48 protein-coding genes and 2 pseudogenes are annotated in these 47728 nt (G+C 68.0%); 21 read left to right on the top strand and 29 right to left on the bottom strand.

Annotated features, from left to right (window positions below; all coding sequences use genetic code 11):
* Positions 1-107 precede the first annotated feature (107 nt).
* Positions 108-680, top strand: coding sequence for a SpoIIE family protein phosphatase (locus ACFZDJ_RS53340; protein WP_391070422.1), 573 nt, complete (start codon positions 108-110; stop codon positions 678-680).
* A gap of 453 nt (positions 681-1133) precedes the next feature.
* Positions 1134-1439, top strand: coding sequence for a hypothetical protein (locus ACFZDJ_RS53335; RefSeq protein ID WP_391070415.1), 306 nt, complete (start codon positions 1134-1136; stop codon positions 1437-1439).
* Positions 1440-1536: 97 nt separating this feature from the next.
* Here the strand turns inward: ACFZDJ_RS53335 and ACFZDJ_RS53330 are convergent, their stop codons facing one another.
* Entirely contained in the window at positions 1537-2670 is a 1134-nt protein-coding gene (locus tag ACFZDJ_RS53330; RefSeq protein ID WP_391070413.1) for a serine hydrolase, read from the bottom strand.
* Positions 2671-3571: 901 nt separating this feature from the next.
* On the opposite strand from ACFZDJ_RS53330, the gene ACFZDJ_RS53325 reads away from it, so the two are divergent.
* Positions 3572-3928: a hypothetical protein gene (locus ACFZDJ_RS53325; RefSeq protein ID WP_391070411.1), complete on the top strand. Its 357-nt coding sequence runs from the start codon at positions 3572-3574 to the stop codon at positions 3926-3928.
* A 578-nt stretch (positions 3929-4506) separates the two neighbouring features.
* Complete coding sequence (locus tag ACFZDJ_RS53320) at positions 4507-4992, top strand: hypothetical protein (RefSeq protein ID WP_391070410.1); 486 nt, start codon at positions 4507-4509, stop codon at positions 4990-4992.
* A 302-nt stretch (positions 4993-5294) separates the two neighbouring features.
* Here the strand turns inward: ACFZDJ_RS53320 and ACFZDJ_RS53315 are convergent, their stop codons facing one another.
* From ACFZDJ_RS53315 to ACFZDJ_RS53305, 3 genes are all read right to left on the bottom strand, one after another.
* On the bottom strand, positions 5295-5972 hold the full coding sequence (locus ACFZDJ_RS53315; protein WP_391070408.1) for a hypothetical protein: 678 nt from the start codon (positions 5970-5972) through the stop codon (positions 5295-5297).
* A 447-nt stretch (positions 5973-6419) separates the two neighbouring features.
* Entirely contained in the window at positions 6420-7478 is a 1059-nt protein-coding gene (locus tag ACFZDJ_RS53310; protein WP_391070406.1) for a GNAT family N-acetyltransferase, read from the bottom strand.
* A complete protein-coding gene (locus ACFZDJ_RS53305) occupies positions 7475-8074 on the bottom strand; it encodes a TetR family transcriptional regulator C-terminal domain-containing protein (protein ID WP_390939499.1) in 600 nt (199 codons plus the stop codon). Before ACFZDJ_RS53305 ends, ACFZDJ_RS53310 begins: the two co-directional genes overlap by 4 nt.
* A 382-nt stretch (positions 8075-8456) precedes the next feature.
* Here ACFZDJ_RS53305 and ACFZDJ_RS53300 point away from each other — a divergent pair.
* Positions 8457-9236: pseudogene (locus ACFZDJ_RS53300) on the top strand (IS5 family transposase).
* A 117-nt stretch (positions 9237-9353) separates the two neighbouring features.
* Here the strand turns inward: ACFZDJ_RS53300 and ACFZDJ_RS53295 are convergent.
* Complete coding sequence (locus ACFZDJ_RS53295; protein WP_391070404.1) at positions 9354-10223, bottom strand: alpha/beta fold hydrolase; 870 nt, start codon at positions 10221-10223, stop codon at positions 9354-9356.
* 85 nt (positions 10224-10308) lie between these two features.
* On the opposite strand from ACFZDJ_RS53295, the gene ACFZDJ_RS53290 reads away from it, so the two are divergent.
* Positions 10309-10812, top strand: a complete 504-nt coding sequence (locus ACFZDJ_RS53290; protein WP_099924984.1) for a helix-turn-helix domain-containing protein — start codon at positions 10309-10311, stop codon at positions 10810-10812.
* Positions 10813-10923: 111 nt separating this feature from the next.
* On the opposite strand, the gene ACFZDJ_RS53285 is transcribed toward ACFZDJ_RS53290, so the two are convergent.
* On the bottom strand, positions 10924-11148 hold the full coding sequence (locus tag ACFZDJ_RS53285; RefSeq protein ID WP_391070402.1) for a hypothetical protein: 225 nt from the start codon (positions 11146-11148) through the stop codon (positions 10924-10926).
* Positions 11149-11448: 300 nt separating this feature from the next.
* The gene (locus ACFZDJ_RS53280; protein WP_391070400.1) at positions 11449-11982 is read right to left on the bottom strand and encodes a transposase family protein; all 534 of its coding nucleotides are present in this window, start codon (positions 11980-11982) and stop codon (positions 11449-11451) included.
* A gap of 277 nt (positions 11983-12259) precedes the next feature.
* On the opposite strand from ACFZDJ_RS53280, the gene ACFZDJ_RS53275 reads away from it, so the two are divergent.
* From ACFZDJ_RS53275 to ACFZDJ_RS53265, 3 genes are all read left to right on the top strand, one after another.
* The gene (locus tag ACFZDJ_RS53275; protein WP_391070398.1) at positions 12260-12484 is read left to right on the top strand and encodes a hypothetical protein; all 225 of its coding nucleotides are present in this window, start codon (positions 12260-12262) and stop codon (positions 12482-12484) included.
* A 340-nt stretch (positions 12485-12824) separates the two neighbouring features.
* Complete coding sequence (locus ACFZDJ_RS53270; RefSeq protein ID WP_391070396.1) at positions 12825-13562, top strand: phosphotransferase; 738 nt, start codon at positions 12825-12827, stop codon at positions 13560-13562.
* A 552-nt stretch (positions 13563-14114) separates the two neighbouring features.
* Positions 14115-14492, top strand: coding sequence for a nuclear transport factor 2 family protein (locus ACFZDJ_RS53265; RefSeq protein ID WP_391070394.1), 378 nt, complete (start codon positions 14115-14117; stop codon positions 14490-14492).
* A 72-nt stretch (positions 14493-14564) separates the two neighbouring features.
* On the opposite strand, the gene ACFZDJ_RS53260 is transcribed toward ACFZDJ_RS53265, so the two are convergent.
* From ACFZDJ_RS53260 to ACFZDJ_RS53250, 3 genes and pseudogenes are all read right to left on the bottom strand, one after another.
* Entirely contained in the window at positions 14565-15479 is a 915-nt protein-coding gene (locus ACFZDJ_RS53260) for an IS630 family transposase (protein ID WP_390939485.1), read from the bottom strand.
* On the bottom strand, positions 15476-16729 hold the full coding sequence (locus ACFZDJ_RS53255) for an IS110 family transposase (RefSeq protein WP_391070393.1): 1254 nt from the start codon (positions 16727-16729) through the stop codon (positions 15476-15478). The genes ACFZDJ_RS53260 and ACFZDJ_RS53255 overlap by 4 nt, the downstream gene beginning before the upstream one ends.
* A 436-nt stretch (positions 16730-17165) precedes the next feature.
* Positions 17166-17399, bottom strand: a pseudogene (locus ACFZDJ_RS53250) (helix-turn-helix domain-containing protein); the annotation flags it as partial.
* A 239-nt stretch (positions 17400-17638) separates the two neighbouring features.
* Between ACFZDJ_RS53250 and ACFZDJ_RS53245 the strand changes: the two are divergent.
* Positions 17639-18415 (top strand): NAD-dependent epimerase/dehydratase family protein, encoded by a 777-nt coding sequence (locus ACFZDJ_RS53245; RefSeq protein ID WP_391070391.1) that lies wholly within the window; start codon positions 17639-17641, stop codon positions 18413-18415.
* A 553-nt stretch (positions 18416-18968) separates the two neighbouring features.
* Here the strand turns inward: ACFZDJ_RS53245 and ACFZDJ_RS53240 are convergent.
* The 3 genes from ACFZDJ_RS53240 to ACFZDJ_RS53230 all read right to left on the bottom strand — a co-directional run bounded on the left by ACFZDJ_RS53240 (position 18969) and on the right by ACFZDJ_RS53230 (position 21304).
* Positions 18969-20219: a SpoIIE family protein phosphatase gene (locus tag ACFZDJ_RS53240; protein WP_391070389.1), complete on the bottom strand. Its 1251-nt coding sequence runs from the start codon at positions 20217-20219 to the stop codon at positions 18969-18971.
* 159 nt (positions 20220-20378) lie between these two features.
* On the bottom strand, positions 20379-20774 hold the full coding sequence (locus ACFZDJ_RS53235) for a DUF2267 domain-containing protein (protein ID WP_391070387.1): 396 nt from the start codon (positions 20772-20774) through the stop codon (positions 20379-20381).
* Between the two features lie 95 nt (positions 20775-20869).
* A complete protein-coding gene (locus tag ACFZDJ_RS53230) occupies positions 20870-21304 on the bottom strand; it encodes an Hsp20/alpha crystallin family protein (protein WP_095850007.1) in 435 nt (144 codons plus the stop codon).
* A 134-nt stretch (positions 21305-21438) separates the two neighbouring features.
* Here ACFZDJ_RS53230 and ACFZDJ_RS53225 point away from each other — a divergent pair, with 134 nt between their 5' ends.
* Both ACFZDJ_RS53225 and ACFZDJ_RS53220 read left to right on the top strand, forming a co-directional pair.
* Positions 21439-22119, top strand: a complete 681-nt coding sequence (locus tag ACFZDJ_RS53225) for a type III effector protein (protein ID WP_391070385.1) — start codon at positions 21439-21441, stop codon at positions 22117-22119.
* Between the two features lie 211 nt (positions 22120-22330).
* Complete coding sequence (locus ACFZDJ_RS53220) at positions 22331-23029, top strand: VOC family protein (protein ID WP_391070383.1); 699 nt, start codon at positions 22331-22333, stop codon at positions 23027-23029.
* A gap of 59 nt (positions 23030-23088) precedes the next feature.
* Here ACFZDJ_RS53220 and ACFZDJ_RS53215 read toward each other — a convergent pair whose 3' ends face one another.
* The 5 genes from ACFZDJ_RS53215 to dnaE form a co-directional block, all read right to left on the bottom strand.
* Positions 23089-23997, bottom strand: a complete 909-nt coding sequence (locus tag ACFZDJ_RS53215) for an IS982 family transposase (RefSeq protein WP_391070420.1) — start codon at positions 23995-23997, stop codon at positions 23089-23091.
* A gap of 149 nt (positions 23998-24146) precedes the next feature.
* On the bottom strand, positions 24147-24290 hold the full coding sequence (locus tag ACFZDJ_RS53210; protein ID WP_391070381.1) for a hypothetical protein: 144 nt from the start codon (positions 24288-24290) through the stop codon (positions 24147-24149).
* Positions 24291-24326: 36 nt separating this feature from the next.
* On the bottom strand, positions 24327-25163 hold the full coding sequence (locus ACFZDJ_RS53205) for a hypothetical protein (RefSeq protein WP_391070379.1): 837 nt from the start codon (positions 25161-25163) through the stop codon (positions 24327-24329).
* A 118-nt stretch (positions 25164-25281) separates the two neighbouring features.
* A complete protein-coding gene (locus tag ACFZDJ_RS53200; RefSeq protein ID WP_391070378.1) occupies positions 25282-25656 on the bottom strand; it encodes a DUF6300 family protein in 375 nt (124 codons plus the stop codon).
* Positions 25653-29246, bottom strand: a complete 3594-nt coding sequence (dnaE, locus tag ACFZDJ_RS53195) for a DNA polymerase III subunit alpha (protein WP_391070376.1) — start codon at positions 29244-29246, stop codon at positions 25653-25655. Before dnaE ends, ACFZDJ_RS53200 begins: the two co-directional genes overlap by 4 nt.
* A gap of 816 nt (positions 29247-30062) precedes the next feature.
* Here dnaE and ACFZDJ_RS53190 point away from each other — a divergent pair.
* Positions 30063-30506: a hypothetical protein gene (locus ACFZDJ_RS53190; RefSeq protein ID WP_390942069.1), complete on the top strand. Its 444-nt coding sequence runs from the start codon at positions 30063-30065 to the stop codon at positions 30504-30506.
* A gap of 26 nt (positions 30507-30532) precedes the next feature.
* Here the strand turns inward: ACFZDJ_RS53190 and ACFZDJ_RS53185 are convergent, their stop codons facing one another.
* The 3 genes from ACFZDJ_RS53185 to ACFZDJ_RS53175 form a co-directional block, all read right to left on the bottom strand.
* Positions 30533-30886, bottom strand: a complete 354-nt coding sequence (locus ACFZDJ_RS53185) for a hypothetical protein (RefSeq protein ID WP_390942067.1) — start codon at positions 30884-30886, stop codon at positions 30533-30535.
* Positions 30887-30960: 74 nt separating this feature from the next.
* Positions 30961-31215 (bottom strand): hypothetical protein, encoded by a 255-nt coding sequence (locus tag ACFZDJ_RS53180; RefSeq protein ID WP_391070374.1) that lies wholly within the window; start codon positions 31213-31215, stop codon positions 30961-30963.
* A gap of 607 nt (positions 31216-31822) precedes the next feature.
* Positions 31823-32650 carry a hypothetical protein gene (locus ACFZDJ_RS53175; RefSeq protein WP_391070372.1) on the bottom strand — a complete coding sequence of 276 codons (828 nt, stop codon included), beginning with the start codon at positions 32648-32650 and terminating at the stop codon, positions 31823-31825.
* A 76-nt stretch (positions 32651-32726) separates the two neighbouring features.
* Here ACFZDJ_RS53175 and ACFZDJ_RS53170 point away from each other — a divergent pair, with 76 nt between their 5' ends.
* Both ACFZDJ_RS53170 and ACFZDJ_RS53165 read left to right on the top strand, forming a co-directional pair.
* Positions 32727-33392, top strand: coding sequence for a hypothetical protein (locus tag ACFZDJ_RS53170; RefSeq protein WP_391070370.1), 666 nt, complete (start codon positions 32727-32729; stop codon positions 33390-33392).
* A 75-nt stretch (positions 33393-33467) separates the two neighbouring features.
* The gene (locus ACFZDJ_RS53165) at positions 33468-34265 is read left to right on the top strand and encodes a DUF1963 domain-containing protein (RefSeq protein WP_391070368.1); all 798 of its coding nucleotides are present in this window, start codon (positions 33468-33470) and stop codon (positions 34263-34265) included.
* Here the strand turns inward: ACFZDJ_RS53165 and ACFZDJ_RS53160 are convergent.
* From ACFZDJ_RS53160 to ACFZDJ_RS53150, 3 genes are all read right to left on the bottom strand, one after another.
* The gene (locus tag ACFZDJ_RS53160; RefSeq protein WP_391070366.1) at positions 34231-34821 is read right to left on the bottom strand and encodes a DUF6417 family protein; all 591 of its coding nucleotides are present in this window, start codon (positions 34819-34821) and stop codon (positions 34231-34233) included. The genes ACFZDJ_RS53165 and ACFZDJ_RS53160 overlap by 35 nt on opposite strands.
* Before the next feature lie 794 nt (positions 34822-35615).
* Positions 35616-36296 carry an alpha/beta fold hydrolase gene (locus ACFZDJ_RS53155; protein WP_391070364.1) on the bottom strand — a complete coding sequence of 227 codons (681 nt, stop codon included), beginning with the start codon at positions 36294-36296 and terminating at the stop codon, positions 35616-35618.
* A 312-nt stretch (positions 36297-36608) separates the two neighbouring features.
* Positions 36609-37649 carry a phenylacetaldoxime dehydratase family protein gene (locus ACFZDJ_RS53150; protein ID WP_391070363.1) on the bottom strand — a complete coding sequence of 347 codons (1041 nt, stop codon included), beginning with the start codon at positions 37647-37649 and terminating at the stop codon, positions 36609-36611.
* A 165-nt stretch (positions 37650-37814) separates the two neighbouring features.
* On the opposite strand from ACFZDJ_RS53150, the gene ACFZDJ_RS53145 reads away from it, so the two are divergent.
* The gene (locus tag ACFZDJ_RS53145) at positions 37815-38573 is read left to right on the top strand and encodes a transposase (protein WP_391070418.1); all 759 of its coding nucleotides are present in this window, start codon (positions 37815-37817) and stop codon (positions 38571-38573) included.
* A 45-nt stretch (positions 38574-38618) separates the two neighbouring features.
* Here ACFZDJ_RS53145 and ACFZDJ_RS53140 read toward each other — a convergent pair whose 3' ends face one another.
* Together ACFZDJ_RS53140 and ACFZDJ_RS53135 are read right to left on the bottom strand one after the other, a co-directional pair.
* Complete coding sequence (locus ACFZDJ_RS53140) at positions 38619-39449, bottom strand: LLM class flavin-dependent oxidoreductase (RefSeq protein WP_391070361.1); 831 nt, start codon at positions 39447-39449, stop codon at positions 38619-38621.
* On the bottom strand, positions 39446-40327 hold the full coding sequence (locus tag ACFZDJ_RS53135) for a polysaccharide deacetylase family protein (RefSeq protein ID WP_391070359.1): 882 nt from the start codon (positions 40325-40327) through the stop codon (positions 39446-39448). The genes ACFZDJ_RS53140 and ACFZDJ_RS53135 overlap by 4 nt, the downstream gene beginning before the upstream one ends.
* Before the next feature lie 86 nt (positions 40328-40413).
* Between ACFZDJ_RS53135 and ACFZDJ_RS53130 the strand changes: the two genes are divergently transcribed.
* Positions 40414-41355: a LysR substrate-binding domain-containing protein gene (locus ACFZDJ_RS53130; protein ID WP_391070357.1), complete on the top strand. Its 942-nt coding sequence runs from the start codon at positions 40414-40416 to the stop codon at positions 41353-41355.
* Between the two features lie 524 nt (positions 41356-41879).
* Here the strand turns inward: ACFZDJ_RS53130 and ACFZDJ_RS53125 are convergent.
* Positions 41880-42500 (bottom strand): DinB family protein, encoded by a 621-nt coding sequence (locus ACFZDJ_RS53125; RefSeq protein WP_391070355.1) that lies wholly within the window; start codon positions 42498-42500, stop codon positions 41880-41882.
* Positions 42501-42687: 187 nt separating this feature from the next.
* Here ACFZDJ_RS53125 and ACFZDJ_RS53120 point away from each other — a divergent pair, with 187 nt between their 5' ends.
* Positions 42688-43140 (top strand): hypothetical protein, encoded by a 453-nt coding sequence (locus tag ACFZDJ_RS53120; protein ID WP_390942047.1) that lies wholly within the window; start codon positions 42688-42690, stop codon positions 43138-43140.
* 21 nt (positions 43141-43161) lie between these two features.
* Here ACFZDJ_RS53120 and ACFZDJ_RS53115 read toward each other — a convergent pair whose 3' ends face one another.
* On the bottom strand, positions 43162-44031 hold the full coding sequence (locus tag ACFZDJ_RS53115) for a hypothetical protein (protein ID WP_391070417.1): 870 nt from the start codon (positions 44029-44031) through the stop codon (positions 43162-43164).
* Positions 44032-44663: 632 nt separating this feature from the next.
* Here ACFZDJ_RS53115 and ACFZDJ_RS53110 point away from each other — a divergent pair.
* From ACFZDJ_RS53110 to ACFZDJ_RS53100, 3 genes are all read left to right on the top strand, one after another.
* Positions 44664-45659 carry a hypothetical protein gene (locus ACFZDJ_RS53110; RefSeq protein WP_391070353.1) on the top strand — a complete coding sequence of 332 codons (996 nt, stop codon included), beginning with the start codon at positions 44664-44666 and terminating at the stop codon, positions 45657-45659.
* A gap of 8 nt (positions 45660-45667) precedes the next feature.
* Positions 45668-46129 (top strand): nucleotidyltransferase domain-containing protein, encoded by a 462-nt coding sequence (locus ACFZDJ_RS53105; RefSeq protein WP_067344254.1) that lies wholly within the window; start codon positions 45668-45670, stop codon positions 46127-46129.
* Positions 46130-46317: 188 nt separating this feature from the next.
* On the top strand, positions 46318-46656 hold the full coding sequence (locus ACFZDJ_RS53100; RefSeq protein ID WP_391070351.1) for a hypothetical protein: 339 nt from the start codon (positions 46318-46320) through the stop codon (positions 46654-46656).
* A 35-nt stretch (positions 46657-46691) separates the two neighbouring features.
* Here the strand turns inward: ACFZDJ_RS53100 and ACFZDJ_RS53095 are convergent, their stop codons facing one another.
* Positions 46692-47519 (bottom strand): methyltransferase domain-containing protein, encoded by an 828-nt coding sequence (locus ACFZDJ_RS53095; protein WP_391070349.1) that lies wholly within the window; start codon positions 47517-47519, stop codon positions 46692-46694.
* Positions 47520-47728 lie beyond the last annotated feature (209 nt).

Here is a 47728-nt window from a genome sequence, read left to right as displayed (position 1 = left end):
CCATGTACGAGGCCAAAAGCGCGGGTAAGGGCCGCATCCGCATGCACCACCCCCAGCCACAGGACGTCTGCAGCGGCATGCTGAACCACTGACGAACCGAGGCACACATCGGCGGCGACCTGTATGCCGCCGCTCGCACGGCCAAAGGAACCCGGATCGTCATAGGCGACGTCAGGGGCAAGGGCCTCGAGGCAGTCGGGGATGCGGCTCTCCTTCTCGGCGCATTCCGGGGCGCAGCCCACTGGCAGGCCGACCTGTCCGCGCTGGTCGCCTTCCTGGAGGGAACCGTCTCCTCGGACCTGGACGACCCCGCGGCCCCCGAAGACGAGGCCGAGGATCGCGGCGAGGCATTCATTACCGCCGCCGTGCTGGACGTGCCGGACGACGAGCCGGCTCTTCACCTGATCAGCTGCGGGCACCCTCCGCCCCTGTGGCTGCGCGGCGTCCAGGCCGGCCCGCTCGAGGTGCGCCACCCGGCACCGCCTCTGGGTCTCACCGAATTCGTGGAAACCGAACCGTTCGCCTTCGAGCCCGGCGACATCGCCCTTCTCTGCACGGACAGCGTCATCGAGGCCCGCGACCGGAACGGCACGTTCTACCCGCTTGCGGACCGGGTGGCCGGCAAGTTGGGCAAGGGTCCCCCGCGCCCCCAGTGGACCGAACTAGCATGGGCCCAGTAGTCGCTGGTTCTGGGCCGGACTCACTTCGCACCCCAAGGGTGAGTCTGGTGGCATCAGTTTGCGTGGATCCGACCTACTTCGACGTCGGAGCCGACGGCCGGCTGACGATGGTCCCGGGCAGCGCCGACCTCCGCGACATCCTGTACTTCGGGACGCCCGGCACCGAGACGTTCGAGAAAGCCGACTACCCCTGGCTGTCGCGCATCTTCGTCCAGGTGAAGGCGGGCGGCGGGCGCGCGGGCGAACGCCGGTCAGCTGGTCGCCCAACCGGGAGGCACAGGCGGCGGCTACGCGGAGCGCCTGATCGACGTATCGGCGCTCGGCGCCTCCGAGACGATCGTCGTCGGTGGCGCCGGAACTACAGGCACGCCCACCGTCGACGGCGGTAACGGCGGCAACAGCTCCTTCGGTGGCCTGTGCACCGCGAACGGCGGCTTCGGCGGGCAGGTAGTCATGACGTCGGGCGCCACGCCGGTCTGCTACTCGGGTACGTCCGGGCCGACCGCAGGCATCAGCGACATGGCCCAGGGCGGCGGTCCCGGCGGCGGCCCGCTCCGCATCACCGGCGACCAGGGGCAGGGCAGCGAAGGCGGCGAGTCCAGGCTCGGTCACGGCGGCTGGCAGCGCGCATCCAGCGGCGGCGGGAGCGCGGGCCGTGGCTACGGCGGCGGCGCGGCCGGTGCCCTCGCCCGGGACGGCGACAGCGCCAACGGCACCCCCGGAGGCCCTGGCATCGTGACCGTCTGGCTCTTCGCCTGACCCCGTTCGGACCGCGTCCGGACACCGCGTCCGGACACCGCGTCCGGACGATATCGGTCAGGTCAGCCGCCCTGTCCAGATCTCGCCCGAATGGTGGCTACGAAGGGCAGAGGGCGGCGGTCATCAGGGCGAGGGCCGCAGGGCTGGCGTCGGCGTTGATGCCCCAGTCGGTCCAGTCCACCGTGACTTGGCGGGTGCCGTCGAGTGTGTGAAAGGAGATGGTGCGGTAGCCGGGAGTGCCGCCGCCGTGGCCCACGATGGTGCCGCAGGGAAGCGTGGCCATCTCCAGGCCGAGGCCCCAGCCGTCGCCGCTGGTGTCGGCGGTCATCTCGCGCAGCTCGGCCGGGTGCAGGAGGCCGCCGCTGAGCAGGGTGCGGAAGAAGTGGTCGAGGTCGGCGGTGGTGGAGATGATCTCGCCGGCAGCGCCGGCGATGGACATGTTGACGGTGGTGTAGTCGACCGGGACAAGTGTCCCGTCCTCTTTCTCCACCGGTTCGTAGCCGTGGGAGTGGGGCCCGGTGAGGAAGGGAGAGGAGCCCGGCAGGCGGGTGCCCCGGAGTGCGAGGGGCCGGATGATGCGCTGGTCGATTTCGGTGCGGTAGGAGCGGCCGGTGACCTTTTCGACGATCATCCCGAGCACGATGTAGTCCGTGTTGGAGTAGTGGTGATCGGTGCCCGGCGGGAACAGCAGAGGGCGGTTGCGGTCGCCGCCCTTGACGGCCCGTCGGACCAGCTCGGCGGGTGTCCAGGTGCGGAAGCGGTCGTGGGGGGCGTCGCCGTCGAGCAGTCCGTCGGTGTATTCAGGCAGGCCGCTGGCGTGCTGGAGCAGCTCCCGGACCGTGATCTTGTCGCCTCCGGGGGCAGGGACGAGGCCGGGGAGCCACCGCTCGGCGGTGTCGGACAGGCGCAGCCGCCCCTCGCCCACCAGTTGGAGCACCACGGTGGCGGTGAACGTCTTGGTGACGCTTCCGGCGCGAAAGCGGCCGTCGACCGGGGCGGGCTTCTGGCCGTTCAGCCTGGACTTGCCGCTGCTGCCGCGCCATACGGCGCCGCCCTGCCGGACCTCGGCGACCGCGCCGACCGCGCCGGTTGCCGTCACCCGGTCCAGCGCCCCCTGTAACGCGGTCGCGTCCGGTACCACGGCGGGCGGTGCGGCGACCGCACCGCCCGCCGTGGGAACCAGCGCGCACACCGTCAGCAGCGCCAACGCCCCGAATCGTGAGCCCCTCATCGTTCTCCCGCCCTCACTGTCCCCCGTGGTCCCCATCGCATTGACGTGGACGATGGTGCCCGTCCACGCCAGTGCGACGGATCCACCCGGGGAACGAGGGGGTTTCCCGGAACAATGGGCCACCCGCCCCGACGCTGGGATCAGGGGTTCACCTAGGGGCCGTCGGGAACGAGCGCCGTCATCCTTGCCCGCCGAGCCGTGTGACGGCTCTCCCCAGGATCCAGGCGCGGGGCTCCGTGACCCTCGCCGTTCCGAGACTCCGCTGCCTTCATCGATCCGGGACAGCACATTCACGCGAACCAGGTCGCCTGAGGCGACGAGTGAATCGGACCCGATCATCCGAGATGGGGACCAGGTCCGCTGAGACGGGACATCCGTGGACGCGTCCGGACGGCGTCTGCGGGGCTGTTCTGTGGCAGCAAACAAATACCGCGCGCCATCGAACGTTGACCATGTGATCTGACTGCCCACCTCCAGCCGGCCTGGCGGCATCCGGCGGGCGTGCCCGTAGCCCGGACATCGAGTACATCCGCGACCTGTCCCGGGCACCACTGACCCGGTCCGGCGCTGAAACGGTCAAGCCTCCGCGGGCGGGCCCCTGTCGGCGGCCGACTGTTGATGTTTGACTTGTCCTCCGGGGGAGGTCGCCATGGTCAGGGGAGCGCAGGCATCGGCAGCCGCGGTGCTGGCAGTGATGTTATTGGGAGCCTGCTCATCGGGCCGGGTACCGGAACCGGGCACGTCCAGCGGGCAGAGGCCGGACGCGCAGGGGCCCACCCGTTCGCGTCAGCCCGCGAGCACTGCTGTGCCCTCCCGGTCCGTTTGGTGCCGCAGGGGAGAGGCCCTTGGCCGACTCGCTTCGCGACCGCCGTCCGACAAGACCGATGTCGTCGTCGGGCCGTTGCGCTGGTCCGGCCTCAAGAGCTGGCAAGACGGCCGCCGGACGGACTTCGGAGGCCGTACGGGGGGTGGCTGGCACTACAAGATCGGCGCTGAGATCGAGCGAGGCTCGGTGGTGACGGTCTCGGTGGCGCCTGAGGCGCGGCAGCGCGCCAGCCTGAGCTATGGCCAGAAAGAGGGATACACCCCGGCCGCAGAGGTGACGTTCAGCGCCTGCCCAGACTCGGACACGGTGTATGTCGGCGGCTTCTTCGTCGCCGGAGACGGCCGCTTCTGCCTGCCGCTCGACGTCCGGGTGGGTAAGACCGCACCGCGGAGAATCGTGATCCCCGTGTTCAGCGGCGGCTGCCCAGCCTGACCTCACACATGGCCCGCGGCCAGAACAGTCGATGGCGCAATCATCCCTGCCCTGTGCGCGTACTCCCGGTCCGGCGAGCAGCGGACTGCGAAATTCGCCGCGTGCTCGCGTCTGTCTGGCAAGCCGGGCACAGTTCATGGAGCCCCTCGTCGGTGATCACAGTTCCCCACCCCCGGCACCCCTCGCAGCCGCGAGCCAGCACGGCGTTGGCGCGAGGCGCACGCTCGGGATCGGTGTCGGCTCCGTGGACCATGAATGAGTACCCCTCAGTGATCCAGCAGGCGCAGGATGCGACTCTATGAGCCCTTTATACAGGTATAGGGCCGACACCCATTCAAAGCAAGCGACGTTTAGTTGCCGCATGCGAACCCTGAGGCACGCGTCCGTGTCGCCGCCGACACGAGCCTCCAAAGACTGGCGAGAGCGGTCCTGCAGGCGCGGCTGGCCGGCTTGGCCGTGTGGCCAACTGTGATGCTCAGATTGGCCAAGTAGGAAAAGTAGGAGCCGTCGATAGACTCGACGGTGCGCGCCGCTGGTTGTGGGCCGGGCCGAGACAACCCCGCAAGGACGGTGGACCCATGGCGCGATGCGGCTGCGGCGGAGGACTCTGCAACTGCTCGGTGCAGGCCGGCGAGAACATCAGCCTGAGCGGCTCCGGCTGCGCTGCCAACCCTTACGTCATCTCGGCCGACGTCCCATGCTCGACGGTCCGCGTCTGCCTGTCCGGCGGCAGCGGCATCACGTACAACACGGCAACCGGCGTCATCGCGGCCCACTTGTCCGGGCAGGCCGGGAACAACGTCAGCATCGGCTCCGACGGCGGACTCCTCGTCCCCACGGCCGGCGGGCAGGTCCTTACCGGCTGCGGCCTGAGCGGCAACGGCTCCGCCTCCTCGCCGGTGAAGGCCAACACCCAGGCGTGGCCGTACGCATGCAACGTGGACACCTTCGGTGGCGTCGTGGCCTGCGACAGCCAAGGACAGCTGCGCTCGGAGCCTTGGTGCTTTGCCGGGCAGAGGGAGCGGTGGGGGCCTGGGGCGCGGTTCACCAGCACCCGCGGCTAGGCCCTGTCCGCGCGATCTTGTTTAGTGATTTCTAATGGCATACAGAGCCGATGAAGCGGTCCAGCCGTGTGACGACTTGCCGCCGTAGCTCAATGGATCCCGCGGCGCCGTCCGCGAGTTCCAGGGCGTGATCTGCTGAGGGAATTTCCAGGATGTCGTTCGCGGAGCAAGGGTGTGACGCCACGTCGGTCGCGGCCCGACCATGGCATCGGGCGGCCCGGGACGACACAGCCTCCGGGAGCCGACGGGTCACGGAGGTCCCTCGCTCCGCGAACCCGCTCAACGCAAGGGGCTCGCTGGCGTCATGCCGGGGTGGCCTTCTTCGCCAGCGCCGCGAGGGGGGAGCGCCGACCTTTGGGAATCGTGCGCAGCTGGTCCCAGTCGACCTCGTTTCGCGCGGCGAGTGCGTCGACGGACTGCGTGGTGTAGAGCGCGACGTCCACGGCCCCGATCCGGGAGGTGCCGAAGCGGACCTCGATCGTTTCGGCGGGCTTGATCCACTTCAGGCGCAGCATCCAGTCGAAATCAGCCCTGCGCACCCCGAGCCGCTCGGCTGCCTGGGCCGGTCCGAGCGGGGTGTCGGCGGCTACCAGCTCCGCCAGATCTGTGCGTCGGCAGACCTCCGCGACCTGGTCGGGGTGGAGTAGTGAGCCGTCTTTCGCGCTCAGCTCGGTGAGCAGCCTCCGGCCGATGAACCGCCGGACGACGAACGACGTCACGTTCCTCTCCCCGAGCACGTTCGGGGTGCCGAGGGCTTCAGCGATCCGGTCCGCCGCCACGCCGCCGGAGATCGGCTGGCCGGGGAGTGCGGCCCGGATCGCGTCGGCGTCCAGTGCCTCCACAGCGGCCTGCGACCACTGCCAGGAGGACGCGTCGGGATCGGGGATGAGCCCGATGTGCCGCGCCCACCGGAAGGCAGCCGCAGGCACCTTCAGGCGCTGGGCTGCCTGGCTGGCGTCGTACTCGGCTCGTCGCGCCATGTGATCACCTATCGCTAATTCACCTCGAAGCGGAGAGCAGAACCGCTTCGAGCTGTTGGTGCCCGAGGCCGAGACCCGCCACTGGTTTGGCTGGGCGACAGTGAATGTGCCTCCGAACGCGTTCCAGTCCCTCGGCGTTCCGATCTGGACGCCAGACGATCCCTCCTACGTCAACGACCGGAATCTCGGGAGCAAGCACTGGTACGTGGTCGAGAGGGCGATACCCGCAGCCGAGTGGGTCTCGGTGGTGGACATCGAAACCGACAGGGTGCTGTGGTGCACTTCCACGCAGTAGCCAGCTGATCCCGAACATCGCCTGGAAGCGCCCCGCCACTCGATCAACTCCGACGTCTCCACGTCCACATCGTCCAGGCCAGCCCGGCGCAGGGACTCCGCAACGTCCCCCGGTCGGTGCGCCACCACGCATGACATGCGCACCACGCCATATCAGAGTGCTCGTCCACAACCACCAGAAAGGGCGTGGCAGCCCGGAAGTGGCCTGTCACATCTGCCGGCGGCCGCAGTGTCGATGTGAGACGCAGCGATGTGAGGGGCGCCGACTACGGCGTGTTTCGCACTCGTGGGTGGCAGATTGCTCGCCCTGGCGTCGGCCAGGTCTCGGCGCCATGCGGCTTCCTCGGCCAGAGCTCCGGCCTGCCGATACTGGCGGACCTGCGGTGCATCGGACAGGGCCTCGGCGGCTTCGGCGACGGGCACGGAGCGGAAGCCGAGCCGCTCCCACCAGGGCCCGGCGCCCGTGGAGAACAGATACGCCGTACGTCCGCCCCACGCGGCGGCTTCCGCGAGCGCGCTCTCGACCAGCCGCCGGCCGGCTCCGCAGCCCCGGAGGTCGTTACGGACCGCGACGCTGCGCAGCAGTACGCAGTGGCCCTGCCGCTCCAGGCCCAGGGTCACAGCCGGGCCGGCCGCATCCCTGGTGAGCCAGTACCGAGTGCCGGGCGCGAGGACGTCCTGGGGCGACAGGCCCTGAGCCGCGAGGAAGACCGCGAGCTCCCCCCTGTCCTCCGGCCGGGCCTCGGGCAGCGGGAGGGGCTTGGCGTAGCAGCGGCTGAGCGTCTTGTGCTGGTAGGGCGGGTAGTTGAGGATCGGCGTGTAGCCGGCGCGGGTGTACAGCGCGATGGCCTCGGGCTGGTGGACGGCCGTCTCCAGACGTATCTCTCCGTGGCCGAGGACGGTGGCCGTGCGTTCCGCCTCGCCAAGGAGACGAGCGCCGATGCCCCGGCCGCGGGCCTGCGGTGCGACGTACATGCGCTTCAGTTCGGCGGCAGTGTCCGGGAACGGGAAGGGCTGTACGGCGCAGCAGCCGACCGGCCGACCGTCGACCTCGGCGAGCAGGAACCGGATTGCGGGGTGGATGTGAGCGCCGCCGGTGCAGGGCTCGTCCGGGTAACGGGCCGCGAGGTCGGCGTCGAGGTCGCGTACCAGTCGCACGATCCTCGGGTCGTCCGCCGCGACGGCCGTGATGATCGGGTCGTGTGAGGTCACAGGTTGCGGTTCCCTTCGATAATCAGGTCGAGCTGGGTTTCCAGGACGCGCCGCTGGAGGCCGGGGGGATAGGCGTCAGGGTCGGTCACGGCGTTCAGTGCGAGACCGTCAAGACACGCCACGAGGCTGCGCACGCGCGTTTCGAGCTCCGCGCGTTCCGGATGGTCCGGGCAGGCGGCCTGCACCAGAACGGTGAGGCGGTCGATCCAGGAGGCGTGACTGCGGGTGTGCTCGGCGAGCAGGGCGGGGTCGCTGCGGGTGCTGAGGAGGAACTGGGACCAGACCACGGCCTCCAGGAACCGCTCGTCGTCCAGTGGCAGGGCCTGCTCGGCCACGATGCACAGGGCGTCGCGAGCACTCTCGCCGACGGGAAGGGTATCGATCCGAGCCGCCATCCGACGGTGCATCTCGGTGCGGGCGTGGGCCAGTAGTTCCTTCTTGCCGGCGAAGTAGTGCGTGACCATCCCCGTGGTGCAGCCCGCCGCGGTCGCGACCGCGCGCAGCGTCAGGCCCTCCAGGCCACTGTCCGAGACGACCTGCCACACGGCTTGCGAGATCGCCTCTCGCCGCTCTTCGTGGTCCACCTGCCGGGGCATCCGCCACCCTCTTTGCGTAACATGCGTTGCGTAACAGTTGTTACGGTATCACGTCACGGGTCTGCGGGTGGCTTGAGGTGTCCCGCGGATTAGGAACGGTTCGGCTGCCTCAGGCCCCTCCCGTCGCACCAACTCCCGGGTGAAGCCCGAGGATGGTCGACTTCGAACCAAGCGGGTTGGTGTCTCAGAGATAGCCGGGAACCGTTGCTCGTTCGTAACCTTCAAGCCCGAACGGCCGCTCCGCGAGGGATTCGAATTAACAGCTCGCGCAAATAGGCGCGATGGAGCACCTCGGGAGCAGCACAGGCACAGAGCTTGGTGATCATGGAGTTGCGACGCTCTGTGATCAAGCGGGAGACCTGCGCCTGCCCTACCACCATGGCTGACCGAATTCCTCTGGGACCAATTCGCGGCGCTGCTGCCCCAGCGGCCGGTCTACGATCCGACCCACCCCCTGGGCTGTCACCGCCCGCGGATCAGTGACCGGATCATCTTCGACAAACTGCTCCAGCTCCTGCGCTTCGGCTGCTCCTACGAAGCCATAGCGGACACCACCTGCTCCGCCACCGCGATTCGCAATCGCCGCAACGAGTGGATCCAGCTGGGCGTCTTCGCTCAACTCCGGCACATCGCCCTGGAGATGTACGACCGCATCGTCGGCCTGGTCCTGGACCAGATCGCCGTCGACGGATAGATGACCAAGGCACCCGGAGGTGAAGAAGCCACCGGACGTTCACCGGTCGACCGAGGCAAACAAAGCCTCAAGCGATCAGGAATGACAGACGGCTGCGGAATCCCGCTGGGCCGTGTCCCGGCCCGAGCGAACTGCCACGACTCGCCGCTGCCCGCCCCGACCCTGGACCTCCTGGATGACCTCGGCCCACTGCCCAACACCATCACCGTGCACCTGGACGCCGGGTACGACTCGGGCAAGACCCGCACCACTCTCGACGGACTCGGACTACGCGGCCGGATCGCCCACAAAGGCGAGAAAGCCCCCATCCAGGCCACCCAACGCTGGCACGTAGAGCGCACCCATACCTGGCAGAACGCCTTCTGCCGGCTTGCACGCTGCTAAGAACGCCGGATCGAGGTCGTCAACGCCTTCTTCGACTTTGCGGACACCGTCATCACCGTGCGCAGCCTCATCCGCCGAGCCTGAACCACCCACAGCTGGGAGGGACGCCCCCAGCGCCGACCGTGAACGACCACGTACCTTCCCTCGCAGTGTGGATCGAGCCCCTATGGCCTCAGCGCAGTCCGCTCCGCTTGATCTCCTTCAAACCGCGCCCGGCGCGGCTTGCTTCTCCTGGTTGTCTGCCAGGAAGTCGGTGATCCAGTGGTTCGTCTGGGTTGGTATGGCGGTGGGCATAGCGAAGTGGGTGAGTTCGGCGAGGATCTCGATCCAGGCGTCCGGTACGGCTTTGCGGGCGCAGGCTGCGACTTTGGCGGCGTCGTGGGCGTCGCTGCGGCCGGCGAGAAGGACCAGGAGCGGAACGCTCAGTGCCGTGGGGTCCGGGCGGCGGCCGACGACCAGTTTCCGGTTCGCGAAGCCCGAGACCGCCAAGGCATAGAGCCGCTTCCAGCCCAGGTCGGCGTCGGTCCCTGCGGTCTCGCGGTCCAGGTAGGCGCGTGCGCGGGCTTGCGTCGGGCGGAGCAGTACCGGCAGCGAGCGCAGCAGGAAACCCGGGCGGAAGTTGGCGAAGCACTGGGTCGGGTCGAGCAGTACCAGCCGATCGACCCGCCGCGCGGCGTGCAGGGCATAGGTCAGGGCGATCCAGCCGCCGTAGGAGTGGCCCAGCAGGTGCGTGCGGGACACGGCGAGGCCGTCGAGCAACGCGTCCAACCAGGCCATCAGGTCGGTGGTTGTGCGCAGCGGGCGCCCGCCGGGGATGCTGTGTCCGGCATCGCCCAGGATGTCGACGGCCAGCATCCGGTGGTGCGTGCCAAGAGCTGGGGCATTGGCGAACCAGACCGCGCCGGTGGAACCGCCGCCGTGTAGAAGGAGGACTGGAGTGGCGTCAGCGGGGCCGTAGGCGTGGACACGGGTGGTCCCGTACGGGGTGGGAACGTCGATCTCGGCGGTACCGGTGGGCCAGCGGGCGAGCAGTGCGTCGTAAGCGGCGAAGAACTCTTGGGATGAGGACACGGTGAACCCCCGGGGAATCGTCTCGTTGACCAAGTATCTCGCTTGGCGAGATACTAGCCCGGTGAGTGATGACATCAACCCCGCGATGCGGCTGGTCCATCTACTGCGCGCAGTGACCGTGGAACTCGATCTGCGCGGCGCCGAGTTCGCCGCGCGAAACGGCCTGCACCCGACCGATCTGCGGGCCCTCATCCACCTGCTTGACGCCGACCGGGCGGGCACCGACGTCACCCCGGGACGACTCGGTGCGGCCCTGCGGCTCAACTCGGCCGGCACCACCGCCCTGCTCGACCGGCTGGAGCGCCTGGGACTCGTCCGCCGCAGGCGCGATGAAAACGACCGACGACGCCTCGTACTGACGGTGGAGCAGAAAGCCGTGGAGCTGGGTCGGTCCTTCTTCAGCCCGCTCATCGCCAACCTGGTCGAGGCGGCCGAGGACTTCACCCCGGGCGAACTGGACATCGTTCACCGCTACCTGACCGCCGCCCTTCGAGCAGCCGCCCCCGACGACGACGCGTCGACGCCCGCAGCCACCGCCGGGATGCCGCCAACACCACAGCCGTTCCCACAGCGGTTCGGTCAGCCATGATGGCAGCGCAGGCACAGGATCTCCGGTAGTCACAGAGCGTCGCAACTCCATGATCACGGAACCGTGCCTGTCCCCGTCAGCCGACCGCCTATCTGCGCGACCTCTATAAGGTCAATGGGATACGCCGTCGAAGCGGTCGAGGGCCGCGCCGACCGGACGGGCGGCGCGGTGTGGGTCGAGTTCGGTGGCGAGGTCGGTGAGCAGGCTTGCGCATCGGCCGGATTCGACCATCGTCGCCCCGTCGAGGGTCTTGGTGGTGGCCGCGGCCGCGTCGAAGTCGCGGCGGTGATCCAGCTGAGGTACAGGACGCGGTCGCGAGCACGACGGGCGACCCATCGGCCCGCCACAAGACCGCGTGCGGGCCGGAGCGAGGAGGAACGGTGCGAGGACGGGAAGTTGGTGGCTCCGGATGCCGAGCTGACGGTGAGGCGAGGCATCGAGGCAGGCAGCCGGCCAAGGAGCGGTCTCCACGCAGCTCTCATGAACGTCCGGTTCCGAGTGGCGAAGCGCGCTTGAGAGGGTGCGTACTGCACTGAGCATCCGCCAACTTGAATCCGCAGGTCAAAGTGCTGGTGTGACCGGTACTCAGGGGGCTCACGCTGCTCGTGGGCGGGAGTCTGTGGAGTAGATCGTCTGTCAGCGGTTGACTTCGAGGTTCGTCAGGACGAGCAGGGCACGCAGGAGGCGCGTGACACGAGCGGGATCGGTACGGAGCTTGGTGAGGATCCGCCAGTTCTTGAGGTGGGCGAAGCCTTGTTCGACCGGTGCGCGTCCGACGGCGAGGACGCGGTTGGCGGACTTCTGGCCGGGGGTGAGCTTGTGGGTGCGGCTGGCGGTGAAGCCGGTGATGATCACGGGGTCGAGTACGTCGTTGTCCAGGCCGCGGAAGCCGAGGTCCGCGAGGGCGCCGAGGTCGGCGGCGCGCAGGTGGGCCAGGGTGTGGTCGTGGCGGGCGGCGGTGTTGTCATGGGTGCGGCCGGGCCGGGCGGCTGATATCCAGATCAGGCGGCCTTTCTCGTCGGTGAGGGCGAGGAAGTGCAGGCCGTGATGGTGGTGTGTGCCGGAGCAGTTCCGCCGGTTGGCCTTGCCGGTGCGGCGCTGGGTGGGGATGAGGGTGCCGTCGATCAGGACCACCTCCCCGCCTCTCTTGGCGACCTTCGTGTCCTCCACGGCGGAAGATCGTTAAACCGTCATAACATTCCTTCGTACCGTCCGCTGCAAGACTGTCGCGATGAGCGCCGCCGCCCTACTGGCGGCAAGCTGCGGCCCTTACCCCCGCCATCTCCGCAGCCGCCGACCTGGAACCCTGCGGAAAGGACCTCTCCGACTGGGAAGACCTGAACCTGGTCTCGACATACTCGGGTATCTCTTCCCCGCAGAGCAGCATCCCGCTGGGCCGGGTCGGTGTGCAACTGTCGGGCGGGCTGGCCACGACCGTCACTCCGACATGCCCAAGGCCGGAACGACGGCGCGGCCAGTCAGGCTGGAGGAGTTCGCCAACGCCCGGCAAGTGGCCTGGCTCTCCGAAGCAGACCACGACGGCGCAAGGAACACGCACTGGCTGCGCAGCCCGAGGTGCGCGAACGGCGGCACCCGCGTCACCAACGCGGTGCACGAGTTCATCGTCGGCATCGGAGCGTACGCGTCGGCCAGTGTGGGACGTACCTCATAGTGCCGACCGGCATACGGTCCACCGGGAGCGCCGCTGCCCCGTCGCTGATCCAATGCACGATGAAGCCTCAAGGATCGCCAGCGGCTTCATCGTTGCGATCTCGCATGGCCGGGCGCGCCAGCGGCCGCGGGACCCTCACGACAAGGGGTGCGCATCCGGTGAGCCTCCGCCAACTTGAATCCGCAGGTCAAAGGGCTGGCGTGCTCGTTTGTCGGCGTGCTCGCGCTGGTTGTGAGCGGCAGTCTGAGGAGTAGATCATCTGGCGGAGTTGTCTCGGGTGCGGATCGAGTGCCGGATAAGTTATTGAGCGCTGGAGGTAGCGATCAGGCAAGGTGGGCGGATGCCTGAGTCGTCCTTGCCCGGAGGTTTCGTCAATGCGGTCGTTCGTGTCGGAGACACGGTGCGCCGTCCGGCCTCGGCTCGCACGAAGTTCGTGAGTGATCTGCTGAGGTTGCTTGAATCCAGTGGCTGGAGTGGTGCTCCGCGGTACCTCGGTATGGACGACGAGGGCCGTGAAGTCCTCAGTTACCTCGATGGCCATGTGGGATGGGAGTCGCGCCAACCCGCTGCCGTGTCATCCGACGAGAGTCTGATGACGGTCGCCCGGCTCGTGCGTGAGTTCCACGACCTGACGGCCGGCACCCCGCTGGCCGGAGACCAAGAGGTCGTGTGTCACAACGACCTGTCGCCCAAGAACACCGTCTATCAGCTATACAGTGGCGAGCTTCGACCAGCGGCGTTCATCGACTGGGACCTTGCTGCGCCGGGCGCGCGTATCCACGACATCGCTCATGTCTGCTGGCAGTACCTCGATCTCGGCCCTGCGGTCACCGACGTCGAAGAGGTAGCCCGGCGCATGAGGCTGATCGTCGACGGCTACGAGTTGTCTGACCGGCAACGTCTCGTGTCCACGATCTTGTGGTGGCAGGACCGGTGCTGGCGGGGCATCGAGACCCAGGCGGATGCGGGTGACGTCGCCATGGCCCGGCTCCGTGACGCAGGGGCGGTGAGGCAAGTTCAGACGGCCTATCAGTGGGTTTCCGATCACCGGGACGCATTGGAATGCTCAGTACGGTGAGCGCGTGGGTAACGGCCGCAGTCGGTTCGCCGGTTCCTTCCCGTGACGGTCGAACGGCCTTCTACGATCCGACGCATGCTGCACCTCTTCCACTCGAACCCCCTTTGATTCACGTTCTGTTCGGGCCGGAGCCCGCATGCGCTATTTGAGACGATAGCGAGCCTGCAGGGCGAGTCGACCAGGTGAGGACGCCGAAGGGGCCAGCTGGGATCGCCCCACGCCAGGGAAAGGCCGAGGCCGACACCGGAAGCCAACCCCAGCAGAGGAACGTGAGCAGTAGCAGGCCGTACAGAGGGGCGGCCCGCTCAATCTACTGGCCGACTTCGAGGGCGCCTCCGCCCCCGCAGGGGCCGCCCTGACAAGCCGATGGAGAACACCCTCGAAGTGCGCCAACTGTTGGCCGACGGTGTGGGTTCGTGCCGGTTCTGCCATCTCGACGACGAACTCGGCATAGTCGACGCTGGCGCCTAGTGCTGTGACCGGGATGGTTCACCGTGATCGGAAGGCGGCTCGCGGGACGAGCGCACGCGAAACGGCTGGTATTAATGGGGCATGCAGGAAGAGACCGCACGCTCCGCGATCGACACGTTCATCTCCGCGTTCAACGCCTCGGACGACAGCTATGTGACTGCCCTGCTCTCCCAGGCCCTGACCTCAGACGTGGTCTTCTGGGGGCCGTTGGGCCGCAGCGAAGGAATCGCGGCGGTCGAGCGGTTCGTGCTGGACATCCGGCGCCACCCGGCGGGGACCGGCACGATGGTGCGCTCCTCAGCGGTGGACATGCCTGACGAGTGGGCCCGGTACCAGTGGGTCTTCACCACGCCGGATGGAGGCCCCCGCCTGGCGGGAACGGACGTCGTCCATCTGCGGCGGAGCCTCATCGACCAGGTCATCGTCTTTGCGGGGGAGATCGAGCCGTCCGCCTCCTGAGTCATCCTTCTGTCGCTGCCCTTCTCCTGAACTTGCCCCCTTCGGCGCTCGGGGGCTGCGGTTCGCAGTTGGTCAGGCTGCGGTGTTGAGGGGGCGTCCACCCCAGCGGATGCCCTTTTCGCTGCGGATGCGGGCACGTTCCTTGCGTTGGGCGGCGAGTACGTCGGGGTGGCGGGCGTTGGCGTTGCGCCAGCGCAGGTAGCGGTGCAGGGCCTGCGTCTGCGCAGGGTGGCTGCGGTGGTGGGAGTTGGCCAGGGTGAACTGCCGCAGCGGACCAAAGTGGGCCTCGGTCGGGTTGGCCCAGGAAGCGTAGGTCGGGGTGAAGCACAGCTCGACCTTGTTCTTCTTCGCCCAGCGGCGGATGTCCGCCCCCGTGTGGGAGGAGAGGTTGTCCAAAATGACGTAGATCGGAGCGCCGTCGGGGCGGGCGGCGCGGATCGACTTCAGCGCGGCCAGAGTGTTGGCGGTGCCCTTGCGGCGGCGGTTGACGCCCCACAGGCGGTCGTCGCCCACGGGGTAGCAGCCATGGAAGTAGGTGACGCCGTGGGTGCGACGGTAGGTCGCCGGCAGCCGGTTGGGCTTGGCCTGCTTCGCCCAGCAGGAGCCCGCGATGGGCCGGATCCCCAGGGGCCCGAACTCGTCGAAGGCGAAGACCCGGTCCGGGAAGCGGTCCAGCACCTGCTCGATCCGGTCGAGCTTGGCATCGCGATCAGGGTCGGGTGACTCCTTCCAGGTCTTGGTGCGCTGGAAGGTGATGCCGCGGCGCCGGAGCAGGCACCGTAAGGCTTCACGGCCGATGCGGATGACACGTTCGTGCGCTTTCCGCAGGTAGGCGGCGAGTTTGCGGATCGACCAGCGGGTGAAGGGCTGGCCGAGCTTGCTGGGGCGAGTGGTGGCCGTCCGGATGACGAAGTCCTCGTCGTCACGACTGAGTAGGCGGGGACGGCCTCCCGCCCACTGAGACATCTCACGATGCCAAGTCGTCAAGCCGCCGTGGCCAGTTGGGAGGGGAATGCGACGTGCTCGTCGAACAGTTGGCTGGTCTGGAGGCAGTGGTAGAGCTGGCCGATCATGCGGGCGAACAGATGCCGCTGGGCCTCGGCGTGCCAGTCCCCCTGTTCGCGCCGACGGCGGTAGTGGGCTTCGGCTCCGGGCGAGGACCGCAGGGCGGAGAAGGCCCATAGGTAGCCGACGTGGTTGAGCCGGTCGTTCTTGATCATCCGGCGCCCGACGTGGTGTTTCTTGCCAGATGCGCGAGTGACGGGGGCGGCTCCGGCGTAGGCCTTGAGGCCGCGGGCGTCGGTGAACCGCCGGCGGTCGTCGCCGATCTCGGCCAGCATCCGGGCGCCGAGCTGGACGCCGAGGCCGGGGAAGCTCAGGATTACCTCGGCGTCCGAGTGCTGGAGGAAGGACTCCTCGACCGCCTCGGCGAGCTCGTCGGCGGCGAGGCAGGCTGCCTCGAGTTGCCGCAGGAGGGCGAGGGCCTGCTTGCCGAGCGCGTCCTCGACGAGCCGGGACTGGGTCGCGTAGTCGCCGCGGAAGACCTTCCGAAGTCTGTCGGCTTCGGCCTCGATGCCGCGGCTGCGGCCGGCGCGCTTGAGGGCGGAACGCAACTGTGTGCGTGTGAGGCGCGCGGCTTGAGTTGGGGTGGGAGCGATTTTGAGCAGTTCACGGGCTTCGGGACGGCACTGGCCGTTGGCCCAGGCAGTGAAGGCGTCCAGGGCAGCGGGGTAGTACTCCCGCAGCAGAGAGCGGAGCTGGTTGGCGATCTGCTGGCGGTTCCAGGTGGCGTCCTGCTGGGCGCGGGCCAGGACCGCGATGGCGCGGGCGAGATCGGTGTCGGTCGGCAGCGGGCGGTGCATGGGCCTATCGGTCCGCAGGATGTTGGCCAGCACAAAGGCGTCGCCGGGGTCGGACTTTTTGCGGGAGACACCGTGCCGGTCGCGGTAGCGGGCGGCGGCCATCGGGTTGACCGCGAAGACGTGCCGCTGGCCCGACCGCAGCGCGGCGACCAGGAGACCGCGGCTGGTCTCGATGGCGACGGGGATGGGGGTCTCCTCGGTGTCGCCGTACTCGGCGAGGAGCTCTAGCAGCAGCCGGTAGCCGGACACGTCGTCGCTGATGCGGCGTTTGGCGAGCAGCTGCCCTGTAGTGTCGACCAGGGCGACGTCGTGGTGCTTCTCGGCCCAGTCGATCCCGCAGTAGATCACGGTGTTTCCTCCCCTTGGCGCTGACATCTGCGCTGGTCACGAGCGCATGCGGGCCGCGCAGCTCCCTGATTCCAGGACTCTTCGGTCCGACATCTCACAAGCCGTTCGCGGCACCAGCGCGCCTCACGGGCCTCGGTCTTGCCCAGAACTCGGTGGTTCAGGGCTGGCAAGAGGTCGCCGTGAAACGGGCTCGCACCACCAACTCCAAAGAGTGGAGGTTCAGTCCTGTGGTGGCGACCGTGACGACGTCAGGCGTCACCGCTCTACCTAGGAGGCCTCGTGGGCCGGGGCTTGTATAGGTTGTCCGCCCGACGCCCACACGGCTGCCACCACCCGAGTCATGGGACTGGCGCCCCTCTCAGTGGAGGCCTCATCGGCCGGGGTCCAGAAAGGCGTCACAGTCCCGCACTCGAACAGTCCGGCAACGCTCCTAGACACGCGCCGGTGCTGCTATCAACGAATTAGGGTCCAGGCAGGCCAGGCCGATCTCGTTGAAGCGGTAGATCACATCGCGCACGGTGTCCTCGTCGGCCTGGACCAGCTGGGCGATCACCGGCACCCGGTTCCCGCCCGCCGAGGCGAGCAGCATCATCGCGCGCCGGTAGCGCACCGAACTCGTGCTGCCCCGGCGCACGATCTGCTGCAGCTTCTGCCCCTCCTGGCCGGTCAGTCTGCGTACACGGACAGGCTCAGCCACCGCGCCTCCAGCGATCGGATCGGACGTCACCGCACATCCAACCGTCGCGACCACCAACCCGGCGAACCTTCACGGTCACAGCACCAGGTGCACCGCGTTCGCGTTGAGCACCCGTCAGCCGTACGGAACCTGGGGCGGCCTGACTGCCCTTGCTTCGAGTTGCCTGCGGGGGGCTCGCGGAGGTCAGGATGTCGGTGGTGTGCGGCAGGATGGTCGTCATGGGAACGAGACTTGAGACTGTGGCGATCACGGGTGCGGCTGGACGAATCGGATCGGTGGTGCGGGCGGCCTTGCGTGATGAGGTAGCGCGGTTGGTGCTCATCGATCGTGTTGGGCTCACAGCGCAGACGCCGACGGAGGACATTCACCAGCTGGATCTGCGTGATGCCGAAGCGGTGACAGCGGCCCTGAAGGGCGTGGACGCGGTGGTGCATCTGGGTGGGATCCCTGATGAGGCGCCATTGCCGGATCTGCTGGACGGGAATGTCCGAGGGACGCACAACGTGCTGGAGGGCGCGCGTCGGCAGGGGGTGCGGCGGGTCGTGCTGGCCAGCAGCAATCGTGTGAGCGGCTTCTATCCGGTCGCGGAGACCGTGACACCCGAGATGCCCGCGTGCCCGGACGGCCTTTATGGGGTCAGCAAGGTTGCAGTGGAAGCGCTCGGGCGCCTGTATGCGGACAAGTTCGGCCTGTCGGTGGTGTGCCTGCGGATCGGGAGCTTTGAGGACGCGCCGAGCGAGCGACGGCATCTGTCCACGTGGTTGAGCCCCCGCGACGGCTTCGGCTTCGTCCGGACGGCTCTCACCGCTCCGGACGTGCGCTTCGAGACCGCCTATGCGGTCTCCGCCAACACCCGCCGTTTCTGGGATACCGATGCCGGGGCGAATTTGGGATACGCGCCCGTGGACGATGCCGAAGCCTTCGCTTCGCGTCTTCCGGCGGGCCAAGATCCGGCCGAGAGCGATCCGCAGGGCGGCGAGTATGCCAGCGCGGAATACACCCTCCGACACATGTGAAGGCTGGCTCGCATGCTGTGGGCTGGGCATGTCAGCAGCAGGATCCGGTTGTGCTTGTTCGGGCCGCTGGGAGGCGGGTCACACGGTTGGCCGCGGCGGACGACCCGATGCCGGCGCCGGCCTGGAGCTGCTTCACCGCCCCAAAGGGCTGAGCTGATATCTCGTACCACCCCCAGCTGGCCCGCATGACGGCTGACAGACCGTCTGGCGGAAGCGCGTCAGAGCGGAGAGCATCGGGTTTCGTGCGATGGCGATGTCTCTGAGTCATGACCACGATCGGAGCATTGTGGCGGGACCGTCGGAGTGCTCTGCATGGTGAGAGGGCGATGTTGCCACCGACGTGCGAGGTCAGTCTGCGCGCAGCTACCGGCTGACGGATCACCCAGGGCCCCAAGGCCAAGCTCGCATCATCTCGGCCTGCCAGCAGATAGAGGCGATCGTCTCGACAAGCCGCTCACGCAGTAGCTGGCTGACCTCGGATTTGGCCAGTGTCGCGGCGAAGCCCGGATTGTCCTGCAAGCCCTTCCCGTCCACGTCGCCCGGACCACCCATGTCATTCCAGGATGGCGAGGTGGTCGCCGGCGGCGCCCCCGCGCCAGTGGATCAGGAAGACGGTGGCGTCATCACTGGTGCGCCCCGCGCGTTCCCGCTTCAGAGCGTGCGAGAGCCGCAGCGCCCCCGCCCTCGTTCCTCCCTCTGCATGTGCCTGCTCCATGGTGTTGACGCAGCGGATGAGCCGTTCCTCGCCGAACGGTTCTCCTTCGGCATTCCGCTCCTCGATCACGCCATCGGTGTAGCACAGCACCCGGTCACCGACCTGGAGCTGGTGATCGCTGACCGCAGGGTGCTCACCGCCCAGGCCGACCGGAAGCGTGGTCGGACCCTCCAGTGGCCCGGCGACCTGATGGTTGCGGATCAGCAGGGGGGCGGGATGGCCGGCGTTGACCCACTGCAGGTGGCCGGTGGTGATGTCCAGGTCCATCATCTGCGCGGTGACGAAGTGATCGGGACCGAACTGCTCGGCGATGGCCCGGTCCATGAACGCGTACATCTCCTCCAGACCGATGTCGGCGCGCCGGGCGTGCCGGTACGCGCCGATGGCGACGGTCGCCATCGTGGCTGCGTCCAGGCCGTGACCCATCGCATCGATCACGGCCACATGCAGGACGTTGTCGTTGAGGGCGTAGTCGAAGCTGTCGCCGGCGATCTTGTAGGCGGGCTCGAGGGCCCCGGACACCGCGACCTGCGGCACCGACATCGTCAGCGGCGGCAGCAGAGACCACTGCATCTCCGCAGCCACACTGATCGGCTCACGGCGCCGGGCCTGGAAGAACCGGTCGGTGTAGGCATGCTTGGTCACCAGCATGTCGGCGACCAGACCGGCCAGCCTGCGCAGCAGCCGACGGTCATCATCATCGACACGCTCCAGGGTCAGAGCCATCACCCCCACCTCATCGCTGCCGTCCAGCAACGGCAGATACATCCGCACACCGTCGGCCTGCGGAACCTCAACGGGCGCGGCCCGCAGGAATGCCGTGCCGGCCGGGGATGCGCCGATCACCTGGGGCTCACCGACCAGCAGCCTGCGGCCGGGCAACGGCACCAGCAGCTCCTGCGCGTAGTCCTGGAGAAGGATCGAGACCTCACGGCCACCGATCCTGGCCACCTCCTCAGCGATCATGGGAGCGATCAGCTGCGGCGGCATCTTGTGCGCACGGTCCAGCAGCACCCCCAGCAGCCGCTCGCCGAAGCCCTCCGACCGGTCCACCACCCGCTCGTCCCGCCGCCGCTGACCTTCTGACACAACGCCCTCTCCTGGCCTGACCAGTAGGTTGCCGATCACCCTGGCGAGGCGACCGCAGTCGTTTCCTCAGAAGCGCTGCCACCAAACGATCGTCTCGCGCCGGCACCCGCCTCGGCACTCGCCCACGGCGAATCCCTCTATCGGCGTCATCCGGCTGGGCTATACGCGCTGGGGGTGGCCGAACAGCAGGTCGTAGCCCGCCGGGAGCTGGAGCAGGATACGGCCGGTGAGCTCCTCGCCCGCAGCGTCCGCGGCCGTGCTGAGCACAGCGCCGACGTCCCACGCCGCGGTCTGTTCCGTGGCTCCCTCGATCCATGCCGCGGAGGCCCGGACAAACCGCTCGGGAGAGAGCGGCTCGCGCGCCGGAAGCGGATTGAGCAAGATGAGCGACAATTCCTCCGGCAGCCGGGCAGCCAGTTCGGCCCGTACCTCGCCCACCACGTGCGCGCCCAGCAGCGCCAGCACCGTGCGGGCCGCCCGCGCGGCTTCCTCGGTGCTCTCGTACTTGCCGCGTTCCTTGACCTGGTCCAGGAACGCCTCCCATCGCATGACCATCACCGCTCCCTTCCGTGTGCGGCGGCGAGAGGAGGACGGGGGCGGCCTGCGGGGAAGGCCGCCTGCCCGTCTCCGGCGCGGCTGCGCGGGGGAACTCAGCCGCTGATCTCCTTGTGCGCGGAGCCGCCGCCGATGGCGACCTTGCGGGGCTTGGCGCGCTCGGCGATCGGGATACGCAGGGTCAGCACGCCCGCGTCGTAGTCCGCCTTGATGTGCTCGGTGTCCAGGGTGTCGGCCAGCACGAGCTGGCGGGAGAAGACGCCCAGAGGCCGCTCGGAAAGCTCCATCTGTACGTCGTCCGCCTTGGTGACGGGCCGCCGCTCGGCCTTCACGGTCAGCATGTTCCGCTCCACGTCGATGTCGATCGCGTCCGTGGAGACGCCGGGCAGGTCGAGGGCGATCACATACTCCTCGCCCTCTCGGTAGGCGTCCATCGGCATCGCCGACGGCCTCGACCAGGTGCCGCTCGTGTTCAGGAGCTGCTGGGTCAGCCGGTCAAGCTCACGGAACGGGTCGGTGCGCATCAACATCGTGAAACACCTCCAGTGTTCAGGTCAGGCACTATGCCGCCAATGCGTTCACCTGCCCTCGTTGTAACATGTCATCCAAACGATGACAAGCAGGGATCGTCGTCGAGGTGACGACACCGCGCCTTGGAGGCTCCATGACCGTTGACGATCAGCCCACCCCCCGCGCCCCCGGTCTCACCCCCACCTCCTTCCTCGCCGCCGCAGCAGCGCTGAACACGGTCCACGAGGCCCTGCGCACCGCCCGGACAGCGCTGGACGGCGAGCATCCCGAGCCCGGCCAGGCCGGCTCCGCGCAGGCACTCGCCGCGCTCCTGCGCCTGCGCGAAGTGCGCGATCAGCTCGCCGAATGGGAACCGGGCCTGATCGAAGCCGCCCGCGAAGCCGGGGCCAGCTGGGCCGACCTCGCCCACCCGCTCGGCGTCTCCAGCCGCCAGGCCGCCGAACGCCGCTACCTGCGCATACGCCCCGGAAACCCAGGAACCACGGGCGAACAGCGCGTACAGGCCACCCGCGACCGCCGCGCCGCCGACCGCACCGTCACCGCCTGGGCCCGCACCAACGCCGCAGACCTGCGCCAGCTCGCCGGACAGATCACCGCGCTCACCGACCTCCCCGCCGCCGCCCGCACCCCTCTCGACGAGCTCACCGCCGCCCTCGCCGACAACGACGCGGCCGCCCTCATCGGCCCCCTGACCGTCACGCACACCTATCTGACGTCCGACCACCCCGACCTCGCGGCACGCGTCGATGACGTCACCCGCCACACCGCCCGGCTCCGCGAGCACAGCGGCGACCAACGCCGCAACCAAGCATGATCTACGCGACTACGGGGACCCTTCCAGCCCGCCAAGACCAACTACCGGCGCGAGGCGGATACGACGATCGACGATCCCGAACTCATCGACTGGCGCGGTGGCGGACCCGAGGTACGGACGGCGCCAGGGTGATCTGTCGCCCTAGACGAGTAGTTCCGAAGTACCCAATGGTCGGAGGGGGGTTGTCGGACCTGCACGCTACGTTGAGCGCATGACCTACGTAGAGAGCAAGACGGAGCGCATCAGGCCGCAGCAGTTCCACGAAACCGTCGGCGTGGAGGACTGGCGCGTCGTGGGCGAGGGGGCGTGTGCGTACTTCCGTACCGGGTCGTTCGCGGTCGGCGCCCAGTTCGTGCAGGCGATCAGTGAGATGCCAGGAGTTGGGGACGATCACCCGGACGTCGACGTGAGGCAGGAGGGCGTGATCGTACGGCTGATCACGGTCACGGACGACTACTACGGGCTGACCGAACGGCACCTCGAGCTGGCCCGGCAGATCTCGGCCGTGGCCCGCACGCTGGACATATCGGCCGACCCGTCCGCCGTGCAGACGGTCCAGGTCACCATCGATGCCCTCGCCGGTCCCGACGTGGTGGCGTTCTGGCGTGCCCTGCTCGGCTACCAGGACCGCGCGAACAGCAGCGAGGACTTGATCGATCCGCGCCGCCGCGGGGCACCGTTCTACTTCCAGCAAATGGACGCACCGCGCCCGCAGCGCAACCGGGTGCACGTTGACGTGTGGGTGCCGTACGACCAGGCCGAGGCGCGGAAAGCTGCAGCACTTGCGGCCGGCGGACGTCTGGTGAACGACGCCGACGCGCCGTCGAACTGGGTGCTGGCCGACCCCGAGGGCAACGAGGCGTGTGTCGGCGTGGTCGGCCCTCCCGGGCCGGCCACCGACCGACCGTGAATGTCTCTCCACGACGAGACCGTGTCACCGGTTGAGCACGAGACACCGTTCTGTGACGTTCAGTGATCGAACGCGGTCAATGACCGCAGGACGGGGGCACCGGTCTTGTGGTTGTGCCAGATCGCGGCGGCCATCGCCAGGACGCGCGGGGCGATCCGGACGGCGACGCCCTCGAAGGTGCGCCCGCCATGCTGTTCGAGAGCCAACTGTCCCTTCAGCGTGTCGTTGACCGACTCGATCAGCTGCCGCACCGACTTCAGCAGGGACTCGCCCTTGCGGTGCTTCTCTCGTTTGAAGGACGGCCGTAGCAGTTCAGCGCCTCGCATCGCGAGGTCGTTCTCGAACTCTTTGGAGGCGAAGCCCTTGTCCGCGATGATCAGCAGTCCCGGGCGGTCGGTGGCCAGATGAGGCAAGCGGTCCAGCATTGAGGCCAGCACTTCCCGCTCGTCGATCTTCGGGTTCGCGAGTGCCCAGGTTATGGGCATGCCGGTCGGGGTGCAGACCAGGTACAGGCGCTGACCCCAGAAGAACCGCGAGTGAGAGGCGCAGTACCCGTATCCGGCCCAGCCGGCTATCTCCGACCGCTTCGCCGTGGGCCGGGACGTGCCGCATGGCACCGGCGTGGAGTCGACGATCCAGTGGTTGTCGAACCAGAAGTCGCTGTCCACGGCGAGCAGCCGTATCGCCTTCTTGACCAGCGGCAATGCGGCCCGCAGCCTCTTGTTGTATCCGGGCCGTTTGGGCAGGTACGGGAACATCGAGCCCAGGTTGGTATGGGCGAACCGCAGCCAGTGGGCTTCCGAGGCGAAGCCCAGTAGAGCCTGCGCGACGGCCAGACAGACCAGTTCCGAGTCGCTCAACAGTGGTGGCCTGCCCAGGCATCGGCTCGTTCCGACCTCGTCGTCGACCTTCACGTACAGGGCGGTCTGACTCTCGCTCCGCGAGCGTTTTCCGGCACCCTCTACCAGCCGCTTCGGGTGTCCACGATTCGCGAATGACCGCTCCAAGGCACCGCATCCTGGCCGCACCACGGCCCTCCCCACGCGCCCGGTAACCCCCACCATGCCTGGTCAGCACCCTGACCGGGCATGGTGGCTCTGATCGTGCATCCTGGTGGTCAGCGGGTACCGGGCGGGCTGCTGTCGGCGGTCGCGGTGGTGGAAGCAGGCAGGGGCTTGGGCAGCAGTTGAGCGATGCCGGTGAACAGCGGCGCCACCAGTTGGACGATGTGCCGGTTCCGTCCGGCGATGGCGTAGGCCATGGTGGCGAGGGCGGCCGGGATGGTGGCGATGAGGATTCACATCGGCCACCAGTAGATGGTGGTCAGGCTCAGGGCGGTCGCCGCGGCGGCGGCCGCGCCCCACGGCACCCGCAGCGCGCGGGTGAGGACGTCGGGGATGGTCAGGTCCCACACCACCGGTTCGTCGCTGTCGGTCGTGAGGCGCAGGAACAACGGCCGCAGGGTGTTCCAGACGATGTCCCAGGGGTCGACCAGCAGGGCGATGCCGAAGAGCACCAACAGGTCGGGGAAGCCGAGCACGACGTCCCTCTTGGTGACCCAGGTGCTCAGCCCGTAGTGGACCGCGACGCCGACCATCATCAGCACCACGCCCAGGGTGCGGCCGACCAGCAGCGCCACGACCTGCCAGCCTTCCCCTACCGTGCCGCTGCCCGGGCGGGGCCGGCCGATGCCGTCGGCGATCTGCGCTCGGCGCTCGGCGCCTTCCTGCAGGAAGCCTTCGGCGGTGCGCAGTGCCCGGTCGACGTCGGCGAGGATGGACTCCTCCTGCAGCTCCGGCGGCAGCTGCGCGGTGGCGAAGTCCACCGCGACGGACACGTCGTTCTGCGGCATCACCTGACGCGCCCGGGCGAGTTCTTCCTCGAGGGCGGTGGCCCGCTGCTGCGCGCGGTCGGCCAGCAGCTCGGCTTCTTCGCGGGCTCGGCGGGCGCGCTCCAGTTCCTGCTTGGCGACACGCAGCTGCTCGTGGACAGCATCCAGTTCCGCGGCCGCGTCCGGGCGGTGGCCGAGCTCGTCGACCTGGTCCTGCAGATGGCCCACCAGGCGCAACCAGGACCAGCACCAACCGCCACTGTCGGAGGTGACCAGGAAGGCGAGGAACGCCTGCAGGTGCACCGTGGTTGCATCGCGGGGTTCGTCGGATCTGCGCCAGGCGTGGCGCTACTGGTAGTACGGCACCGCCCCCAACCACCAGATCTTCCGCGACGTCTACGCCCAGGTGTCCGGCGTTCCCCTAGAGCTCGCCACCTCGCCAGAGCCGCTCCTGCTCGTTGAGGAGTCCCTCGTCGACGGTGGTGTTCCGGCGGTTTTCGACCCACACCGCGGCGAGCGGCCCGAAGACATCGAGTTTGTCGGCAGGGAAGGAACCGTCCCTTTCAAAGAGGGCGACCAGCGGTGCGGCGGCCGGGTCATCGCGGTCGCAGACCCGGCACAGTACGGATTCTCTGAAGCCGCTGATGGTGCCGCCCTTGTTGTTGCGCCAGCTGTGGGGGTAGCGGGCCAGCAGTATCGTCGGCCGGCTGCAGCTGGGGCAGAGTGGTGTTTCTCCGACGTTGAGGACGATCTCTTCTAAGTCGTACGGCTCGCCGGTACTGGCTACCTTGCTCACGCCACCCCTTGCCACGCCTCCGGGCCAAAGGATCCCTTGATGTCTGAGGCGACGGTAGCGGCGTTCACCAGCGAGGGAAGCTGGTAGACGATGGTTTTCTGCGGGCCGCGGACCGCGAGTTGAACGGGGTTCTGGCCGGGGTGGGCACCCATGATGCGTTTGAGTTCGTTGATGCACAGTTCGTTGATGCGGTGATAGGGCAGCCGAAGCTGGACGGGGGCTGCGCCGTAGCGTTCGGCGGAGGTCACGTCGAGGACCTGCAGTTCCTGCCCGAAGATGCTGATGGCGCCGTCGCGGTCGTTGACGCGGCCTTGCACGGTGATGACGCTGTCCTCCACCAGGGCGGCGGCGACCATCTGGTAGGTGGCGGGGAAGAAGAGGACCTCGATCGTTCCGTCACGGTCGGCGAGGTTGACGATGGCCCAGGCGTTGCCTTGTTTGGTCATCTTGGGCTGGACGCTGGTGATCAGGCCGGAGAGGCGGACGACGCCTTCGGTGCGCCCTGAGGCCAGCAGGTCCACGATGGTGGTGTCGCGGTTGGTGGACAGGATGTGCTCGGTGCCGTCCAGCGGGTGCGCGGAGACGTACATGCCGAGCATCTCGCGTTCGATGGACAGCAGTTGCTTGCGGGGCCATTCGTCGTCGCTGACCGGCACGTCCAGGCTGAAGCTGTCGTCGCCGGCTGCATCGCCGAGGCCGGCGAAGAGATCGTCCTGTCCGTAGGCGGCTGCCTTCTTGAGCGGGACGACTGCGTCGATGGCGCTCTCGTGGGCGGCGGACAGTCCCTTGCGGGTGTGTCCGAGGGAGTCGAAGGCGCCGGATCTGATGAGGGATTCCACGGCCCGCTTGTTCAGCGCGGGCAGGTCGACCTTGTCGAGGAAGTCGGAGAACGAAGTGAACTTCCCCTTGGACTTGCGGGCCGCGATGATCGATTCGATGACGTTGTCGCCCACGTTGCGCACGGACAGCAGTCCGAAGCGGACGTCGTCGCCGACGGCCGCGAACTCGGCGAGGGACTCGTTCACGTCCGGCGCGAGGACGGTGACGCCGAGCTTGCGGGCATCGGCGAGGTAGATGCCGGCCTTGTCCTTGTCGTCACCGACAGAGGTGAGCAGGGCCGCCATGTACTCGGCCGGGTAGTTGGCCTTGAGGTAGGCGGTCCAGTAGGAGACGAGTCCGTAGCCCGCGGTGTGGGACTTGTTGAACGCGTAGCCGGAGAACGGGAGCATGACGTCCCAGATCGCCTTGATCGACTCTTCCGAGTAGTCGTTGTCGGCCATGCCGTCGTGGAACTTCTGCCACTCGGCGGCCAGCACCTCGGGCTTCTTCTTGCCCATCGCGCGGCGCAGCATGTCGGCGCCACCGAGCGTGTAGCCGGCCAGGGTCCGGGCGATGGCCATGATCTGCTCCTGGAAGATGAGCAGGTGGTGGGTGGAGCCCAGGATCGGGTCCAGGACTTCCTTCAGCTCGGGGTGGATCGGGTCCGGGTCCTGCTTGCCGTTCTGCCGCAGCGCGTAGTTGGTGTGCGCGTTGGCAGCCATCGGGCCGGGCCGGTACAGGGCGAGGGCGGCCGCGATGTCTTCGAAGCGGGAGGGTTCCATCAGCTTCAGCAGCGCGCGCATGCCGCCGCCGTCGAGCTGGAACACGCCGAACGTGTCGCCGCGGCCCAGAAGCTCGAAGGTCTTCTTGTCGTCCAGCGGGATCACGGTGACGCTGGTGTCGCCGTTGCCCGGGTCGACGGTGGCCAGCTTGACGCCGCGGTTCTCGCGGATGTTCGTCAGCGCGTGGTCGATCACGCCCAGGTTGCGCAGGCCCAGGAAGTCCATCTTGACCAGCCCCATGTTTTCGCAGCTGGGGTAGTCAAATCCGGTGATCTTGACGCCGTCCTTGGCGCGCATGTGCAGCGGGATGCGCTCGGTCAGCTTCGTCTTGGACAGGATGACCGCGGCCGCGTGCACACCGGTGCCGCGGGTCAGGCCTTCGACACCCTTGGCGGTGTCGATGACCTTCTTCACCTCCGGCTCGTTCTCGTACATCGTCCGGATTTCGCCGGCCTCGCCGTAGCGCGGGTGCGCGGAGTCGAAGATGCCGTCCAGCGGGATCGACTTGCCCATGATGTCCGGCGGGAGCGCCTTGGTGATGCGCTCGCCGTGCTGGAAGGGGTAGCCGAGGATGCGGGACGAGTCCTTGATCGCGTTCTTGGCTTTGATCTTGCCGAAGGTGTTGACCATGGCGGTGTACTCGTCGCCGTACTTCTCGGTGACGTAGCGGACCATGGCGTCGCGCTGGCGGTCGTCGAAGTCGAGGTCGACATCCGGCGGGTTGATGCGCTCAGGGTTCAAGAAGCGTTCGAAGAGCAGGCCGTGCTCGAGCGGGCACAGCTCGGTGATGCGGGTCGCGTACGCGACGATCGAGCCGGTGGCCGATCCGCGGCCGGGTCCGACCGGGATTTTGTTGTCGCGGGCGTGGCGGCAGATGTCGGCGACCACGAGGAAGTAGGAGGAGAATCCCATGGGGCCGATGACCGTCATCTCGGTCTCGAAGCGCTCCATGACCTCGGCCGGGATCGGGTCGCCGTAGCGCATGGCCAGGCCCTTGAGGCATTCCTTGCGCAGCCAGGACTCCTGCGTCTCCCCCTCCGGCACGTCCGGGTACTGCGGCATCTCGTCGACGTTCTCGAAGACGGAGTCGTAGGACTCGATGTGCTCGGCGATCAGGAGGGTGTTGTCGCAGGCCTCCGGCAGCTCCGCAAACAACTCCCGCATCTCGGCAGCAGTCTTGAGGTAATAACCGCTGCCCTGGAACCGGAACCGCTTCGGATCGTCCTTGTTCTTGCCCACCCCGATGCACAGCAGGTTGTCATGCGCATCGGCCTGCTCCTCGTGCACGTAGTGCGCGTCGTTCGTGGCCAGCAGCGGAATGTCCAGATCCCTGGCCAGCCGCAACAGCCCGTCGCGGACGTCCTTCTCGATGGACAGCCCATGGTCCATCAGCTCCAGGAAGTAACTCTCCTTGCCGAAGATGTCCTGGTAGGCGGCAGCGACCTCACGGGCCTCGTCGTACTGGTTCAGCCGCAGCCGCGTCTGGATCGCTCCGGACGGGCAACCCGTCGTGGCGATGATGCCGCCTGCGTGCTCGCTGATCAGCTCCATGTCCATCCGCGGCTTGCCCGCGGGGAACTGACCGGTGTAACTGGCCTCGGTCGACAGGTAGAAGAGGTTCTTCAGACCCTGGACGTTCTGCGCCCACATCGTCATATGCGTGAACCGGCCACCGCCGGAGACGTCCTTCGAGCCCTCACCGTCGTCCGACATGGCCCGCTGGCCGCCCGGACCCCAGAACTCCTGCTTGCGGTTCCGGCGCGAGGACGGTGCGACGTAGGCCTCGATCCCGATGATCGGCTTGACGCCGTCGACACCCTTGGACACCTGATGGAACTCGTACGCACCGAACATGTTTCCGTGGTCGCTCATGGCGACGGCCGGCATGCCCTGACGCTCGACTTCGGCGAACATCGGCTTGAGCTTCTGCGCGCCGTCGAGCATCGAATATTCGGTGTGATTGTGCAGGTGAACAAAGGAATCCGTCACCGGGAGGGCACCTCCGGAGTCGTGGGAAGGACTTCACCCTAGCCCCCAAACGATGATCAGATCCGGCCCTGAAACGACGTCAAAGCCGTCTCGGCCAAGCCCTTCCCGGGTGACCTCGCACTCTCACAGAACGAAGTCGAAACGCTCCTCGGCGTGGCGGCTCGTCGCGTGTCGACGGCGATCTTCAGGAGCCCGAGACAGCCCGGAATGCCTCAGTCGGTGAGCGTTGTATGGATGCCACCGACATCTCACGAGAGCGGCTGATTTCAGCCGTCTTATCAGATTTTTTTCCTGGAAGGCGACCGTGATCGTGGCGGTAGGGCCCTCGAGGTGTTTCGCCACGATCAGGTCGGCCCCGCCAGCACGCGGGGATTCGCGGTCGTAGTGGTCCTCGCGGTGGATGATTTGCGGCCCAGGCTCTCGAGACCGCCCGCACGCTGAGCGTCCCCGTGTCGGGATCGAAGGAGACCGGCCTGACGTGACGGGCGAACGGCTCGGCAAGATTGTCCCAGTCAGCAATCACCGCAGGGGCGTCCAGGTCCGGGAAGTCCTTGATCACATCAGCGAGCAGTTCGACGATCGCTGCGGCCAAAGACGCCGCGCTGTCGTCCCCTTGACGACGCTTTCGTGCTCTGCGTTGCGACGGCGGTCGCCCTTCCCGAGGGGCATCATGCGTGCTGTGAAGGAACGGCGCGGGAGTGTGTCCGGGTTTTGACCATTGGCGAGTTGTGAACAGTTGCTGCGGTCCGGCAGCATCAGCCTGCACTCCGCACACAGCTGCCACCCGGCAACTGCCGCACTGCCAAGGGGGGCCTCGTGCGCCGCATTCTCCTGCCCATCGTCGCCATCCTGCTGACCGCCGCCTGCGGGAACAGCGCCGGGCACTCCACATCAGCGTCTGCGCACGCCTCGGCGAAGCCGGCCGCTAAAAGCAGCCACTCCGCGGCTGCGCCTACCAAAGCCTCGAACCTGGCGAAGCAGAAACCGAAGCCGTCCCATTCGGCGAAGACGTGCGAGCCCACGCGGGACGTCATCGCCTGGTACAAGACGCCTGGTCTGCCCGACAGCGCACAGGTGCTGGGAAATTACTACCTGGCCACCTGCGAAACCACGTTCCAGTCGCTCACGCATACGTCGCCCACCGGGCCCGGGTACTGCACCGAGGCGGCATGGGCGAGCGACAACCCGGGCTACAATGCCGACGCCACGCCAGCCAAGCGCCTGAAGAAGGTGCAGGTCGTAATCGGCCCTGCCTGCTGAGGCCACGGAGCTCGGAAACGGGCTGGCTACCGGAGTGCTGAGGGGCCGAAGTAGCAGAGCTGAAGTGTCTCCCCAACGGTGAACTGATCACCTGGGATCTTCACGGTGCGGCTCGGGAAAGTGCCTTTCGGGCAGCCGACGCCTGCGATGACGTAAGAGCCGGTCAGGTCCGGAATCGCCTTTTGCAGGTCTGTGGCATCCAGCGGCGCCGCGGGAGCTCCCGCCGGTCCGGTTGACCCTACTTGTCCCTGCGGCCCGGCAGGCCCGGGCTCGCCCCGCAACGGAAGCAGGAAGAAGGCCGCTGTAAGGGTGACAACCGAACCGAGAAGGCCGCCGAGAAGGGCGGCTATCAGCAGGCTGCGATGGGATCTGTCGCTCATGGCGGGATCGTACGGCGCAACTGGACCAGCAGCGCCCGGTCGCTGGGGGTCGGCACAGGCGCAGTATTGTGCTGTCAGGACTTCGGCGGGTTGCCCTCGCGGCCCCACCGGGTGGCCCAGTACCGATCCCGCAAGGGCACATACTCCTGAAACGCCTTCATGGCCTCGGTCTGTGCGTCGCGCTCCGCCTTGGTCAGGACCGGAGGCTCTTCCCCATGGGCGAGGGGCTTGGGATCACCCATGACGCCCCGCAAGACCTGATAGGCCTCGCTCACCCGGTTCAGGGCGGCCCTGTACCGCGCTTCCAGTACCTCGAACGACTCGCTCATCTCGTTTCCCTTCCACCCGCTTGGACAAGGTGGAGCGGGAATGTACGGGCGCAGCCAAGGATCCGCAAACAGCAGTGGGCGGGCGGGCGCGCATGGTCCAGCCGATTGTGCCCTCGACACGCCAGCGGAGGGGCAGGACGACGAAGCCCTTGGCGCCCTTTGGCCCGGAGACAGCCTCAAGGGTGATGTGGAGGAAGCCGCGGGCACAGTCGACGAGTTGGCCGGCGTAGGCGGAGTCCGCGCCGGCTGGATGGTTCCGCCCGGCTGGGGATCATCGGGAGGAGAACCGGCGCCGGAACCGCGCCACGCGGGGCTGGTGCGGACGGCCGTCCCGTGTCGTGCAGCGCGAACCGGGCGTGGCATTGCAGGTAGGGCAGGCGACATCCACGATGTCCCACACGAAATCCCCCCTTCGCCCCAACTCATCCTTCCACCAACGACGTTGCCCCTCCATACCAGCGCAAGCCACCTAGCGTCGATAACGCACGGGACGCCTCGGAGGCGGGAGGCCACACCGGCTGGAGTAGGACTAAAAGTCCTCAGCGAAGAGCACCTGCGCTCGCGTCTGGCGCGACGCGGGCCAGGTCGACGACGGACAGTTGCTTGCTCACGCCTGCCCCCAGGGGATGTAAGCGAGATTCAGGTGCCCGAGATCGGACAGGCGCGTCACCTGGTCCACGAGCGTGCCAGTGAACAGTCGCCTTGCCGAGGCCTCGCCGTACTGCCCGATGTGGTCGAACACGACCTGGTGGTTCTTGGCGGCGTGGGTGCGCCAGTCCAGGACCTGCTCGCGGGTCAGTTCCACGAGGCCCAGATCCTGGCCGACGTCCTCGCCCTGCGGCTCCGGTGCCGACGCGGCGGGCACAGGGCGCGGGGCAGGCAGTACGACCGGGGCCAGCGTCACGGCCGGTTCACTGACAGTGGCCTGCGTGGCCGCGGCGTCGGCACGGTCCTTCGCGGCGGCGGCCTGCCAGGCGCGAACCTGCTCCCACTGGTGCTCGCGGGCCCACGCCTGAGCGGTTACGGTCTCGTGCAGCTGCCGCTCGGCCGCCACGCGCCGCTCCGCCTCGGAGGCGCACGGCATCGCAACGTCGACGGCGGCCGCCACCGCGTGGCGCTGGGGACGGCGCCCGACCTGCCGGTCCTCGCACCGGGGGCAGTCCCGGCCGGAGTCGAGCAGTTTGTCGCCGCACTGCTGGCACTGGGGCAGGCCCCGGCCGATCAGCCAGCCCACCGGGTCCTTGATTGGCCCGCACAGCCGCAGCTGGTCCTCCAGGCGTCGGGCAGGCCGGTCGGCGAGGACCCGGGGAGCGTCGACCTGACCGGCGAAGCCCTCCACCTTGACCAGCTTGGCACGTGTGACGGCCTCCACCAGGTCGCGGGCGGCCCGCCGCTCCACGCGCGCCCACACCAGCCGGACCGGAGCCAAGATCACCCGCAGGTTCTCCGACGGCAGCGGCACACGACGCGGTGCCAAGCATCAGCGGCAACCAGGTGATGGAGGGATGGGAATGGCACTGGAGATGATCCAGGACAGGCCAGGTCGGGAGGCCGTGTTCGAGCCGCTCCTTGATGAGCTGTTGGCACTGTGCAGTCCGGACCGGGTCCTGCCGGAGCGGATGGTGGGCAAGCATCAGCATCATCGTTGCGGGGTGAAACGCCGGGAGATCGGCCGAGTGGCTGAGGCGGATCCAGGCCTCACCCGCTGGCATGCGGACCTCCTCGTGCATGCCGCCATGCACGATCAGTGCCGCAGCGGCATCAACCAACTCGTCAGGCCGCTGGTGAACGCCCTCGGATACCGCTGGGTACAGGAGGAGATCATTCGGTACGTACGTTCCGGCTCCGAGGCAGAGAAGGTCGGCGCGACGATGGCCTGGTACTTCGCCCGCCCTCCTCTCAAGTACGCGTCGTGGGAGGAACGCATACCCACCTCGGAGAGCAAGGCAGCGGTGGAGGCCCTGTCAGATCCCCGTGGCTGCTACCGCGATGCGGCCCTGGCCGCCTTCCTGTCCTGCAAGGACTCCGGGGTCCGCCAAGACCTCTCGCTGTGGGTGTCTCTCGACCCGTCCGTCTACCCGGACGACCTGCAGATCGCCCAGAAGCGGGCCAAGGACATCATCCTGGCCGATCCCGAGCACTACCGCTGGCTGCTCCAACGCTCTGGCCATGGGTGACGACCCGCTCCCCATCGCGGCCGCCGCAGCCTGCCCACCGCGTACTCGGCGAGCAGAGGTTGAGAGGATCCTGGTATGGAATTCGACGACCCTGTCGGCATGCGCCGAGTATGCGCCGAACGGCTCGGTGAGGAGGCCAGCCAGCAGTTCGCGGCCATGGCCCGTCGCGGCTTCCGGCTCGAGACTGCGACGGCTGACACCGAGCCGACCGGCCGATGCCGGCTCGGTGGGCCTGCCCTGCTCGAACCGGGCACCGCCTGGCCCGAACTCGACGGTGTCCCACTGTCCCTGCACGCTGTCCTCGACACCGACGCCCTCGCCCCCTGGCTCGCGGACGAGCTTCCGACGCGGCCGGGTCTGCTCAACTTCTTCTACCTCGATCCGGACGTGCCGTATGAGGAGTACCGCGCGCTCGACGCGTCTGGGCCCGAGGTGTGCCGGGTGATTCCCGCGGACCCCGCTCGAGCGGTCGAGACAGCCGTACCCGAACCAGCGCGGAGCTATCCGGTACGGCCCCTCCACGCGGCCGAGGTGACCATGCTCCCGGACTGCTGGGACGTCGAGGACGACGACCTCGACTTCGACCCGGACGAGCACTGGGGCGCAGCATCGCTCATCCTCACCGCGATGGGCGACATCGACGGGAACACCGCAGGCCGCCATCGCGCCTTCGGGTGGCCTGACACCTCATACGGGTCTTGGGTGACCCGTCGCGATGCCGACGGCCCTGCCGTCCATCTGCTCCAGCTCACGGAGGACGCGGAGCTCGGATGGGGCTGGGGCGATGCCGGAACCATGTACTTCACGATTCCGGCGAAGGCGTTCGCGGCCGGCGACTTCAACAAGACCGAGGCGAACGGGCGCTGCTGCTGACGCCATAGGCCCGCGCCGGGCTGTGCACGACGCCGTACTCGCGGGCGAACCGGTTAGCCTCCGCGGCGGAGCCGGTCATCCGGTGCAGCCACAACCCGTACGCCACCGACTCCATCTGCTCTGGCGTCAGATACAGCCGCCACCGCTTGATCCCGTGATCGCACGAAGCCGTACGGACCTGCTCCACCAGCCCGTCGGCCGGCGGCACCCGGAGCTGATCAGCGAGGCCGACGAACACGCGCAGCGCCGCCATCTGCGACGGGATCAGTTCCCCCGCCTGCCGGTCCGCTTCCTCCCCGCCGGGCGGGGGTTCGGCCCGGAGGCGGCAGCATCCGTAGGTGAGGGTGTCGTGGCCGTACGGCGTCAGGCGGGCAGCCCACCGCACGGGCCGCCCCTCCCGACCGGCAAGCTCCACCAAGCCCTGGTTCTCCAGGGCGTTCACGTGCTGCTGGTGCGGTGGGAGGAGCTCCGTGTCCAGCGTCCAGCCGTGCCCGGCCGCCTGCCCGCGCTCGCACAGCGCCTCCAGCACGGACAGCGCCCTCTCCCAGCTCCTCAATCCCGCTCCCCCGCGTGTTGCCCATGTATGTACGCGTCCGCCGACCGTAGACGCTCACGCTGGTCTGGAGGGTGTGAAGGGGAGAGGCCACTTTGCGCCCAACCCCGTTCAACCCCGGCGCGGCACTTTTGCGATACACAGGAAAGCCAGACTGAACGTCCGTCGTTCGCAATGTCGTGCCCGTTCTACCAGCCGACCCGTCCGAGCCGCAGGTCTCGATGGAGGAACCACGCCGTACCTGCGACGACCGCCCCGCAGACCGTGGGCACGAGCAACCACGGGAGGTCCGTCCGTTACGGACCAATAGTTTTCGTGCTGCTTCCCCGCGGCCGCCGCCGTGCAGCGCCCACCCCTCCCAGTGCCATCCGCTTACCGCAGCCTTCCGGCGTCATTCTCGCCCGGTGAGCCCGGGCCGCCGTGCCCGGTAGTCCGTTGGATCCACACATTCGGCCGAGATGCCGGACATATTCAAGAATGTCAAGATGGAGATGTCGCCTCCTGTTCTGCAGGGGCCGGAGAAGGGGACTTCCTCTAAAGCTTGACGATGAAACGAAAAGCATTCGCGTACCTGCCGACCGTCGTCAGGCGCTGGCGGCTCGGCGCTCACCCGGGGCCACTGGCCCTCGGCCTGTCGGCCTACGCACCCGAGAAGCAGTCCCGTGCTGGCCGCTGCGTCGATGCAGCGTGCAGCACGGGTGCGGCATGCGACCGTACGGCTGCGACGGCTACCGCCTCGCCGAACCCGGCTGCAGGGCTGCCTGTTCCAGTACGGGACTTGCTGGAACGGGCGTGTGTCACAGGCCCTTGGCGAGGGTGGCCAGGTAGGCGGCCAGGTCCTTGGGGTGGGCGTACATGGGACCGTGGCCGGTGTTCCATTCGGTGGTCTGTGCGCCCATGCGGTCGGCCAGTTCGCGCTGGGTGGCGGTAGGCAGCACGCGGTCCTGCGTGGCGATCAGGTAGGAGGAGGGCACCGTACGCCAGGCCGGGGCGCCGGAGGGGGCGCCGTCGATGCCCAGGCGCGGGAACTTCTGGACGGCGGCGGCGAGGGCGGTGCGTTCGGCAGGGGCGTCGGCGGCCACGGCCTCTCCGTAGGCGGCCCGGTCGAGGTAGGAGTGGCCGTCGTCGGTGACCCGGAAGTATTCGGGGAGGACACTGCCGGGATTGCGGCGTGCGATGTCGCTTACCGACTCGCCCTGGTCGGGGGCGAAGGCGGCGACGTAAGACAGGGCCTTGACGTGGTCCTGGCCGACGGCCGCGTTGGTGATCACCGCGCCGCCGTACGACCAGCCCACCAACAACACCGGCCCGTCAAGGGTGGACAGGATCCGGCGCACGGCGGCGATGTCGCCATCCAGTGATTCCAGGGGGAGCTGCGCGGCGACCGGCTCGTGGCCCAGAGCCTGCAGTTCGGTGATGGTCTCGCTCCAGGCGGAGCCGTCGGCCCACAGACCGTGGACGAGAACGATGGCAGTCATGACGTAAACCTCCGGGAAATCGGGAGAGTTGCGTGGGAGGTGAGTCGCAATTGAGGGAGAGGCCAGGACTGCCTCGACACCTTCGCAACCTAACTATTAAAATGGACATTAGCGGTTAGGTTGAGGAAGGTCAACCGCTCAGGCGCTCTTGAGTGGTTAGCTCGGGGGATCGGGGTAGCGATGCCCGCGACCGACCCGCGCCCCTGACCGGAGAGCCCGTCTCACGGTGTCTGCTGAACACCCGCTGGATGCACCGCGGCGCACGCCTCGACCACGGTGCTCCCGTCCTTACGCGAACGGCGCCGACCTCCGTCAGACGCTGCCGGATGCGCTGCGGTGACGGTCGGGAAGTGGCAGGAAGCCGGTCTTCGGGTGGCAGTTGACGTACTCGGCGGTGACCGACCCGCTCGGCAGCACCGAGACCTCGTGCCAGAAGGCGACATCCAGCGGTCCCTCCGCGCCGCCGGCCATCCGGTAGAAGCTGGCGTAGATCTCCAGGTGGGTGCGGTGTGACCGGCACCAGGTCATGAGGTGCTCCAGTGAGGCGAACCAGGCGAGGGTGCAGGCGCGGTCGAGGGGCGTGCCGTCGGCCGACTCCTCGACGAGGTTACGGGCCGCGATGCAGCCGGACTCGGGGTTCGTGGCGAGGAAGTCGACGCCCCGGTCCTTGACCGGTCTGACGTCGGCCAGGTACTTCTCTCGGTACAGGGTGCTGGCGGACCAGTCCTGCGCGGTACGGATCAGCGTGACGTTCCCGGGCACCTCCACGGTGATACGCCGGCCGCGGGTCTCATCCTCCCCAGGGGCGCTCGGTACGAAAACCGGCAGTTCCGGCTCCAGTGCCTCGGTGGCCGACGCGGGGATACGGTCACGGGCGGCTCCCCAGTAGTCGTGCACCGGGGTCTCGTGCATCTCGACCGCCTTGTGCTGGCACACGCCGCTGGTCGCGTAGTCGTCGCAGTGGTGACTGTGCAGGATCTCGTTGCGTTCGAGCGGGATGACGCATGCCTCGCGCCAGTGGCCGACCGGTCCCTGGTCGGGCAGCCCGCTCCAGGCCGAGCGGACGGGGTCGGACTCCTGCCACTTGCTGTACGCCTGCGGGTCGTACCAGTACGCCAGCCACACCACGTTGTGCAACCCGGCGGTGTCGACGAATGATCCGCGGTCCAGCACGTCCGGCCGGTGCGGCCCCGCGAAATGTCCCGCGAGCGCGGCGGCGCCCTGCGCGGCTTCCTCGGCCGACGGCGCCTGGCAGGCGTACCGGACGAACACGAACGCCTCGGTACCCTCCGGGAAACGGGCGGCGTAAGCCGGGACGCGGGGAGTGCGGCCGGGTGGACCGGTTCTGGGCATGTCGTCTCCTTCTCACGCCGTTGCTCGGCGTGAGAAGGAGGTTAGGAGCGGATGAGCCCCCGTCTTGTCCGATAGCGCCCGGAGACTTGGCCGTGAGCGCCGCACGGACCGGCCAAGCCCAAGCCATCCAACGGGCCCGTGACGTCGGTCTCCACCTCAGCGCGGGTGCGGGGTCCACAGCCGTCCTGGATAGGCCCCTTCACCGGGCTGAGCCCGCGCTGCTTCGGCAAGCTGGTTACCGCCCTGCGTCGCGAGGGAGCGGACACGGTCCGCCGAGGTCGGCCGTGGAGCCTGCCCCTGGAGGACCGCGTCCTGCTGGTCGCGGCGTACTGGCGCACCAACTTGACACTGCGCCAGCTCGCGCCGCTGTTCGGAATCTCGAAGTCTGCGGCCGACCGCATCATCAACCGAATCGCACCGCTGCTCGCACTGCGGCCGCGCCGACGGTTCCGCAAGGACACCGTGCTCATCGTGGACGGCACCCTGGTACCCACACGTGACCATGCGGTGGCGGAGCAGTCGAAAAGCTACCGGTACTCCACCAACCACCAGGTCGTCATCGACGCCGATACACGGCTGGTCGTCGCAGTTGGCCGGCCTCTACCTGGCAACCGCAACGACAGCAAGGCATGGGAGTTGTCCGGAGCCAAGGCCGTCGTCGGCAACACCACGGTGATCGCTGACGGCGGATACCGCGGCACTGGCCTGGTGATCCCGCACCGCCGTGAACCAGGCCAGGCCGAACTCCCGGCCTGGAAAGAGGAGCACAACCGCTCACACAAACAAGTCCGGGCCCGCGTCGAGCACGTCCTCGCCCGAATGAAGACCTGGAAGATCCTCCGCGACTGCCGCCTCAAAGGCGACGGAGTACACCACGCCATGCTCGGCATCGCACGCCTGCACAACCTCGCCCTCACCGGATAGAGGGGCGGAGCTCATCGCCGCTGACCGCACGCATCGACTTCAAGATCAGTTACGGGGCAAGCCTTGGTCCCGGAGGGCGGCTCGGACTGTGGCGGCGAACTCGTAGTCGTGCCGCCAGTCGGGTCCGGTCGGCGTGAGGACCAGCCGCTCGGTCCCGGCGTCGGCGTAGGCAGCCAGTTGTGATGCGGCCTTTGCCGGGTCGGCGTCCAAGGGTGGCCCAACTACTGTGGCCCTCGGCCGCGGTCGCCCGTGCTGCTCTGCCAAATGCTCCAGCGTTGCCAGGTGTGCGGCCACCTCCGCGGGGGAGATCCCGATGGCAGCCCAGCCGTCGCCGTGGGCGGCCGCCCGCCGCAGAGCCTTGGTTCCGTTGCCGGCGATCAGGACCGGAGGCATGGCCGAGCCAGGGGCGAGAGTGACCTGCACGCCGTCGCTGAGAACGGTCGGCTGCCCGGTGACCAGACCGGGCAGTACGCGCAGAGCCTCGTCGGTACGGAGGCCTCTGTCCTGGTACGGCACCCCCGCCGCACGCCACCCGATGTCGCCGTGCACCGGATTGCCGGTGCCGACGCCGAGGACGAGACGGTGGCCGGACACGTGCTGCAGCGAGCTGATCTGCTTCGCTGCCCACGCGACGGGCCGCAACGCCAGCAGCATCACGCCGAAGCCCAGCGTGATCCGGTCGGTCGCCCCGGCGGCAGCGGCGAGGACCACGGTTCCGTCGAGGATGGGGGCGCTGGCCACGAGATGGTCGGTGGACCAGACAGAGTCGAGCCCGGCTTGCTCGGCGAATCGGGCGCTCTCGCGGACGTCGCCGAGGATCGGCTGGGTGGGGTCGGGGGTGGAGGTGGGCAGAATCACACCGATCTCTATGGTCATGAGTCCTGCTCCTCGGCGAGGACGGCACGGCGATAGTGGTCAGCTATGTCGTCACTGGTGGTAAGCCAGATGTCGGGTTGGGCGGCGAGGTACTCCAGCGCCTGATCGAAGTACTTGGTGCGGAATGCCTGGCCGGTGACGAACGGGTGAACGGCGATCGCCATGACACGGGCGCCGTGCCGGGCGTCGGCGAGCAGTTGCTCGTACTGGTCCCTGACGATCTGGACGAACTCGGTGCCGGTGATGCCTTTACTGAAGAGGCCGAGGTCGTTGAGTTCGACGGTGTAGGGGACCGAGAGCAGGCCGGGCACATTCAGCGCATAGGGCTGGTCGTCATTCGTCCAGTCCAGTACGTACTGCAGGCCGAGGTCGGCGAGCAGCCTCGGAGTGTCGAAGGTCTCGGTCAGACCCGGGCCCATCCAGCCGCGCGGACGCTGTCCGACGGCACCGGCAATGGTGTCGACGACGGCGGTGAGGTAGTCGCGTTCCTCCTCGACCGACATGCCTGCGGTCAGTTCGGAATTCGTCTTCCCGTGCGCCAGCCACGCCCAGCGACGCTCCAGGCCCGCTTTGATGATCTGTGGATTCCGGTCGACCACATCGGAGTTCAGCAAGGCGCTGGCGCGGACGCCGTGCCGGTCCAGGCTGTCGATGACGCGCCAGACACCGACGCGCGGGCCGTAGTCGCGCCAGCCGTAGTTGAGCGCGTCCGGCACCAGATCGGCCGTACCGGGCCAGATGCTCGTGGACGCACGATCGATGCGGAAGTGCTCGATGTTCAACCCGACATAGCACGCGACCTTGGCGCCGCAGGGCCAGGTGAACGCGGGACGTTCGCTGACCGGACTGTAGTCGAAGAGGGTGTTCTCGATCGGCATGCGTCAACTCTCGGAGAACCGGCCGAGCCGAACAAGGACACTGTCCACTACGATTGGTGAGCCAAACTCACCGGCCGAGGGGCGGTATGGAGCGGCACGAAATCGAGGCGTTCCTGACCCTTGCCGACGAACTGCACTTCCGGCGTACCTCCGAGCGCCTGGGGCTGGCCCAAGGCAGGGTCAGTCAGACGATCAAAAAACTCGAACGCCGCATCGGCGTGCCGCTGTTCGAGCGCACCAGCCGCAGGGTGACCCTGACACCGGCCGGGCGGCGGTTGCGCGATGATCTGGCCCCGGCCTACAGGGCGGTGCAGGAGGCGATCGCCCGAGCCGTCGCAGCCGGGCGTGGTGTCACCGGGACGCTGTGCGTCGGCTTCTCCGCGCCATGGTCGAACGAACTGGTTGTCCTGGCTGCGGACCTGTTCCGCGCCCGATACCCCGGTTGCGACGTCCAGATTCGGGAAGTGCAACTGGCCGACCCGTTCGGCCCGCTGCGCGCCGAGCAGCTCGATGTGCAGCTGACCGAATTCCCGGTCGACGAACCTGATCTGGTCACCGGCCCGACGATCTTCAGCGAGCCTCGCGGACTCATCGTGCCCGCGAAGCACCCGCTGATACGGCAGGATTCGGCGTCCGTGGAGGACATGGCGCGTCTGCCGATGGTGGTGATGTCCGGCGAGATCCCTCAGTACTGGCTGGACCACCACTACCCGAACCACACGCCCCAGGGCAGACCCATCGTCCATGCCGCCGCCTGCACCTACTGGCAGGAGGTGCTCACCTTGGTCTCCATGGGTCGCGGGGCGTCCCCCGCAGCACTGCGCGCGGCCCAGTACCACATGCGCCCGGGCATCGCCTATCTCCCGCTCCGGGACGCCAACCCGATCAACTACGGGCTGCTGTGGCGCCGCACGGGCGCAACGGCCCGGGTGCAAGCCTTCGCCGAGACCGTGTGTGAGATCGCCGGAAACCCGGGCTCGCCGCCAAACGTGCTGCGCACCGGGAGTTCCTCACCGGCCGAACCGTGATCTCAGCGCCCTCGACGGACGCCAGAGCCGCGCCCGCCGTGAACCTTGGGCTACCGGAGCGCCTGGAGGGCCACGAGCAGCGGCGCTCCCTGGCCTTGCCCGAGGAGCTGATTGGCGAGGGTGAAGTGCCGGCCCACGCTGCGCGGGTTCGGCGCGCGGGCGCGGATCTACCGCAAGGTCGCGGGTAATCAGCGGCAGCGTGCAGCTCGCGATCCTGTCCTGCGACGCCCTTCATGAACGGTCCTGGCCCGGCGCATCGGACCCTGATAAGCGGGAATCGCACCGGCCACAGCCCCAGCAGCACACGCCGCCCCCACCGGTAGCGCCAAGACGCGTCGGCACCCACTACCTGGTGATGGGTCGCCACAACCAAGATCACCGCATGCGTGTCCGGGCGGCGCCACTGCCGGCTCTGGACGTGAGGGTCACCCCTGGGCACGGAAGGCAGAACACCGCCGCTTCACTCGGAATTCTCCTGAAGCGAGACCTGGCTGCTGCGGTGCACAAGTCGCTGGTGGCGGGGGTCAGTGATGTCGGGCGCGGTAGAGGTCGCGCAGCAGGGCGATCTCGGCCCCGTGGTGCAGCAGTTCCTGGTTGACCCACCACACAATGTCGATGAACGGCTCGTCCGGGTCGCTGCCGTGCGGGTAGGTGCAATACCCCACAGTGTCGAGTGCGGCGTCGTCAACGCTCATCAGCGCCTTCCGCCAGGCCGCGGCACCGGCGTCGAAGGCGGCGACCGCCCCTGCGGCGTCCCCGATGACGCAGTAGTCGTCACGGGTCAGCGCGTGCCCGCCAGCCGTGTGGTCGGCGCGCAAGGTCAGCATCTCGCTGAGGTGGCTCAGGCGCCACGCAATGGTGGTGAAAGGCGGGGGCCAGGGGTGCGGGTAGGAGGCGGCGTCGCGTCCCCAGTCGCCGGTGCCGTCCAGGAACGTCGCGCGAGGCCCTGGCCCGTTCACGCGCCGCCGTACCGACCAGCAGTCGGACGTCGGCTCCCAGAGGTACTCCTCGTCAGCCATAGGGCCGACCTTGGTATCCGTCCCGTCGCCGCTGTCCATGACGGGCCCTGTCATGCGGTCGGCGAGGCGCTCGCGTGCGAAGTCGAACTGCTCCAGCAACGGAGACAGGCGGGACGGTGTCGTCATCGGATGCTCCTGTGTCGAACTGGTCCGGGGCGATCCGCCAGCCTGGCACGGCCAGCACCACAGGCGCGTCTCATTTTCTGGGGTCCCAAGCCTGACCGAAACAGGCTCGCCGGGCCGGATCGCGCGTTGGCGAACGAAGTGATCACATCTCATCCAGCAGTTACGGGACAACGCTTAGGGTGGCCTGGTGGGGGTTCAGCTGCGGGAACGGTGGGTCGGGCAACCGTTGTGGGCGAGATGGGTTCTCGCGGTGTACTTGATCGGCTTCCTCGAAGGCGCCTGCGCTCACCTTCTTGACCTGATCCGCGGCGGGTTCCATGCCTATGTGTCGTTCCCTCAGGTTGCCTTCCAGGCGTTCTTCATCAGCTTGGCGGTCCTTGATCCGCTGGTCGTCGTGCTGGTGGCGTTCGTGCGGCGCCAAGGGGTCTGGCTGGCGAGCGGTGTGATGGTGCTGGACGTTTCCGCGAACTGGATTGGTAACTGGCAGTGGCTGCATGATGATCCTGCGGGTCTGCTGCGTCCTGTCGGACTGTTGCCCATAACCCTCTTCGGGCTGTTCGTCGTTGCGTCACTGGTCCCCTTGCACCGCACCACTGCCATGACGCAGAGGAAGCCTCAGGCGGTCATGCCGTCTCGGTGACGACTCGTACGTCGCGAAACGTCAAGTGGCCGGGGCGGGTTGGGGGTCGTAGAAGGTGCCGTCGCGGAGCATCGCGTAGAGCACGTCGGCTCTGCGTCGTGCGAGGCAGAGGAGGGCTTGGGTGTGGTGCTTGCCCTGGCTGATCTTCTTGTCGTAGTAGGTCCTGGAGGCTGGGTCGGACAGGGACGCGAACGCCACACCCTTGCGGTTGCCCCGCCGCGGCGGGCAGATCGTCACCTGGACGCCGTAGAACTTCGCGACCCCCGCGAAGGCCGGGGTGACCTGGCCACTGGAGGGATAGCAGACAGTCGCCATCCGGTCGAACCGCCATTGCTTGGCGGTTCCGCCGAGCTTGCGCAGTACCTGGTCGAGCGCCTGGACCAGGTGCGGGAAGTCCTCCGACTCCGCGAGCACCGCCCGCCAACGGCCCGAATGCGCGAGCGCCCCGACCAGCAGGTGCGCGTTCGAACCGCCGCCCCAGCCGACGGGCGGATCGGGCAACTCAACCCAGTCGAACTGGATTTCCTCGCCCGGCGGGTGCTCGATCACGGCACGGTCCCGGCCCTGAGATGCACGGCAGGGCTCGCAGTGCGGCCGAACCTGGTAGCGGCGAAGAGCTCCGGTGAACGTCGAATCGGCTCCCTGGTAACCGAGGCCGACGATCTCGTCGAAGAGCGTCGAGGCCCACAAGTGCGGTTCATCAGCGAGGCGTTGACGGCAGTAGTCCAGGAACGGCACGAACGCGTCCGGGACCTGGCGGCGCTTCTGTGGGACGCGCTCGCCGTTCAGGTAGGCGCGGACCGTCTTGCGGTCCCGCCCCAGATGCCGGGCGATCGCCGAGATCGTCCAGCCCTGGCGACGCAGCGCGTGCGCATCCACGTCAGCACTCAGCCCTCCGAAGAGGCCAAATTCGTTGCTCACGCAGGCTTGCCGTTGCTCACAGCACCCATCCCGACACGCCGACCAAGATCACACGAAGAGTGGGGAGATCAACTCAGCAGGTTTGCCCCACCCCTCAGCACGAGGTGAGGAATTTCAAATAGCGCCATCACCCCCCCACCTGTTGCCCCCTGCCGGTCCTGGTCTGCTCAATCTGCGGACGCACCGCACCTTGCACCCACTCCCGTCTGACCGGCCTGCCCCGCTGCGGCGGCTGCGACAGACGCCCGGCTCACTGCATCGTCTGCGGGCGGCTCCGCGGCATCCACTCCGGCACCGCCGACGCCCCGGTCTGCGGACCCTGCACCGCACCGAACCCCGAGCTCTGGCGCCCCTGTCCCACCTGCGGACAAGCCGAACGCCTGCGAGCCTCCGGTCCGTGCCCGCGCTGCACTCTCAAGCAGCGCCTCCACGAGCTCCTCGCCGATGACACCGGCTCCATAGCCCCGAAACTCCAGGCCCTCCACGAGGCCCTGGCCAGCACCGAACGGGCCGGCACCGCAATGCGCTGGCTCTCCAAAGGCGTCGTCTCCACCGTCCTATCCGATCTCGGCTCCGGCCGCCGACCCCTCACCCACGAGGCCATGGACGAGCTCCCGGAAGGCAAGGTCGTCGAACACATCCGCAGCGTCCTGGTGGCCACCGGCGCCCTGCCGAAACGGGACGAGCAGATGGTCCGCCTCGAACGACACGTGAAGGACCTCGTCACCTCCCATGTGACGGCTGAGGGACGGAAAATCCTGCACCGATACGCGACTTGGCACCTCATGCGTCGGCTTCGCCGACGCAGCCGCGGCAAGGACATCACGCACAGCCAGCTCACGGTCGCCCGGCAACATCTGCGGGCGGCCGTCCATCTCCTGAACTGGCTCGAGGACCAGAACCTGACCCTTGCAACCTGCCGACAGACCGACATCGAACGCTGGATGACCAGCGACGACGCCCGTCTTCGCCAGGAAGCAGGCCACTTCGTGCGATGGGCCCTCTCCCAGAAGATCGCCCGCGATCTCACCTTCCCGGCCGAGCGATGGAATGGCCCCTCCCAGCCGATGGACGAGGAAGCCCGCTGGTCCACCGCCCGCCGCCTGCTGCACGACGACACACTCAAGTCCGAAGACCGCCTCGCCGGCCTGCTGTTGCTTCTCTATGCCCAGTGGCCCGCAGCGATCTCCCGGCTCACCGTCGACCACATCGAGGAGATGGACGGAGCGGTCCGCATCCGCCTCGGCGCCGTCCCGGTCGAGCTTCCCGCACCCGTCGCTGAGCTGGCCCTCCAACAGGTCGAGGTTCGCCGCAGCCATGCCGTTCTCGGCCGCACAGACTCACCCTGGCTTTTCCCCGGAGGCCAACCCGGCCGCCCGATCAGTGCCTGGGCCATGGGCGAACGGCTCCGCAAACTCGGCATCCGGCTCGCGGAGGCCCGCTCGACCGCGCTGTTCCAGCTCGCCACCGAACTGCCCGCCGCGGTCCTCGCCCGCACCCTCGGCATCGACATCACCGTCGCCGTCAAATGGCAGCGAGCCGCCGCCGGAGACTGGGGCGCCTACGCAGCCGAGATCAGCCGCCGTCCAGAAATCTAGGAGCCCACATGACACACCGCGCCGAACAATCAGCGAACCAGTCCGAGATCTCACAGGAACGGGCCGCCGAAGCGCAGGAGCTCATCGACCGAACCACACGCTGGGCCGCAAACCGCCAGGACATCGTCGGTCTGCTCCTTGTCGGTTCATACGCCCGCAATGCCGCGCGCCCCGACTCCGACATCGACATCGTCCTGCTCTCGACGGACCAGACCCAGTACTTCAACAACACCTGGGCCAACGAGCTCGCCCTCGGCGAACTCGTCCGAACGCAATCGTGGGGGCCCATCACCGAACGACGCTATGCCACGGCCTCGGGTTTGGAAGTTGAGATCGGTATCGGGTCTCCGGAGTGGGCACGGACAGACCCCGTCGACCCTGGCACACTCCGCGTCGTCACCGACGGCGCCCGCCCCCTGCACGACCCCGCAGGAGTCCTTGCCTCTCTGATCCAGACCTGCCAACCGTGACCCCCACCACAGGGGCATTCAGACAGTTCCAATACCCGACTCCACCATGAGCGGTCTGCCCTGCCGAGACGATCGAGGCCCACCGAGCGTTCATCGCCCGCCGCCGAGCCTCTCGCCCAGGCGAAGAATACCGAACCCCAACCGCGGAGGAGTGGGACTCCTTCCTGGCCCACTTCGAGAAACGGAAGGTGTCCATCGGCACCTGCGCACGCGCCTTCGGGTCTCCTTGTGTCCATGAACACGCCTGTGTCAGATGCTCACTCCTTCGACCCGACACGGCCCAACGGGCACGGCTCGCCGACATCCGTGACAACCTGATCGCCCGCATCGCCGAGGCCGAGCGCGAAGGCTGGCTCGGCGAGGTGGAGGGCCTGCAGGTCAGCCTCGCCGGCGCCCAGGACAAGCTCGCGCAGCTCAATGCCGAGGCGACCCGCCGATCCAATACGGTCAGCCTCGGCATGCCGGCCCTCGGCCAGATCGCCCTCGGCAGGCGGGAGACGAAAGAGTCCTCTCCAACTGCTGACTAGGCCGCGGCCGGTAGTTCAGAGATCGGTCCCTGGCCTCACTCGGCGCGGCGTCCGACCCGCAGGACGCTCAGATAACGGCGTGATGCTCGATCGCCCATCCGCGTGCGGATGCGCTCGGCGATGGCGTCGAGAAGGGGCTCACGGACGTCGCGGTCGAGCCTCCGGTACAGCGACAACGAGCGAAGGTGATCGGCAAAGCCGTCCCCGTTGAACCACTGAACGGTTGGATACCAGCGCACGATCGTTGGGCCGAACAATCCCCCGGGATCGTCGACCAGGCCCCAACCCTCGTCGGTGGTGCGCACGTCGTCCTCCAGCGGCGGATGACCCCAGCCGGGGTTGCCGGGACAGAACCGCTCGTGCAGATCGGCGGTCTCGGCATACACCTCCGGTTCTCCCGGCCGACGGACAACGACGTGGCCGAGCAGCGCCATCCAACCCCCGGGAGAGAGCACGGCGTGCGCCCGCTGCCAGCCAATCGACGGGTCGACCCAGTGCCAAGACGATGCAGCCACGAGAACATCGAAGCGTCGACCGCGGTCGTCCCACTCCTCAAAGGTCGACGTCTCGACTTCGACGTTGTGAAAGGAGGCGATCCGCTGGCGAGCGAGTGCGGCCATGTCCGTGCCCGGCTCAACGGCGGTCACTGAGCATCCGAGCTCTGCCAGCGTGCGCGTCGCCTGACCGGTACCGCAGCCCACCTCCAGCACCGACGACCTTTCGTCCATGCCGGTGATGGCGCCAAGGTCCGCGAACAGTTCGTCGGGGTATCCCGGCCGGACCCGGTCGTAGAGTTCCGGCACCTCGTTGAATACTCGGCCGAGATCGTGTCGATTCGGGCGCATCTGCGGATCATCAGTCACGAACGCACAAGCTACGAGGCTCGTCCACGCAGAGCCACTGGTTTACCGGCAGCCGCTGACCCGCTGCCGCCGGTAGTTCAGAGAAGCCTGCGTCCGCTGCTCCCTCCTGCGGTTCGACCCTGCCCAGCGCGGCCGGCTCGTGGAGATCCGCGACAACCTACTCGACCGGATCGCTGAGGCCGACCGGGAAGGCTGGCTCGGCGAGATCG

The sequence above is a fragment of the Streptomyces sp. NPDC007896 genome, from assembly GCF_042959425.1.
Taxonomy (GTDB): Bacteria; Actinomycetota; Actinomycetes; order Streptomycetales; family Streptomycetaceae; genus Streptomyces.
The sequence above is the reverse complement of the archived record's forward strand: the minus strand, read 5'-3'. Positions and strand labels throughout refer to the sequence as shown.

Coding starts and splice junctions, on each gene's coding strand:
- ACFZDJ_RS53335 (WP_391070415.1), top strand. CDS start 1,134: ATGACGTCGGGCGCCACGCCGGTCTGCTACTCGGGTACGTCCGGGCCG.
- ACFZDJ_RS53330 (WP_391070413.1), bottom strand. CDS start 2,670: ATGAGGGGCTCACGATTCGGGGCGTTGGCGCTGCTGACGGTGTGCGCG.
- ACFZDJ_RS53320 (WP_391070410.1), top strand. CDS start 4,507: ATGGCGCGATGCGGCTGCGGCGGAGGACTCTGCAACTGCTCGGTGCAG.
- ACFZDJ_RS53315 (WP_391070408.1), bottom strand. CDS start 5,972: ATGGCGCGACGAGCCGAGTACGACGCCAGCCAGGCAGCCCAGCGCCTG.
- ACFZDJ_RS53305 (WP_390939499.1), bottom strand. CDS start 8,074: ATGCCCCGGCAGGTGGACCACGAAGAGCGGCGAGAGGCGATCTCGCAA.
- ACFZDJ_RS53290 (WP_099924984.1), top strand. CDS start 10,309: ATGCGGCTGGTCCATCTACTGCGCGCAGTGACCGTGGAACTCGATCTG.
- ACFZDJ_RS53285 (WP_391070402.1), bottom strand. CDS start 11,148: ATGGGTCGCCCGTCGTGCTCGCGACCGCGTCCTGTACCTCAGCTGGAT.
- ACFZDJ_RS53275 (WP_391070398.1), top strand. CDS start 12,260: ATGCCCAAGGCCGGAACGACGGCGCGGCCAGTCAGGCTGGAGGAGTTC.
- ACFZDJ_RS53270 (WP_391070396.1), top strand. CDS start 12,825: ATGCCTGAGTCGTCCTTGCCCGGAGGTTTCGTCAATGCGGTCGTTCGT.
- ACFZDJ_RS53265 (WP_391070394.1), top strand. CDS start 14,115: ATGCAGGAAGAGACCGCACGCTCCGCGATCGACACGTTCATCTCCGCG.
- ACFZDJ_RS53255 (WP_391070393.1), bottom strand. CDS start 16,729: ATGTCAGCGCCAAGGGGAGGAAACACCGTGATCTACTGCGGGATCGAC.
- ACFZDJ_RS53235 (WP_391070387.1), bottom strand. CDS start 20,774: ATGGTCATGCGATGGGAGGCGTTCCTGGACCAGGTCAAGGAACGCGGC.
- ACFZDJ_RS53230 (WP_095850007.1), bottom strand. CDS start 21,304: ATGTTGATGCGCACCGACCCGTTCCGTGAGCTTGACCGGCTGACCCAG.
- ACFZDJ_RS53225 (WP_391070385.1), top strand. CDS start 21,439: ATGACCGTTGACGATCAGCCCACCCCCCGCGCCCCCGGTCTCACCCCC.
- ACFZDJ_RS53220 (WP_391070383.1), top strand. CDS start 22,331: ATGACCTACGTAGAGAGCAAGACGGAGCGCATCAGGCCGCAGCAGTTC.
- ACFZDJ_RS53210 (WP_391070381.1), bottom strand. CDS start 24,290: ATGGCCTACGCCATCGCCGGACGGAACCGGCACATCGTCCAACTGGTG.
- ACFZDJ_RS53185 (WP_390942067.1), bottom strand. CDS start 30,886: ATGAGCGACAGATCCCATCGCAGCCTGCTGATAGCCGCCCTTCTCGGC.
- ACFZDJ_RS53180 (WP_391070374.1), bottom strand. CDS start 31,215: ATGAGCGAGTCGTTCGAGGTACTGGAAGCGCGGTACAGGGCCGCCCTG.
- ACFZDJ_RS53170 (WP_391070370.1), top strand. CDS start 32,727: ATGGCACTGGAGATGATCCAGGACAGGCCAGGTCGGGAGGCCGTGTTC.
- ACFZDJ_RS53165 (WP_391070368.1), top strand. CDS start 33,468: ATGGAATTCGACGACCCTGTCGGCATGCGCCGAGTATGCGCCGAACGG.
- ACFZDJ_RS53155 (WP_391070364.1), bottom strand. CDS start 36,296: ATGACTGCCATCGTTCTCGTCCACGGTCTGTGGGCCGACGGCTCCGCC.
- ACFZDJ_RS53150 (WP_391070363.1), bottom strand. CDS start 37,649: ATGCCCAGAACCGGTCCACCCGGCCGCACTCCCCGCGTCCCGGCTTAC.
- ACFZDJ_RS53140 (WP_391070361.1), bottom strand. CDS start 39,449: ATGACCATAGAGATCGGTGTGATTCTGCCCACCTCCACCCCCGACCCC.
- ACFZDJ_RS53135 (WP_391070359.1), bottom strand. CDS start 40,327: ATGCCGATCGAGAACACCCTCTTCGACTACAGTCCGGTCAGCGAACGT.
- ACFZDJ_RS53130 (WP_391070357.1), top strand. CDS start 40,414: ATGGAGCGGCACGAAATCGAGGCGTTCCTGACCCTTGCCGACGAACTG.
- ACFZDJ_RS53125 (WP_391070355.1), bottom strand. CDS start 42,500: ATGACGACACCGTCCCGCCTGTCTCCGTTGCTGGAGCAGTTCGACTTC.
- ACFZDJ_RS53110 (WP_391070353.1), top strand. CDS start 44,664: ATGGACGAGCTCCCGGAAGGCAAGGTCGTCGAACACATCCGCAGCGTC.
- ACFZDJ_RS53105 (WP_067344254.1), top strand. CDS start 45,668: ATGACACACCGCGCCGAACAATCAGCGAACCAGTCCGAGATCTCACAG.